Raw genomic sequence first — 57,671 nt, forward strand, 5'->3', positions numbered from 1 at the left:
CGGGTAGTGCGGAAATAGTCCCACATATGTGGATTGTGGTGGTAACGGCTGATCTGGGATAATTTTTTTTCTTCTGCATATCCCTGACCATGGAAATAGATTTCACAGAGAGTGTCGTATTTCTCAAAAATCCGAAGAGCCTTTATTGCGCTTTCCAGAGGAAGAAGCTGTTCTATTATGACTTTTTCCGTGCGGATATCCAGGACTCGGGCTCCATTGGAGGTAAGCGCATAGTGAATACCGGGCAGTTTTTGCAATTCTTTCGGAATTCCGCTGAACGGACGACCGGTAGCTACCAGCACTTCAATTCCTGCATCAAGGGCTTGGGTAAGTACTTTTTTTGTATTTTCGGTAAGTTCCTTTGTGGTGGTAAGCAGTGTACCATCCAGATCAAGACCGATCAATTTAATATCTGGCATAGTAATAGATTCCCTTCTGTAGATAATTCTGTAACATAACTATACTAAAAAATAAAAAAAACCACAATGGTCATTGAAAATATATTGGGAATTTATTATACTAATATAAGTATGTTTTGAAATTTGGAAACAAAACAGGAGTACAAAATTATGGAAAATAAACTGGAATATTTAAAGCGATATCTGAAAGAACTTGGCAGTGTGGCAGTTGCTTTTTCAAGTGGAGTGGATTCCACATTTCTGTTAAAGGTAGCACATGATGTATTGGGAGATAAAGCCATTGCTGTTACAGCCCAGTCCTGTTCTTTTCCAAAAAGAGAGCTGAAAGAAGCAAAGGCATTCTGTGAGAAAGAGGGAATCAGGCAGGTGATCTGTCAGTCTGAGGAACTGGAGATTGAAGGCTTTTCTCAGAATCCGCCAAACAGATGCTACTTATGCAAGAAGGAACTGTTTGAGAAAATCCGAGATATTGCGAAAAATAATGGAATTGAATATATTGCAGAGGGGTCTAATATGGACGATAACGGAGACTACAGACCCGGTTTGATCGCTGTAAAGGAGCTTGGGATTAAAAGTCCTTTGCGGGAAGCAAAGCTGACAAAAGCAGAGATTAGAGAATACTCAAAGGAATTGGGACTTCCTACCTGGGATAAGCAGTCCTTTGCCTGTCTGTCCTCCAGATTTGTCTATGGAGAGACCATCAGTGAGGAAAAGCTTGGAATGGTTGAGAAAGCAGAGCAGCTTTTGCTTGACTATGGATTCCATCAGGTTCGTGTCCGCATTCATGGGTTACTTGCAAGAATTGAGCTCATGCCGGAGGAATTTCCGAAACTTCTGGAGCAGAATGTACGTGAGGATATAGCAAAGAAATTTAAAGAGTATGGGTTTACTTATGTGACCATGGATATTCTGGGATATCGTATGGGAAGCATGAATGAGACACTGGAAAAGAAAGTGTTGGGTCAATAAAAAACTTATGCCGATAGATAAAGGAGAAGATGATAATGACAGTAAATGAAAGAATTGCTGCGCTCAGAGAGAAGATGCAGGAGAGAAAAATAGATGCTTATCTGGTTCCGACAGATGATTTTCATGCATCTGAATATGTAGGGGAATATTTTAAATGCAGAAAATATATCACAGGATTTACAGGTTCAGCGGGAACTGCAGTGATCCTGCAGGATATGGCAGGGCTGTGGACTGACGGTCGTTATTTTATCCAGGCAGCAGCACAGCTGGAAGGAACAGGAGTGGAGCTTTTCAAGATGGGAGAGCCGGGGGTTCCCACAGTACATGAGTTCCTGGAAGAGAAATTAGGAGATGGAATGTGCCTTGGTTTTGACGGAAGAACTGTGAATGCCAAAGAGGCTGTTGAACTGGAGAAGATTCTTGGAAAGAAGGGAGCATTTCTTTCTGTAGACTATGATCTGATAGGTGAAGTATGGGAAGATCGCCCTGCACTTTCCTGTGAACCGGTTATGGAACTGGATGTAAAATGGGCAGGAGAATCCCGTGCTGATAAATGTGCAAGAATCCGTAAGGCAATGGAGGAAAAAGGTGCAGATGCCTTTGTTCTGACCTCCCTGGATGATATTGCCTGGCTGTTAAATATACGTGGGGGAGATATCCACTGCTGTCCGGTGGTTCTTTCTTATCTTGTAATGACAAAAACAGAGATCAGACTTTTTGCAAATGAGAAAGCCTTTCAGACAGATGTACTGGAAGCGCTGGAAAAAGATGGTGTGACCCTTTTTCCCTATGACAGTATCTATGAGTATGTGAAAACATTTAAAAAGGACAAAAAAGTTCTTCTCTGCAAAAAGAAAGTCAACAGTCGTCTGGTTAGCAATATTCCGGCAGACACCCGGATTCTGGATGAAGAAAATCTTACACTTCTTCCCAAGGCAACGAAGAATCCTGTTGAGGTGGAAAATGAACGTATTGCGCATATCAGAGACGGAGTTGCAGTTACAAAGTTCATATACTGGTTAAAGAAGAATGTTGGAAGGATTCCGATCACAGAATTAAGTGCAGCAGAAAAGCTGTATGAATTCCGTTCGGAACAGGAGGATTTCATAGATAACAGTTTTGATCCGATTATTGCCTATGGAAAGCATGCTGCTATTGTACATTATTTTGCAACACCCGAAACGGATATTCCTCTGGAACCATCCGGCTTTCTTCTGGCAGATACAGGAGGACATTATAAAGAGGGAACTACTGATATTACCCGTACTGTTGTCATGGGACCGACTACTGAGGAAGAGAAAAAGTACTTCACAGCAGTTTTGCGGGGAACTCTGAATCTGGGAGCTGCCAGATTTCTTCATGGCTGTACCGGTGTAAATCTGGATATTCTGGCGAGACAGCCGCTATGGGAAATGGGAGAGGATTTTAAACATGGAACCGGTCATGGAGTAGGATATCTTCTGAATGTCCATGAAGGACCCAATAGCTTCCGATGGAAAATTGTTCCGGGTGGAAATGCAGTGCTGGAGGAGGGAATGATTACCTCTGATGAGCCGGGATATTACAGAGAGGATGGATTTGGAATCCGTCATGAAAATCTGATGGTCTGCAAAAAAGCTGAAAAAACAGAGTATGGTCAGTTTATGTGCTTTGAATTTCTAACTATGGTACCTTTTGATCTGGATGGAGTGGTGCCGGAACTGATGAGTGTCCGGGAACGTAACCTTCTCAATGATTACCATGCACAGGTATATGAGAAGATTTCTCCGTATTTGAACGAAGAAGAAAAAGAATGGCTGAAAGATGCTACCCGGGCAATCTGATAAAAACAAAAAAACATTTTACAAAATCAAAAAGAGGAACAGCCGTGATGGACAGCTGTTCCTTTTTGATTTATTATCTGGTTTGTTTTATTCAGAAACTTTTGCAAACTGACTGTTATATAGAGTATGGTAAAATCCACCTTTTGCAATCAGCTCATCATGAGTACCCTGCTCAATGATACTTCCGTCTTTCATAACAAGGATCAGATCTGCATTGCGGATCGTAGAGAGGCGGTGAGCTACGATAAAGCTTGTTCTTCCCTCCATCATTCGTTCAAACGCTTCCTGGATCTGCAATTCTGTTCTGGTATCAATACTTGAAGTGGCTTCATCCAGAATCAGCATCGGAGGCAGACAGAGCATAACTCGTGTGATACACAGCAGCTGTTTCTGTCCCTGGCTTAAGCTGTCTTCGTTGAGCATGGTGTCCAGTCCTTTAGGAAGCCTCCGGATAAATTCCCAGCTGTGGGTAAGCTTGGCTGCTTCGATGATTTCAGTATCTGTAGCTTCCGGTTTTCCAATGGAGATATTGTCGCGGACAGTTCCGTTTTTGATCCATGTTTCCTGAAGCACCATACCATAGCTGCTTCTCAGAGAATGGCGGGTAATGTCTCTGATCTGTTTGCCATCAACGGAAATGGATCCGGCATTTACATCATAGAATCTCATCAGAAGATTGATAAAGGTTGATTTACCGCACCCGGTAGGTCCTACGATGGCAATGCGCATACCTGGTTTTACATGAAGGTTGAAGTTCTCAATCAGTTTTTTTGATTCATCGTAATGGAAGCATACATTCTTAATATCTACTTCACCCTTCACATCTTTCAGTGTCTCAGAAGCCTCTGCAACTTCCGGTTCCTCCTCCAGCAGATCAAAGATTCTGCCTGCACAGGCAAGAGCATTCTGAAGTTCTGTAACAACAGAACTGATGTCATTGAATGGCTTCATATACTGATTGGCATAGGAGAGAAGTACGGAAAGACCTCCGACTGTCAGTCTGCCTCCCGGGATAATGAACGCACCCACCAGTGCAACACAGGCATAAATAATATTATTGACAAAACGGGTGGAAGGGTTTGTCAGGCTGCTGTAAAAGACAGCCTTCAGGCTGCATTCCTGTAATTCTTTGTTAATCTTTGCAAAGCGTTCAGAAGATTTTTCCTCATATCCAAAAGCCTGAACAACCTTCTGGTTTCCAATCATCTCTTCAATGAGAGCAGTCTGACGTCCTCTGGCATCGCTTTGCTTCCGGAACATCTGGAAGGTATGGGAAGAAATAAATTTGGCTACCAAAAAGCTTACGGGGGTCAGGACAATGACCATCAATGTAATCCAGAAGTTTTTGGAGAACATGAAGATCAGTGTTCCGATGATCGTTACGATTCCGGAAAAAAGCTGGGTAAATCCGAGCAGCATACCATCAGACAGAATATCTGTATCTGCGATAATACGGCTGATGATATCTCCGGTACTGTGTCCGTCAAGGTAAGAGAGGGGAAGTACCTGGATGTGTCGGATGGCTTTGGCACGGATATCCTTAACTGTCTGGTAGGTCATGCGGTTATTGATCACATTCATAAGCCATGTGGCAGCAGAAGAGAGGATGACCATTACAAGGATACGTGACAGGTAGTACCACATCATTTCGAAGTTTACCTGATGTTGGGCAATGACCTGGTCAATGGCATTTCCGAACAGAATCGGGACATACAGCTGAAGGATAACGGAAACTGCCGCCAGTATGATACTGAGGATCAGCAGGAAACGGTATCTTCCGATAAAACGCAGTACTTTAAAAAAGGTTTCACTGCTTTTGCTCTTAGCAGGATCCTTTACTGTTGATCTGCTCATACAGTCACCTCCTTCATTATATTACCAGCAGATACAGAGGAGTATCTGGCTCTTTCTTCCGGAAACTGGGAGAAGTAGATTTCCCGGTAAGTATCACAGGTACGTAGCAGTTCAGCATGAGTACCCTTACCTGCCAGAGTACCGTTATCAAGGACAAGGATCAGGTCTGCCTGCTGAATGCTGGAGGAACGCTGGGATACCAGAAATGTAGTTACCTTCCAGTCAAGTCTGTTGAGAGACTTACGCAGTGCTGCATCAGTGGCAAAGTCTAGGGCACTGGCACTGTCATCCAGAATCAGGATTTCAGGTTTTTTTACCAGGGCACGGGCAATGGTAAGTCGCTGTTTCTGACCGCCGGAAAGGTTCTTGCCGTTCTGTTCCAGCATAAAATCAAGCTGTCCCGGTTTCCCCTCTACCACCTCTTTTCCCTGTGCTGTGGCAAGTGCCTGCCACAGATCCTCGTCAGAGGCATCTTCCCGCCCCCATTTCAGATTGTCACGGATAGAGCCCTTGAAAAGAGCTGCCTTCTGGGGAACAACGCCGATTCTGGAGCGGAGATCACTTCTGGTGTAATTCTCAATATTCTGACCGTCCAGCAGAACAGTTCCTTTGCTGGCATCATAGAATCTGGAGATCAGATTTACCAGAGTGGTTTTTCCACTTCCTGTACCACCGATGATACCTACTGTCTGGCCTTTCTTTACTGAAAAACTGATGTGGGAAAGGCTGGGGGCACCAGCACCGCTGTACTCAAAGGTTACGTCATTGAATGCGATGGAAGTTTCAGAAAGTGATGCATCAGCAGTTGCTGTTGCAAGGTCCTTCGATGTCTGAGCAGAATATGTGGAGAAAGACGGGTAGTTCATAGTAGATTTCACTTTCAGGATATCTGCCACACGTCCTGCACATGCTGCGGATTTGTTCAGAGTGATGATCAGGGAGGCAAGCTTGATCAGCTCCACGATCATCTGAGCCATGTAGTTATAAAGGGCAACCACCTGTCCCTGCTGCATACCGCCCAGATTTACTTCTACTCCTGCTTTCTGGATCAGGATGACAGTGGCAATATTGATCAGTACGTAAGTGACCGGATTTAACAAAGCGGAAAGCTTTCCTACAAAGAGATTTAACTTTGTCAGCTCCTGATTGCGGGTATCAAATTCTGCAACTGCCTCTTTTTCACGGCAGAATGCACGAATAACGCGGACACCTGTAAGGTTTTCTCTGGTCAGTCCGGTTACTGTGTCCAGTTTTCCCTGTACCTTTTTAAACAGAGGAATACTGAGAAACATAATGACAAAGACAACCAGAAACAGAAAGGGGATCGCAACAGCAAAAACCAGGGCACATTTAAAGTCAATGGTAAATGCCATGACCATGGACCCAAGTACGATAAACGGACTTCGAAGAAGAAGACGAAGCCCCATGTTCAGTCCGTTCTGGATCTGATTGACATCGTCGGTAAGTCTTGTGATCAGGGTGTCTGTTCCCAGGGTATCCAGCTCTGTAAAGGACAGACGCTGTACATGGTCATAAACTGCCTGTCTTAATTCTGTGGCAAAGCCCACGCTGGCTTTAGCGGCAAAGAACTGAGCTGTGATGGTACTGGCAAGACCAAGAGCCGCCATTAGTATAAGAATAGAAAATCTCTGGACAATGTATCCGTTGTTGTGGTTTGCAATACCTACATCTATGATCTGTGCAATGACGATAGGTACGATCAGGTCAAATACAACCTCCAGAAATTTAAAAAATGGCGCCAGGATGCTTTCTTTTTTGTAGTTTTTTAAATAAACTGCCAATGAACGCATTTTAAAAATTCCTTCCTTTCGTAAAAATCTTTCCTATATTATTTCTGCCTTTTTTGAAAAATAATACATTCAAAAGTGTATCATTTAAGACTTTTTTGTCAAGAAAAATGTACAAAAACAGGTGAACTTTGGAGAAAATTCAGCTTGACTTGAAAAAAAGGTATTACTAAAATATTACGTAGCGCTATTTGTGCGCCAACAACTGATAAATTATCATCACCATAATGAGGAAGAAGATTATGCAGATTATTGAGACATTTGGTCATTATGTTGAAAATTTGACTAACACAAAGCCAGACTCAGCCCGCTGGCTGCTAAAAACCGGCTGGGAAGCACAGAATCTGAAGTTCCGTTATATGCAGGACAAGAGACTGATGCCTGCAGACAGGCATCTTGCAAATCTGATGATGGATACCATGCTGCGTCCCCTTCAGAAACCGGAAGATTCTGTTATTGTAAGTATTTTTACTCCCTGCGAAATGATGCAGGAGGTGGGATTACATCCCTATAATGTAGAGGGATTTTCCTGCTATCTTTCTGCAAGCAAAGCGGAGAGAGCATTTTTACAGCAGGCGGAGAATCAGGGAATTGCAGAGACATTGTGCAGTTATCATAAGACATTTCTGGGTGCAGCGCAGAAAGGACTTCTGCCAAAGCCCAAATGTATTGTTTATACCAACCTGACCTGCGATGCCAACCTGCTTACATTCCGTACCCTGGCAGATTTCTACCAGGTACCTGTATTTGCCATTGATGTACCATGGAATCAGACGGAAGAAAATGTACAGTATGTGGCAGACCAGTTAAAGGATTTAAAAGTATTTCTGGAAAAAAATACAGGAAAAACAATCTCTGAGGACAGATTAAAGGAACGTCTTGCCCGCAGTAAGCGGACTCTGGAGAATTACAAAAAATATCAGCAGATGCGTGCAGACAGATATGTGCCCTCTGATCTGGTCACACCGTTATATGCAGGAATGACCAACAATATCCTTCTTGGAACAGCAGAAGAAGAGAAGTATACACAGATGCTTCTTGAAGATATTAAGAAAGCACCGGCAGCGAAAGGGAAACACATTTACTGGATGCATACCATTCCGTTCTGGTCGGATGCAGTGCGCCAGGAGCTTTGCTTCAGTGAGAAAGCCCAGATTGTGGGATGTGAACTTGCAGAAACCTGTGAGCCGGACTTTGATCCTGAGAACCCCTTTGAAGCAATGGCAGAAAGAATGGTATATCATTCACTGAACGGAAGTGCCCTTAGAAGGATTGAAGCCGGTATCCGCCATGCGAAACAGGCAGGAGCAGACGGTGCTGTGTGGTTTGGACATTGGGGATGCAAACACACCCTTGGTGCGGCACAGCTTGCAAAGAAGAAGTTCGAGGAAGCCGGACTGCCCCTTTTGATCCTGGACGGTGACGGGTGTGATCGAAGCCATGGAGGAGAAGGACAGACTTCCACCAGGCTGGGAGCTTTTCTGGAAATGCTGGGAGGTGCTGAGAATGAATAAAACTTATTATGTCTGTAAATATACTCCAATTGAGCTTCTGGAATCTCTTGGCGGGGAATGTGAGAACTTTAACCATATGCCGGATGGCTTTGACCTGGCTGATCAGGTTTCACATCCCAATATCTGTGGTTTTGGGAAAACACTTCTGGAAGGGGTCATGGAGGGAAAAATTAAGGAACTTGTTCTGGTGAGCTGCTGTGATACCATCCGAAGTGTGTATGACATTTTGCTGGAAAGCGGTAAACTGGATTTCCTTTATATCCTGGATGTGCTTCACTGTGACAGTACTTGTAGCAGAGAGCGTATGGCTGTACAGTTAAAAGGGCTGGCCAAGGCTTATGCACAGTACAAAGGCACAGAGTTTGATGCCGGAAAATTCCGGGCTGCTTTCCATGCACAGGAGAAAGTCACAAAGCCTCATATTGCAGTGCTTGGGGCCAGAATGGGGCAGGAGCTGTTTGAAATGACCAGTAAAGCTATGCCCCTTCCCGTAGAGAATGATACCTGTGTGCATAACCGCTCTGTGGGAAATATACTTCCACCGGAGGGTGCTTCTTTTGATGAACTGATGGACTGGTATGCATGTGAGATCCTGGGGCAGATTCCATGTATGCGTATGATGGACCCCACAGGCCGTAAGAAGCTTTATAATGATCCGTCTGTTGCAGGAATTATTTATCATACAGTGAAGTTCTGTGATTTTTACAGCTTCGAATATGCTGAGATTAAGAACCATACAGATGTACCTCTTTTAAAGATTGAATCAGATTATACTATTCAGAGCAGTGGTCAGCTTCTTACCAGGCTGGAAGCTTTTGCAGAGAGTATTCAGCCTGAAACACTGGAGCAGACCATAGAGGTCGACACAAAAGGAGAGAGAAAAATGGGAAAAGGCTATTTCGCAGGGATTGACAGTGGTTCTACCAGTACAGATGTGGTGATTTTAAATAAAAATCATGAGATTGTAACCAGTATTATCCTGCCTACAGGAGCAGGGGCTGCCATCGGAGCAGACCGTGCCCTGGCAGAAGCATTGAAGGAGGCCGGATTGCAGAGAGAAGATATTGATGCGCTGGTTACTACCGGATACGGACGTACAGCTATTAAAAATGGTGATAAGAGTATCACAGAGATCACCTGTCATGCAAGAGGTGCGCATTTCCTGAATCCGGAAGTCCGTACTGTTATTGATATTGGCGGACAGGACAGCAAGGTGATCCGACTGGATGAGAACGGTGCAGTTGCAAACTTTGTTATGAATGACAAATGTGCGGCAGGAACCGGACGATTTCTGGAAATGATGGCACGTACCATGGAAATGAATCTGGATCAGATGAGCGAATGTGGGCTGGAATTCAAAGAAGATATTACAATTTCCAGTATGTGTACAGTATTTGCAGAATCAGAAGTTGTTTCCCTGATCGCCCAGAACAAAGCAACAGATGACATTGTCCATGGTCTGAATAAGGCGGTTGCTGTAAAAACCGCAGCTCTTACCAGACGTGTGGGCGGTGAGGAGAAATATATGATGACCGGTGGTGTTTCTAAGAATAAGGGCCTGGTAAAGACACTGGAAGAGAAGCTTGGAACAAAGCTGGTGATCAGTGACAAGGCACAGCTATGCGGTGCACTTGGCGCAGCACTGTTTGCGGCTGATATGGCTGATGTATAAAAATTATTTAAATATCCAGGGATTTTACAAGGTGGAAATCTCTGGAATTTTTGTTACTGTTCACTCCGTTCTCAGTAACACGCTTCGCGATGCACAGAATTTATGCTATTCGCATAAATTCGCGCGGTATGTCTCGGGATTTTGGCATTTTCATGCCAAAACACCTCGCGGGATAGTGACGTGTGAACAGTAACGAATTTTTATACTTTTTTTATAAAAGTTTAATTTTCTATTGACGAGTTCAAATTTAAGAGCTATAGTATACCACAGTAACAGCAAATTAACGAGGTGAAGTTTGCAGGAAAGAGGAAGCCACACAAAAGGCTATACCCGCCGAAGGAGTAAAACTCTCAGGTTCCCTGGATGCAGGGAAAAACTGCAAATGGATCGTTTCTCTGGAGACACCCGTTAGATCGGGGGCCGAAGGTGCAAATAACATGGAATGTGGATAACTTCCCACAACTGGTTATCTGATCCGTGTTTTGAATCTCTCAGGCAAAAGGACAGAGGATGCTTTATCATCCCTGCTGATTCATTTTAAATATATGAACAGTATTTTCTGAACTTCTGATTTTTGAAACGGTCTGTTATTACTTTGTTTCCCAGCTGTACAATATATTACACTTTTTAAAAGAAAAAGGAGATTTATTATTATGTGGGAAGCGATCAATTCTTTTTTGACAACAGTAGACGATCTGGTCTGGGGCGTGCCCCTTATGGTCCTGATCATGGCAGGTGGTATCCTGTTAACTGCCAGACTCGGACTTCTTCAGATACGAAGACTCCCCCTTGCATTAAAATGGATGTTTAAAAACGAAGAAGAAGGCGATGGTGAGATTTCCAGCTTCGCAGCTTTATGTACAGCACTGAGCGCTACAATCGGAACCGGCAATATCGTCGGTGTTGCAACTGCTGTCTGCGCCGGTGGTCCCGGAGCTTTATTCTGGATGATTCTTGCAGCATTCTTCGGAATGGCAACAAAATTCTCCGAAGGTCTTCTTGCAGTAAAATACCGTGTGGTAGCAGAAGACGGTCACAGCCTTGGCGGTCCTTTCTATTATATTGAGAAAGGAATGGGAACAAAATGGAAATGGCTTGCAAAGATCTTTGCATTCTTTGGTGTATGTGTAGGTCTTTTCGGAATCGGTACATTCAGCCAGGTAAATGGTATTTCCAGTGCAGTTCAGAACTTCTTTGATCCGAACAAATCAAACTGCGTAAATATTCCGTTCCTTGGAGAGTATTCCTGGGCAGTTGTAATTTCTTCCCTGATTCTTGCAGCCTGTGTTGCAGCAATCCTCATCGGAGGTCTGAAACGAATTGCAACAGTCAGCCAGATTATTGTACCGTTTATGGCGGTGATTTATCTGATCTTCAGTGTTGCGCTGATTCTTTTAAACATTACAGAGATTCCGGCAGCAATCGTTACAGTTGTGAAGGGAGCCTTTAATCCGTCAGCAGTGACAGGCGGTGTGGTAGGAACAATGATCGTATCCATGCAGAAAGGTGTGGCTCGTGGTATCTTCTCAAACGAAGCAGGTCTTGGTAGCGCACCTATTGCAGCAGCAGCAGCTCAGACAAAAGAGCCTGTACGTCAGGGCCTTGTAAGTATGACTGGTACATTTATTGATACGATCGTGATCTGTACAATGACAGGTCTTTCCATCGTACTGACAGGTGCATGGCAGGTAGAAGGTCTGGAAGGTGTTCAGGTAACTACTTATGCATTCCAGCACGGACTTCCGATCCCTGGACAGATTTCAGCATTTGTATTAATGATCTGTCTGGTATTCTTTGCATTTACTACGATTCTTGGATGGGATTATTACAGTGAAAGATGTCTGGAATATCTGACAAACGGACATAAGAAAACAATCCTTACATACCGTTGGCTTTACATTCTGGCAGTGTTTATTGGACCGTATATGACAGTAAGTGCTGTATGGACGATCGCAGATATCTTCAACGGACTGATGGCGATTCCGAATATGATCGCATTGTTCGCATTAAGCGGAGTGATTGTAAAAGAAACAAAAACATTTTTTGCAGCAGAAAAGCATAAAATGTAAGAAATCAAAAGTAATAAAAGAACAGAAAACAGTAAATCCTCTGATTATGGAATTTATAGCAATCCTGATCAGAGGATTTTTTTGCTTGCGTTTGCTTGATTATGACTTTATTTTGTGCAAAGTTAACCAAAATCAGTCATTATTTTTATGAATTAGTTTGATTGATTTTGAACGAATATGACATTATACTAAGACTGTAAACAAAAAACAGTCACAAACACGCAGAAAAGACATGACAATATGTACTCTTGGAATCTTTTTGGGCAAGTGCAATAAAGAGTTCGAAAGTATATCAATATAAAACGGGAGGGAAAGAAGAGATGATTTACACAGTAACTTTTAATCCATCTCTGGACTACATCGTTTCAGTAGATGATTTTAAACTGGGACTGACAAACAGAACAAGTTCAGAACTGATGCTTCCGGGGGGAAAGGGAATTAATGTTTCCACAGTCCTTATGAATCTTGGGATTGAGAACACTGCACTTGGATTTACCGCAGGGTTTGTAGGGGAAGAAATTATCCGCAGATTACATGAGATGGGAGTGAAATCTGAGTTCATTCAGATTAGTGAAGGGGTTTCAAGAATCAATCTGAAACTGAAATCTATTGACGGAACCGAGATCAATGGTGCAGGACCGATGATCAGCAAGGATAAAGTAGAGGAACTGATGAAGAAGCTGGAAGAACTTGGAGAAGGAGATGTACTTTTCCTGGCAGGCAGCATTCCATCTTCTATGCCGGATGACATGTATGAACAGATCATGGCAAGGCTGGATGGAAAAGGTGTGATGATCGTAGTTGATGCAACAAAGGATCTTCTGGTCAATGTTCTGAAATATCATCCATTCCTTGTAAAGCCAAACAATCATGAACTGGGCGAGATCTTCGGTGTAGAATTAAAAACAAGAAAAGATGTAATTCCTTATGGAAAGAAACTTCAGGAAAAAGGTGCAGGAAATGTTCTGATCTCCATGGCTGGCGAAGGTGCGGTTCTGGTAGCAGAGGATGGACAGGTATTTGAGGAACCTGCACCAAAAGGCAGACTGGTAAATGGTGTGGGTGCAGGAGATTCCATGGTAGCAGGATTTGTTGCAGGCTGGATGGAGAAGAAGGATTATGAACATGCATTCCACATGGGAATTGCAGCAGGAAGTGCAAGTGCATTTTCTGAAAATCTTGCAACAAAGGAAGAAATAGAAGCGGTTTATGGTCAGATAACCGGAAAATAATAAAGGGGGAAGAAAAGATGAGAATAACAGATCTGCCTGATGGACGAAATGTATTAATGGGAACAGAGTGAACAGTAACCCAATTATGGGTGGCATTAATACAGGTCTGAACAATGCCTTGACAGGAATGGGAAGTTCTAGTAAAGTAATTTTAAGCATAGTGCTTGGTGGAATGATGGCTATTGATATGGGCGGACCATTCAACAAAGCAGCATAAGCAGCGAAATAAAAAGCAATAATGAAAAAATTAAAATAAAAAACATGGAGGATATCAAAATGAAAGAATTTAAGTATGTGGTTACAGACAATGAAGGAATCCACGCACGTCCTGCAGGAGAGCTTGTAAAACTGGTAAAAGGTTTTGAGTCAACGATCTCCATCGAAAAAGAGGGTAAAAAAGTAGACTGCAGAAAACTTCTTGCACTGATGGGACTTGGCGTTAAGAAAGGCCATGAAGTAACATTCACGATCGAAGGTGCTGATGAAGAAGCAGCATACGAAGCAGTAAGCAAATTCATGCAGGAGAACCTGTAATTCATAGAATTAAATATAAGAAACTGACAGACAGGAGATGATGCATTCATCTCCTGTTTCTGTTATAATGAGATATCAGGGTCAAAAGGTCAGAAAGTCGTTCGTGCTTGCACGATAAGACTTTTGAACTTGGGACCCGCCAAACATGAGGAAGTAGCGATTTACGAAGTAAATCTGCGGATTCCGAATGTTTGCAGAATTGGGGGAGCTGCGAAGCAGCGGAGCAATTCGTAGATATCGGAGAAAATAATCAGAAGTACATAATCAAAGTAAATATATAATGGAGGCAGAAGTATATGCTTACAGAACAGAGATTTGATATTATTCTGAAGCTTCTGGAAGAAAAAAAGAGTGTTACAGTAACAGAACTGAGAGAACTTCTGGATGCATCAGAATCCACAGTACGCAGAGACATCACTGCACTGGACAAAGCAGGAAAACTTACCAAGGTTTTCGGCGGTGCAGTAGCATTAAATCATAAAGTAACTGCCTATGAACCGACTGTAGCGCAGAAATCAGAATTGAATAAAGAAGAAAAGAAAAAAATCGCAAAATATGCAGCCAGTCTGATCACACCGGATGATTTCGTTTACCTGGATGCAGGAACCACCACTGGCTTGATGCTGGAATATCTGGCAGGTGTAAGAGCGGCCTTTGTCACCAATGCAGTATCTCACGCCCAGACTCTGGCAAAGATGGGAATCCGGGTTTATTTGATCGGGGGAGAACTGAAGAGTTCTACCGAGGCAGTTGTAGGCAGCCAGGCAATGCAGATGATTCAGATGTATCATTTTACAAAGGGATTTTTCGGAACAAATGGAATCACCAGAAGAGAAGGCTTTACCACACCGGATACCAGTGAAGCAATCGTCAAGAGTACTGCAATGAAGCAGTGCAAAGATGTATATATTCTGACAGATAAGTCAAAGTTTGGAGAAGTAAGTTCTGTCACATTCGGCGGGTTTACAGATGGTAAAATTCTTACAGAAGAAATTCCGGAGGAGTATCAGGATAGCAAAAATATTCTGGAAGTGAAATAAATAATTGATCAGAATGCAGCCGGCAGATAGAGCAGGCAGGAATGATATTTAGATTGGAGAGATGTGGGATGAAGTTTGGGCATATTGGGGACCTGCATATTGGGAAAAGGGTGCATGATTTTTCCATGCTGGAGGATCAGAGGTATATTCTGGATCAGATGATGAAAATCTTTGCGGAACAGAAAGTAGATGGAGTTCTGGTCGCAGGGGATGTTTATGACAAGACAGTGCCCTCAGCAGAGGCAGTGCAGCTGTTTGATGAATTTATTACAGGATTGGCTAAAGCTGAGATCCCGGTGTACATGATTAGTGGAAATCATGATTCAGCAGAGAGGCTTTCCTTTGGGGCAAAGCTGTTTGAAAGCAGTGATATTTATATTTCTCAGGTTTATGATGGAGTGATGAAAAGGATTGTGTTAAAAGATCAGTATGGACCAATATCTGTATATCTTCTGCCCTTTCTGAAACCTGCGGCAGTGCGCCATGCTTTACAGAGGGATGACATTAATACTTATGAAGAGGGTGTCATGGCTGCTCTGCAGGAGTGTGAGATCGATACGACACAGAGAAATGTGCTGGTGGCACATCAGTTTGTGACCGGAGCAGACAGAAGTGACTCAGAAGAAACATGGGTTGGCGGTCTTGACAATGTCAGTGCGGAAGTATTTAAGGACTTTGACTATGTGGCACTGGGACACATCCACAGACCTCAGAAGATGGGGAGAGAGACCTTGCGTTACAGTGGGACGCCGCTTAAGTATTCTTTTTCGGAAGCAGATCATAAAAAGTCAGTAACAATTGTGGAGCTTCTGGAGAAAGGAAATGTGACGGTCAGTACAGTACCTTTGATTCCCAGACGGGATATGCGTAAGCTGAGGGGAACTTATATGGATGTGACAGCGAAGGATCATTATACTGCTGAAAATAAGATGGATTATCTTCAGATTACTCTGACGGATGAGGAAGATGTGCCGGGGGCGCTCCAGAAGCTGCGTACTGTTTATCCCCATCTGATGCGTCTGGAATATGATAATAAACGAACACGTGAGAATCGGGAAGTTCAGGCAGTGGAGGCTCAGGAACAGAAGTCAGAGCTGGAACTATTTGAGGAGTTTTATGAACTGTTAAATAATGAACCTATGAAAGAAGAGCAGACAGAGTTTGTGGAGAAACTGATCCAGAATCTGAAGGAGGTGCGCGTATGAAACCATTAAAGCTGACATTATCTGCATTTGGTCCATATGCGGATGAGACTGTGATCGATTTCATACAGCTTGGAGGACAGGGACTTTTTCTGGTGACCGGAGACACAGGTGCAGGAAAAACCACAATCTTTGATGGGATTACATTTGCGTTGTACGGGGAGACAAGTGGAGGAGTCCGGGAGGCATCCATGCTCAGAAGCAAGTATGCAAAACCGGAAACACCTACGTATGCGGAATATATTTTTGAATATAGAGATGCAGTGTATACGGTGAAACGAAGCCCGGATTATGAGCGCCCAAAGACCAGAGGTACTGGAATGACCACCCAGAAAGGGGAAGCATTGCTTACTTTTTCTGATGGAAGAGCTCCTGTGACAAAGCTGAAGGAAGTGAATCAGGCGGTTACTGATCTGATCGGACTGGATATGAAGCAGTTTACGCAGATTGCCATGATTGCGCAGGGAGATTTCAGAAAATTGTTGCTGGCTGATACAGAGGAACGCAGTAATATTTTCAGAAAGCTTTTCCATACGGATATTTACAAGGTAATTCAGGAAAAATTAAAATTCGAGGCCGGAGGTCTGGACAAGGCGTATAAAGAATTGTTGAGAAGTATCCGCCAGTATACGGAACAGGTCAGATATTCTACAGAAGACCAGTTGGGACAACAGTGGATATTGATGGAGAAGAATGGCTTTGAAGGAAATCTGGAAGAAGGTCTGGAAATCCTGGAGCAGTTTCTGAAGGCAGATAAAGAGACGCTGAAAAATTTGAATAAGCAGATCAAAGAGAATGATACAGAACTGGAAAAAGTAAATCAGCTTTTGGGAAAGGCTCATAAAGAAGCAGAGGCAAAGACCAGGAAGGAACAGCTTCTGCAAGAGAAAGAAGTACTGCTTCCGCAGTTGGAGCAGGCACAAAAAGATGCGGAAAATGGGGCAAAGGAGCCGGAGAAGATTCAAGGCCTGATGCTTTCTATACAGAAAGAAAAAGAGAATCTGGAGCGTTATACAAAGCTGGAAAATCTGCTCAGAGAAACAGAGATGGCTTTCCAGCAGATAGAGAAACTGGGAACGGACGGTACAGAGCTGCAGAATCGTCAGAAAGAAATGAAAGCTGTTTTTGAACAAAAACAAAAAGAATATCAGACAACAGACAGTGCGGAGAAAGAAAAAGCAGAGACAGATTTCCGGAAAGAAAAGATAGATACTCTTTATGCAGAAATTTATAAGAACTGCGGAAATTTGAAGTTTCTTCAGACAAAAATCAGTGAACTGGAAATACAGTCCAGAGAGGAAGAACAATTTGCGGAACAGGTAAAAAAGGATCTGACTGATCTGGAAGAGAAAATTGTTTCCTGTGGGAATCTGGAAATCAAAGAAAACAGTCTGGTCATGCGTTTGCAGCAGATACAGAAAATAGAAGATCAGCAGAAACGGTGTCAGGATCTGGAAAAGGAAGCAGAGAGCAAAAAGAAGGGTTATCTGACTGCTTCTCAGAAACGGGCAGAAATAAAAGAAATTCTGAACAAAATGGAGCAGGCTTATCTGGATGGGCAGGCAGGTATACTGGCAACAGATCTTCAGGATGGAATGCCGTGTCCGGTATGTGGTTCTGTTCATCATCCAAAGCTTACGCAGACTCCCAAGGAAGTTCCCACAGAAGAACAGCTGAAAAAACAGAAAAAGTTAACAGAAGCTGCAGAAAAAGCGGCATCTGACGCAAGTGTGCAGGCAGGAGAGGCTGCAGGACTGGTGCAGCGCTGCAGGGAAGAACTGACAGAAGGGGTTAAAAGCTATGCAGCACAGTTTCTGTCAGAAGAGGAGACACAGGAGATACTTCGAAAGGAACTTCCTGATCATGCATTATGCTTATTTATAAAAAATCAGGAAAGCAGCGTACAGACAGGATTAGAAGAAATCCAAAAACAGAAAAAAGCTTATCAGGATCTGTTGAAGAAAAAGGAAGAGTTTACCAGACAGTCGGAGCATTATGCAAAAGAATTTCAGAAATTACAGATCAGTCTTGAAAAGAGAAAGGGTCAGCTGGAGAGTATTCAGGAGCAGCTGCAGAACCAATTGAAGGAGCCTGTACTGACATGGATCTATGAAGAGAATACAAGACAGAGGATGAAAACGGATCCGGAACTGTCACAGAACCGCAGCAGTAAAACAGTGCACCAAAAGAAAATTGGTAATGTATCACAGGTTTTGCTGCAGGGAAAGAGAGCAGCAGAATGGCTGAAACAGCAGCAGAATATTCTGGAACAGAAACAAAAGGATCTGACAACACTTCTGGAACAGAGAAAACTTCTGGAGATGCAGATTGGTAAGACTCAGACAGAACTTACAACGATTACAGACCAGATCCATCAGAATCAGCAGCAGACAGCAGCAGAGAAATCCAGGTATGAGCAGTTGCAAAAACAGAGAGTGAACATGGAAAAAGAGCTGGGTGAGAGAACAAAAGAAGAAATTCTGTCTCAGATTCAGCTTAAGACGGAGGAACAAAAGAAGCTTGAAACACATTACAAGACAGTAACAGAAGCGAAAGAAGTATTAGAGAAAAAAATGACAGAGTTGAATTCTGTAATCACATCTCTGACAGAACAGCTGAAAGAAGCCATAGATATTTCGGCTGAGGAACTGAATGCTCAGAAAGAAAGCTTTGCACAGCAAAAGAAATCACTTTCAGCAAATCGTGATGAAATCCATGCCCGCCTGGAAATCAACAGTGACATGTATGAAAAAATCCGCAGACAGCAGACAGAACTTCTGAAAACGGAAACCCGCTGGAAGTGGATGAAATCTCTCTCAGACACTGCCAATGGTACGATCACAGGTAAGGCAAGGATCATGTTGGAAACTTACATCCAGATGCAGTATTTTGACCGCATTCTTGGGCGTGCCAATATCCGCCTGATGACTATGAGCAGCGGTCAGTATGAGTTAGTCCGCAGGAAAGAAAATAAGAGCAGGGTAGGGAAAACCGGTCTGGAACTGGATGTAGTAGATCATTACAATGGAACTGTCCGAAGTGTTAAGACCTTATCAGGCGGAGAAACATTTCAGGCATCCCTGTCTCTGGCACTGGGGCTTTCTGATGAAATTCAGTCAAGCTCCGGTGGAATCCAGCTTGATACCATGTTTGTGGATGAAGGTTTCGGATCTCTGGATGAAGATGCCCTTGATCAGGCAATCCGTGCATTGAAGGATCTCAGTCAGGGAAGCAGACTGGTGGGGATTGTTTCCCATGTAGCAGAGCTGAAAGAACGTATTGATAAGAAGATCATAGTAACAAAGAAACGGACAGAAGATGGAGTTGGAAGTACGATCTGTATAGAAGGTTGAGATTTTATGGTCAAGCGGATAAAATCATCCGCTTTGCTATGCGGCGCTACATCGAATAACTGTTTCACAGTGTATCAGAAGGAGTTGTCACTCCTCCTGATACAAGCAAGTCCCTACCCATTGCTTATTGTTTTTTGCAACCGACCCCGGGGACTTACTTGATTCGGTTAAAAAAGGCAGTTACTAAAAAAGTTATATAAAATTAACTTGACAGAATACCAGAGATAGTATATATTAAGTTATGAAGTTAGACATAAATAACTTGAACTGCTGAACGATCTGTTGAAGGTCTTTTTACAGCAGTAATTCAAGCTTTGCAGCAAACAAAAGCAATAAAATGTTTCGTAAAGCTTTATTTTTTGATAGATAGTTAGTATTGCCTAACTAATATTCTGCCATTGAGAAAGGAATCATAACATGTTGGAGAAATTCGTGATCGAACATTGTTCACCTACATTAGCATCTATTAAAACCGGAAATCTTTTTACATATAAATATGAATCTGAGGAAGAATTATGGAAAAGCGTAGAAGACTTTAATGAATGTGTAAGAGAAAAAGGCGTTTCCCTCACAGTACTTCGCAGGAGTGAGAAAAAGGCGCTGATTTATATCTGCCGATTCTCAAGCCTTGAAAGAGATCTGAAGAAACCTGGCGTTGCGAATTTTATAAAGAAGTATGGGTATGAGAGTACAGATCCTGCATATGCACTTGAGAGACTGAGAAGCCGCCTGTCCCAGAGAGAAGATTTTCCTCATGAAATCGGATTATTTCTGGGATATCCGCTGGGAGATGTGATCGGATTTATCAAGAATGCAGGGCAGAACTGTAAATGTGTAGGTTGTTGGAAGGTATATTGCAATGAATGTGAGGCAATAAAGGCTTTTGCCAGATTTAAGAAATGTACCAGCGTGTATGTACGTCTCTGGAATCAGGGAAGAAGTGTACGTCAGCTGACGGTGGCAGCGTAAGGAAGAAGCTATATACAGTAATATAGCAGGGATGGAGAATTCGTTTAAGAATCAGTATAATAGAAAAGCCGTATGACTTTTTATTATAATATAAATCATGACTTTGCGGCAAAGAAAAAGGCAGAGCAAATTTAAGGAGGATTTTAATCATGAGTAAAGTAGCAGTTGTATATTGGAGTAGCACAGGAAACACAGAAGCAATGGCAAACGCAGTTGCAGACGGAATCAGGGAAAAAGGCGGCGAGGCTGTTCTTCATACCTGTGAGGATTTTGATGGTTCTAAAGTTGCTGAATATGATGCAATCGCTTTCGGATGCCCTGCAATGGGAGATGAAGTTCTTGAAGATACAGAATTCGAGCCAATGTTTGATGGATGCAAAGATGCCCTGAAAGGCAAAAACATCGCTCTGTTTGGCTCTTATGGATGGGGAGACGGCGAATGGATGCGTAACTGGGAAGAGTCCTGTAAAGAAGCAGGTGCAAATCTTGTATGCGACAGCGTGATCTGCCAGGAGGAACCGGATGATGAAGCTGCAGATGCATGCAAGGCTTTAGGTGCTTCATTATTATAACAGAATAGATAAGAAGTAAAGAATTAATAACAGAAATTGACATGCCGCTGTATAAGAAAGAAAACTTATACAGCGGTTTTTTTGCGAATATCCGCTTGACTATATATGTTGTAAAATGACAGAAAACAGGAGTTTTTGCGAATGACAGGACTGAGAAAATATGATATGATAAATTTATGCATAAAGATTCATACAATTCGGGAAAAGAATGAAAACAAGATAATGAAAGTTTTGAAAGGAGATAAACTATGGGATTAATTAAAGCGGCAGCAGGTGCATTTGGCGGAACAATGGCTGATCAGTGGAAAGAGTTTTTCTATTGTGAAGCAATTGATAATGATGTACTTGTGGTGAAAGGTGAGAAAAGAATCGGGGGTCGTTCCTCTAATAAACGGGGAAATGATAATATTATTTCCAATGGTTCCGGTATTGCAGTGGCTGACGGCCAATGTATGATCATTGTGGAACAGGGAAAGGTTGTAGAGGTTTGTGCTGAGCCGGGAGAATTTACATATGATACTTCTTCAGAGCCAAGTATTTTCAGTGGAAATCTCAGTGAAGGTATTTTGAATACTTTTGATACCATGAAAAAACGTTTTGCATATGGTGGAGATACAGGAAAAGATCAGAGAGTTTACTATTTTAATACCAAGGAGCTGATCGGAAACAAATTCGGAACAGCAAATCCTATTCCATTCAGAGTAGTAGACAGAAATATTGGTCTGGATATTGATGTATCTGTACGTTGCAATGGTGTATATTCCTACAGAATCGTAGATCCTCTTCTGTTTTATGCCAATGTGTGCGGAAATGTGGAGCAGCAGTACGACAGAGATCAGATCCAGGATCAGTTAAAAACAGAGTTTGTCAGCGCCCTGCAGCCTGCATTTGCCCAGATATCTGAGTTGGGAATCCGTCCAAGTGCTATTCCGGGACATGTGAATGAGCTTTGCGATGCCATGAACAAGGAGTTGACTCAAAAATGGAAGGAAATCAGAGGTCTGGCTATTGTGTCCATTGCATTGAATCCGGTAACTCTTCCGGAAGAGGATGCGCAGCTGATCAAGGATGCACAGAAGAATGCAATTCTCAGGGATCCGACTATGGCAGCAGCTACACTGGCCGGAGCTCAGGCAGACGCTATGAAGTCAGCAGCTTCTAATACAGCAGGAGCAATGACCGGATTTATGGGAATGGGAATGGCACAGCAGGCTGGTGGAGCCAATATGCAGGGCCTTTACCAGATGGGGGCACAGCAGGCAGCACAGTCTGCGGCACAGAATCAGGCGGCACAGCAGAGTACGGCGGCTCCGGCAGGAGCATGGAAATGTGAGTGCGGAGCTGAAAATACAGGTAAGTTCTGTGCTCAGTGTGGAAAACCGAAACCTCAAGCCGGAGTATGGACCTGCAGCTGTGGAACACAGAACACAGGTAAATTCTGTGCCGAGTGTGGAAAACCAAGACCACAGGAAGAATGGACCTGTGAATGTGGAACAGTAAATAAAGGTAAGTTTTGTGCTGAATGTGGAAGACCGAGACCATAAAACAGAAAATGTAATTTATTATTTTGATGGAAAGTAAATTTTGAAAAACAACAAGGGGGAAGCCTATGTCTGATATAAATGAATATAAATGCCCTTCCTGTGGCGGGGCCATAGAATTTGACAGTCATTCACAAAAAATGAAGTGTCCCTATTGTGATACAGAGTTCGATTTGGAAACTCTGAAAAAGTATGATGAACAGTTGTCAAAGGAAGCCGAGCAGAAGGATGATATTTCTGACTGGCAGACAGACCCGGGAAAGCAGTGGCAGGAGGGGGAAACAGATGGAATGAATGTTTACACCTGTAAATCCTGCGGTGGTGAGATCGTATCGGATGAGAATACAGGTGCAACAAGCTGTCCTTATTGTGGGAACCCTGTAATTCTGACGGAAAGGTTCAGAGGTGCTCTGCGGCCGGATATGGTTATTCCCTTTAAGCTTGATAAAAAAGCGGCAAAAGAAGCCTATTATAAGCATATCAAGGGAAGACCACTCCTTCCAAAGGTTTTCCGAAGAGAAAATCATATTGATGAAATTAAAGGCATTTATGTTCCGTTCTGGCTCTTTGATGCAGATGTGGCAGCGGATGCGCGATACAAGGCAACCAAGGTCAGGGTATGGAGTGACAGTGATTATGATTACACAGAGACGAGTTATTATTCCGTAGACAGAAGCGGAAATATGTCCTTTGTGTCTGTGCCTGTAGACGGTTCTTCCAGAATGCCGGATGATCTTATGGAATCCATAGAACCATACAAGGTAGCAGATGCTGTGGAATTTCAGACCGCTTATCTCTCTGGATATCTGGCAGATAAGTATGATGTAGATGCACAGCAGAGCACAGACAGAGCCAGAGAAAGAATGAAGGAAAGTGCTCAGGATGTATTGAGAGATACGGTAAAGGGATATGCCTCTGTAATCCCGGAGAATACCAATGTTCGTATTTCCGGAGGAGATGCAAAATACGCACTGTATCCTGTCTGGATCCTGAATACTACCTGGAGAGGTAAAAAATATATTTTTGCAATGAACGGTCAGACCGGGAGAATGACCGGTGATCTGCCAGTAGATAATGGTGCCTATACCAGATGGCTTTTGGGACTGACAGCTGTATTTTCCATTGCTGCCTATCTGGTTGCATTACTGATACATTAGGGGGGACTGGGAATATGAAGAAAAAAATAATACCTTTATTTCTGGCGGCGGCAGTCTCCGTATCCGGGCTTCTGCCTATAGGAGCAGTCCAGCCGGTAACTGTTTTGGCTGAGAGCGGTCACCCTGCCAGACTTGTGGATAATGCAGGGCTTTTGGATGAGGATGAGGCTCTGGAACTGGAATCAAAACTGGATGAGATCAGCCAGGAGTACGACTGTGATGTGGTTATACTTACAGAAGAAACCATCAATGGCGCAGAGCCTATGGATTATGCAGATGATTATTTCGATTATGAAGGCTATGGAATGGGAGAAGATAACAGTGGAATTCTTTTTCTCATAACTATGTCTGAGCGTAAATGGTGGATTAGCACTCATGGGGAAGCCATTTATGATTTTACAGATGCTGGGCAGGAATATATGGTAGAGCAGTTTCAATCTGATCTGTCAGACGGATACTATTATGACAGCTTTACCACTTTTGCAGATCTGTGTCAGGAGTTTATAGTCCAGGCTCAGACAGGAGAACCCTTTGATAAGGGTAATCTGCCGGAAAAACCCTTATCACCCTGGGCACTTCCTATTTCCATAGGAATCGGCCTGGTGATTGCACTGATTATTACAGGAATTATGAGGGGACAGATGAAAACTGTGCGTATGAAACCAGATGCGGCAGATTATATGGTAAATGGAAGCCTGCAGATTACCCGGAGCAATGACGTATTCCTGTATCATCAGGTGACCAAGACTGCAAAGCCCAAGGATGATGATTCCGGCGGCGGCAGCAGCGTACATACCAGTTCTTCGGGGGAGACTCATGGAGGCTCAGGAGGTTCATTCTGACATGGTAATGTTGTTGGAGCAAACTCTTATATAAGAGAAATTTATTAGATAAAACAGAAAACCTGGCCTTTGGCCGGGTTTTTTATTGAAATCTATTTTGTTCTATGCTATATTTAGAAAGATTGCGGAGGCTGTTATGAGAAAGGACAGCCGGTAAATATCAAGATCCTGGTATTTGTTAAGAACGAAAAGGAGAAATTCGGATAAAATGAGAAGAGTGATTACGTATGGAACCTTTGATCTTCTGCATTATGGACATATTAATCTGCTCAGAAGAGCAAAAGAGATGGGAGATTATCTGATCGTTGGTCTTTCTACAGATGAATTTAACTGGAATGAGAAACATAAGAAATGTTATTTTTCCTATGAGAAAAGAAAACAGCTTCTGGAAGCTATCCGGTTTGTTGATCTGGTGATTCCGGAGGAAAATTGGGCACAGAAGCGTACAGATGTAAAGGAATATCATGTTGACACCTTTGTTATGGGTGATGACTGGACCGGTAAATTTGACTTCCTGGAAGAGGAGGGCTGTAAAGTGGTTTATCTGCCGAGAACACCTGAGATTTCCTCTACGCAGATAAAAAATGATCTGCAGATAAAAGAGTAAAAACAGGAGCGAAGAAAATGAATCGATTTATCAAAGATATGAAAAGATATTTTGCTTATGCCAAATTTGCGGCAAGGGCAGATCTGAAAGCGGAAGTTGCCAGCTCTTATCTGAACTGGCTATGGTGGGTACTGGATCCCCTGCTTTTTATGATGGTATATACTTTTATTGCTATTGTTGTATTTCGAAGCAGTGTACAATATTTTCCTTTGTTTGTTTTTGTTGGTCTTACATTGTGGAACTTTTTTAATAAGACAGTAATTCAAAGCGTAAAGCTTGTGAGAAACAACAGCTCTATTGTATCTAAGGTATATGTTCCCAAATATATTCTTATTTTACAGAGAATGATGGTCAATGGGTTTAAAATGCTGGTATCTTTTGGCCTGATCGCCATTATGCTGATCATTTACAGAGTACCACTGACATGGAATATCATTTATATGATACCTGTTATGATCGTACTGGCACTGTTTACTTTTGGGCTTAGCTGCATTGTTCTTCATTTTGGAGTCTTTGTGGACGATCTTTATAATGTTATGAACGTTGTGCTTCGCCTCATGTTTTATATGAGTGGTATTTTTTATTCTATAGGAACCAAGCTTTCAGAGCCATACAGAAGCATTCTGCTGAAATGTAATCCGGTATCCATGCTGATTGAATCAGCCAGACGTTGTATGCTTTATTCTTCTCTGCCGTACAGGAAGCTGATTGTTTTGTGGGGAGTTGTCTCACTGCTTCTTTGCTGGATCGGAGTAAAAACAATTTATAAATATGAAAACAGTTATGTAAAGGTGATGTAATATGGAACGGGAAAATGCGATTGACGTAAAAGATTTGCATATCAGTTATAAATGCCTGAAATCTTTTTCTATAAAGAGAAGTCTGCTTCAGCTGAAAAAGACGAATACAGAAGTGTTTGAAGCAGTGAAGGGAGTAAGTTTTTCTGTAAAAAAAGGCGAGATCCTGGGAATTGTAGGTAAAAATGGAAGTGGAAAATCTACAATGCTGAAAGCGATTGCAGGAATCTTTTCTCCCGATGAGGGAAGCATTGATCTCCACGGAAACAGTGTATCTTTACTGTCCATCGGAGTTGGTTTTCAGAAGAAACTTACCGGCCGTGAGAATATTCTCCTGTCCGGGTTGCTCCTGGGGTTCAGTGAAGAACAGGTAAGAGCCAAAATGGATGAGATCATCAATTTTGCAGGTCTGGGAAAATTTATTGATATGCCGGTTAAAACTTATTCCAGTGGTATGTATTCCAAACTGGCCTTTTCTATTACAGCCATTCTGGAAGCTGATATCATGTTGATCGATGAGGTACTTAGCGTAGGTGATGCCAAGTTCAAAAAGAAAAGCTATAACAAGATGAAAGAACTGATTTCCAATGAGGACCGTACCGTAGTGATCGTTTCCCATAGTTCTCAGCAGCTGCAGGAATTATGTACCAGTATTTTGTGGCTTCATGAGGGAGAACTTCGTATGCAGGGAGAAACAAAGGAAGTTCTGGAAGCATATGAGGAATTTATGAGCTGAATAAGTGAAAAACCGTTGATGAAAATCGGCGGTTTTTTTGAGTTGAAAAAATCTGTGAGAGATTGACTTTCTTATAGATTTCTTTATAATAAATATGATATGCTTATATAAAAATATAAATAAATATAGATAAGAAGAATCGGAGGAAAGCCAGGTGGAGACAAAAATTAATCTGGATCAGTGTCGGATAGAAGAAATTACAGAAGAATACAGAATACAGAAGCTGGATACACAGGGAAATCTTATTACAGAGAGTCTTCCTTTGTATAATCTTACGGCTGAAGAGGAATTAAATGCTGATATACAGGTTGAGAAAAACGGTAGTCTGAAAATTATCCTGACTGACAGATCCTGGAAAGAATTTCAGCAGATGAGAGTTATTCTGGCAGGTGTGAAAAATCAGGAAATTTATTTTGAAAATGCAGTTACAGCAGAAAAAGAAAATGAGCTTCTGCTGGAAATTGGTCATCTTGTATCTGAATTGGAACACGGTCGTAATAAGAGTACTCGAATCCTTTTGGAAACAGTAGAGGATGGACAATATCATCGCTATTGTTTTTCTGACATAAAAAGGGCAAATGAAGACAGAGATCTTCAGAAAGATAAAAAATCATGGATCTGTGTACAGCCTTGTACAGATAGGATATATCTTACCGGTGAAGATGGGGAAGAAGGCGGTAATTTCCTTCTGTGTGTATACATGGATAAGGGCGGAAGATGGTTCCTGGGATTTGGTACAGAGTGGCGAATTCGTAAAATGACTCAGATCTGCCATCTTCGGTATCTGACTATGAAAAAGGGAATGCTGAATTTACATCTGGTTACAGATTCTCACAAATATGGTTATAAACCGGAACAGGTGGTTTTTCGATTCAGAAGTAAGCTGGAGGAAGAAAGATGCGGTTACAATTTTGAAATCAAAACTGTTAAAATAAAAAAAGATTTGCAGTATCTGGATGCCTGTCTGGAATTGAAAAATGTGGATCTGAAAAGTCTCTATTGGGATGTTGTAGTAATGTTTGCAAATCCTGAGACAGGAGAAAGGTTTGAGGCAGCTGTTTCCATGACAAGGTCATACCGTCTGTTTACTTCTTTTCTTTATAGAGGCAGCTATGAGACAGGAAATGGATTTTTCCTTTACCCCTATAATACTTCTTCCAAAAAGCTGGCATTTCAGTTTCGTGAGGAAGGGGAATATGATCATTTGGGATTTCGGGTAAAAGAGCTGACTGCTTTTGCTGCTTATTATCTGCTGAAGCCATATTGGGACAGCAGACATATCCAGCTGGTATATGAGAAATTCTGTATGATGGCCCAGGATAATGGATATTATTTCTTTAAACATTGTATGGACCATGAGGAAGAGAAAAGACAGAAAAATCATATCTATTATGTGATCACTAAGGATGCTCCTGACAGAAAAAAACTGGATGCTTACCAAAGCCGTCTGGTGGATTTTATGAGTATCCGGCATATGATCTATATGATCGCAGCGGAACTTCTGGTAAGTACTGATACCAGAAATCATTTGTACGCTATGCGTCAGCGTGGAAGTATTCTGAAACGGTATTTAAGAAAGAAACCTCTGGTATTTCTCCAGCATGGTGTGACTGCATTAAAAAAGGTGGATTTTTTCTATGGAAAGGGAAAATCCGGTTCCTGCGATTTGTTTGTGGTAACCTCGGATTTTGAGAAAAAAATCATTGAGGACTATTTTGGTTATGCGGAAGATGAAATTGTAAACAGTGGTTTTGCCCGCTGGGATGTGCTTGAGGATAAGTCTGAGGGACTGAGAGAGATTCTGATCATGCCTACCTGGAGAGCCTGGCTGGAGAATGTAACTCTGGAGGAATTTAAAGAAAGTGATTATTTCCATAATTATATGGAGCTTCTTAATTCTCCACGTTTTCATAGCTTTCTGGAGAAAAATGATCTTTTGGCAAATTTTTATCTTCACTCAAAATTCAGGGAATTTATACAGGATTTTTCAGTAGAATCAGACAGGATCAGACTGATCGTATTTGGAGAAGAACCTGCCAATGAATTGATGATGAGATGTAAAATGCTGGTGACAGACTATTCCAGTGTATGTTGGGATGTATTTTATCTGGACAAGCCGGTGGTATTTTTCCAGTTTGACAGAGATAAATATATGGAGGCACACGGAAGTTATCTGGATATGGACAGGGAATTGTTCGGAGACTGTGCGCAGGATGTGGACGGATTATTGACGTATATGGAGAGATGTGCAGATGACCGTTTTGTTGTTCGGCCAGAGTATGAAAAAATGCAGAAAAGCTTTTATAAATATTTTGATGACCAGAACAGCCGCCGTATCTGTGATGCAATTGTAAAAAAGTGGCCGCGATAAGAAAATATGGACGGAGTAAAAATGAACAGGACAATTTTTTGCAGAGATATTAAAATTACAGATAAAGTTTTTGTGGTGAGAGCCAGTATGGATTCCGGGAGAATTTCCGATGCTGTGCTTATGAGCAGAAATATTCAGCGTCCGGAAAAATATGTCCTGAAATGTGAAACAATTAAGAAGAAAAATACTTCTGAGATTAAAATTCAGGCAGATCTGCAGGTTATGGATCTGTATGAGGGTGACTGGGATCTGTTTCTTCTTGATACAGATGGGAAATATCTTCCGGTAATCCTTTCATCGCAGATCAGAATGAGACTTCTTTTAGGAAATTATCAGGCTGGAATTGGGAAGAATCATATCCTTTTTCCTATGGCCAGTACAGAGCATATGCTGACATTTCGTTGCAGGCGTTGCTCTGCCTATGATGGAAGGGCTGTGGCGATCAGAGAGAATCTGGTATATGCTTTTTACACTCTTACCAGACCTTTGTGGAACAGGAAAAAAATCTGGGTGATTTTTGAAAAATATTCCACGGAAGCCCAGGATAACGGATATTATTTTTTTAAATATTGTATGGAAAATCTTCCCCAGGAAGAAAAAAAGCATATATATTATATTTTAGATAAAAAAGCTCCTATGTGGAGAAACATGGAAAAGTATGGGAAAAATGTGGTGCCATTTATGAGCACAAGACACATGCTGTATATGCTTGCAGCCCGTATTTATGTGGCTTCGGACGCCAGAAGCCATGGATTTGCCTGGAAGCCAAAACCCAATATTATTTCCAGAGAGAGCAGCAAACGGCCTATTTTGTTTTTGCAGCATGGAGTAACTGCCTTAAAAAGAGTGGACCGGCTTTTTGGAAAGCATGGTTCTACCCCTATGACCTACTTTAATGTTACATCAGAATTTGAACAGAAAATAGTGACGGATCATTTTGGATATTCTGCAGAGAATGTACCGATTCTGGGATTTGCAAGATGGGATGTGCTGAAAAATAAAGAGCAGGCAGATAAAAAAAATATTTTATTTATGCCAACCTGGAGGCCCTGGCTGGAAGAACAAAGTGATCAGGTGTTTGAAGAAAGTGAATATTGCAGGCGCTACAGAAGTCTTTTGGAAAACAGGCAGCTGCAGGACATGCTTTCTGCCGGCCATGTGAAGATCATTTTCCATATTCACCCTAAACTGAAGGAGTTTCTGAAAGCTTTTCAGACAGAAAACAGTAATGTGGAACTGATAGAGCAGGGGACAAGACCTTTAAATGAACTGATCATGGAATGTTCTATGCTTTTGACGGACTATTCCAGTGTGAGCTGGGATGTATATTATCTGGGAAAACCGGTGGTGTTTTATCAGTTTGATTATGATCTGTATATGCAGGCAAACGGAAGCTATCTGGATATGAAAAAAGAATTATTCGGAGACAGATATATCACTGAGGAGAAAGTGATTGCAGGGCTTGGGGAATATATGCAGAATGATTTCAGGGAAAAAGCAAAGTATGGTTCACTGAGGCAGGAATATTTTGCATATAATGATCAGAATAACTGTAAACGTATTCTGGAATTCCTAAAATCAAAGGGGTATTAAATTTGGAAGGAATGGAATCATGAATATTACATCAAATGTAGGGACAGAGAGAAAAAGATATTTAGATGCAGCTAAGGGCTGGGGAATAACCATGGTAGTATTTGGACATATTACTTCTCTGGGAAATCCTGTAGATCAGTGGTTTGGTGCATATAAGCTGGCTATTTTTTATATTGTATCAGGTTATCTGCTGGGGATGAGACAGTCTTTCAGAAAGATGAATACAGGGCAATATGTTCTGAAACATTTTAAAAGCCTTATGATTCCCTATTTTGGTTATAGTACCATTGTGATTCTTTACAATATACTGGTAGGGTTTATGAAAGGGAAGGATTATGACTGGATCTGGCAGCGATTTATCCTTCAAGGGTACACAACTGTAAGTCTGCGTGGAATCAGTGCACTATGGTTTTTACCTTCTCTTTTTATTGCTCAGATTCTTTTTATCCTGATCATCCGTCTGCCTATGGTTTTCAAGATGATCAGTGCTGTAGTTCCAGTGGTTTTATGCAGGTATGTTTCTCTCCATCTGTTACCGGGATGGGAAGAAAACATGACGGAACGTATGTATAAGCTGGTATCCTTTCCCACACTGGCAGTGAGTAAGGGGATTCTGGCGTTCTGGTTTGTGGGAGCCGGATATGTGGCATACTTTATTTTTCGGAAATTGCAGTACAGATGGCTGAGATTTCTCATAGGAGTTGTGATGTCTGCAGCTACTATTTATTTTTCGCAGATCAATCCTCATGTGGATATTAATACTATGAAACTGGGAGAGAATTATTTCCTGTTTTATCTGGATGGAATCATGGGATCTCTGGGAGCAGTCTTTATTCTGGAATTTCTGGAGAAATGGTGGAAGATGTCTTATCTCAGCTTCTGTGGAAAGAACTCTATGATCATTATGGCTACCCATGGTACTTTAGGATTTAAACGTCTGGTGATTGAGGGCTGGACAGCGCTTTATACCTTGTCTGAGACACCTGGGCTCAGATATTATCTGGAGGTTACCGGAATTCTGGGAGAGCTGATGCTTTTGGAATGCGGTGTGATCACCATCATAAATCAGTATTTTCCATGGCTTGCGGGACGATTCCCTTCAAAAAATCAAAAGAGTAGTCTCCAGGCTGGAGATCAGTAAAAAACGATATGATCAGAATGAAAAACAAGAAGGACAGATAAATGAAAACAGTAAAGAAGAAAATTTGGATCATTGGTGTGCTGCTGTTATGTGCAGCCATGTTTTATACAATTCCGGTGGCAGCGGCAAAGAAAACCGGATGGAAAGTAATAAAAGGAAAAACCTATTACTTTAATAATGATGGAACCATGCATAAGGGCTTTTTGAAACTGAATGGAAAAAAGTATTATTTTGGAGAAGACGGTGCAGCTAAAAAAGGGTTTTTTACGGTTGAATCTTCTAATGGCACTGTGTCTTGTTTTGGACAAAAAGATTATTCTCTGGCCAGAAATAAATGGCTGTATATAAAGAATAATCAATGGTATTATTTTGATAACAGTGGACGGGGATTAAGCGGATGGTTTCAGATTGATGAAAAATGCTACTATTGCCATCCTCAGAAAGGAAAGCTGACTGGCTGGAAGAGGATAAAAGGAGATGAATACTGCTTTACAGCGGAAGGTTATATAAAAACCAGTCAATGGCTGAAAAAAGGAAGCCAGTACTGTTATGTGGATTACAGGGGAAAAGTAGTCAAGACGAAAAAAAGTACCGGAGGAACCAGCCAGGCGTATAAAAAAGTATATATGATAGGGGATTCCAGATTTGCCCGTGCATCAAGGATGGGTATTAAAATGAATAATACTGAATATATTGCAGCGTCAGGACAGGGGTATGACTGGCTGATAAGGGAAGGCTGGCCCCGCCTAATGGAACAGGTCATGAATTCTACAGAGGAAGGTAAATCTGCAATTGTGATAAATCTGGGAGTGAATGATCTTCTGAATTACAAAAAGTATATCCGTTTTGTGAACAAGGATATGCTGGATTTTGCCCATAAATATCAATGTGACGTTTATTATGTATCTGTGAATCCGGTAAATGAAGAAAAATACAGCCACCATTCTCAGAAGCTGAAAACGAAAAATAATCGTCTGATTAATCAGTTTAACAGAGAATTGGTCAGTCAGCTTTCGCTGGGGGTAAAATATATTGATACTAATACTTATCTGATGAGAAAATTTAACTCCAAGGAATTAACAATTGAAGATGGAATTCATTACGGTTTCAGGATTTCCAATGCGATTTTTGATCAGATCATGATGAATGTGAAGCCGTGAAGACTGTAAATAATAAGCATAAAGGTTCTGCCTGCCCACAAAAGGACAGACAGGATTTTTTTAACCGAATCAAGTAAGTCCCCTGCGGAGCAGTTATTCGGTTATGAGCAAGTAGCGAAGCGGATGATTTTATCCGCTTGACAAGATAACAGACAAGAGAGGAACCAGGAATGGGAAAGTTAAGTGGCTTGATAAAAACACAATTAGTAAAAAATAAGGTAAAGAGAAAGCCAGATCCCAGGGTGTGGATTTTTTCTTCTACAGATAATTCACATTATAATTATAATTCCCGTTATTTGTTTGAATATGTCAGGGCTGAACTTCCGGAGATCACTCCTTATTTTGTGATCAATGATGATCAACTCAGGAGAAAACTGTCAGAACAATATGGGGAGGAATATTTTATAGAGACAAACTCCGGACAGGGGATCCAAAAAGTGTTGGAAGCAGGAGTCTGGTTTACTTCTGCCGGATTGCCGGTATATGGTACCCACCTGAACAGGGACAGAGTGATCGTGAATCTGTGGCATGGGATTCCCCTGAAAAAAATAGCATTGATGGATCCCAACCTTGGTAAAATGGCCAGAGTTTATTTCCGGAAAATATTTACAGAGAATTATACCTGGATCCTGACCTGCTCCAAAGCGCTGATTCCGATTATGGCAGAGAGCTTTGCCATTGAAGCGGAAAAAATCAAAGTCTGGGGTCAGCCCCGCAATGATATGTTCTTTAAAGAAAACGCAGCAAAAGAAATCCTGAAAAAAATATATCCTGATCTTCCGGAATACAGAGGAATTATTTTGTATGCTCCAACCTTCAGGGATTATGCTTCTACAGAATTGTTTCCCTTTGAGGATTATGATAAGGATAAGCTGGAAGCATTTCTGGAAGAGGAAAAACTGCTTATCTGTCTGCGGACTCATATCAGTGAGAAGGGAACTGCAGAAAAATATCTTTCCGGACGTGTTGTATATCTGGGAAATGAACAGATGGAAGATATTATGGAAATCCTGAATATTTTTGATCTTCTGATCACAGATTATTCCAGTATCTATATTGATTATCTGATCCTTAACAGACCGATGATTTTCCTTCCCTATGACAAAGAGAGATATCTGCAGGGAAGAGGAATGAATTTTGAATATGATAAGGTTACTCCCGGAGCAAAACCGGAATCTCTCAGGGAATTTATGGATAGGATCCATGAGACCTTCAGTGGAAAGGATCCCTATTTTACTGAGAGACAAAGGTGCAATGACTTTTTTAATGAGGTCAGGCAGCCTTGTATGAAAAAGATATGTGAAGAGGTAAAAGCATATGTCCATATTGACTAAAATAAAAACAAAGCTGAAAAGCGGAACCTGGTATCCTTTTTATAATACCTTTTATGAAAAAGAGAAAATCGATCCTAAAATGGTCTTGCTGGAATCACGCAGCGGACGTGGACTGGAGAGTAATATCTTTGTCATCCTGCAGGAGCTGAATAAAAAGGAATATGAGAATTATCGTGTGATCCTGGCTGTAAGAAAAGAATATGAATCAGGTGTATGGGAAAAACTAAAGCATTATGGATTGAAGATTGACAAAATGATTCCTTTTGGCAGTATTTCCTATTATCGGCATTTGTCAAGGGCAGGATTTCTTATTAATGATTCCACTTTCCCGGGAAGATTTATAAAAAAAGAAGGACAGGTTTATCTGAATGTGTGGCATGGCACACCTCTGAAGTGCATGGGAAGAGACAATGTGGATGAGCGATACAGCATGGGAAATGTTATGAGAAATCTTCTGATGTCAGATTATCTTCTGTATCCAAACCGTTTTATGGAAGAGAAGATGACAGGTGCATATATGCTGCAGAACCTTTACCAGGGAGAGATCATCCATGACAGTTATCCGAGAAATGAGATATTTTTCAATCCCAGTCAGGGAGAAAAATTGAAGAAGAAGCTGGGACTGCAGGGAAAGCAGGTTACTGTCTATATGCCTACATTCAGAGGGAAAGCAGATGCGGTAGACAGTGGCAGCGCTGTGGAGAGGGTAAAGGAGTACCTGCAGACCTGCGATCAGCTTCTCAGGGATGATCAGGTTCTTCTGGTAAAGCTTCATCCCTTTGTGGGAAATGCCCTGGAATTTCACAGCTACAGGCATATTCGCAGATTTCCTCAAGTGTATGATACCTATGACATCCTGAATATGTGTGATGTGCTGGTTACGGATTATTCCAGTGTAATGTATGATTTTGCCAACTCAGGAAAAAGAATCATTTTGTTTGCTTATGATATAGAAGACTACACAGGAAGTAGAGGAATGTATGAGGATATCCGTCAATATCCTTTCCCGCTGGTAAGAACAGCAGAAGAGCTTGTCAGCCTTCTGGACAGACCGGGAGATTATCTGACCAGGGAATTTCGGGAAAAATACTGCACGTATGAAACCGGAGAGGGTGTGGGAAGAATCTGCCGTCATGTGATCCTGGGCGAGAAAGAATGCAGGGTATCCCATATGGCTTCCAATGGGCTGGAAAATGTTCTGATCTATGCAGGTGATTTTCAGCAGAACGGAATTACCATGTCCTTTCTGAATCTGATGAAGGAACTGGATACAAATAAATACAATTATTTTATCTCCTACAGAATGAATTCCCTGAAAGATGCACCCTGGAGACTTGACTGTCTGCCAAAAGAAGCGAATGTATATCCTATAGCCAGTGAGATGAACATGGATGTGTTCACAGGTATCTGCCAGATGCTTTACCTGAAATTTGGAGTTCGGAGTAAAAGACTTGGGCATGCTTATGACAGAGAGTGGAAAAAACATTTTGGTGATTCTGATTTTAAAGCAGTGGTTCATTATAACGGATACGAAAATTATATGATTTCTCTTATTGGTCACGCACCTTTCCGTAAAACCATATGGGTGCATAATGATATGGAAGAGGAATTAAAGGAGAAAAAAAATCCGTCAAGATATGCTTTGCAGGATGCATACAGCTCTTATGATCAGGTGGCAGCAGTCAGCAGGGATATCGTCCGGTCTGTGTGCCGGATCAGTGGCAGAAAAGACAACATTACGGTAATTCCCAATTGTCAGGATTATAGTGGAATCTTACTGAGAGCTCAGGAACCTGTTGCTTTTGAGAAAGAGACCAGGTGTACTGTTTCCATGGACAGACTGACAGAAATACTGGATAAAAAAGACATAAAATTTATCAGTATCGGCAGGTATTCAGCTGAAAAACGTCATGACCGGCTGATGGAGGCCTTTGACAGATTCTGGAAGGAGCATAAGGATTCATGGCTGATCATTATGGGAGGTGCAGGAAATCTGTATGAAGAAACCTGCAGATCAGCAGAGAAATTTTCCTGTGCAGATCATATTATCCTGATCAAAACCATCCGTAATCCTATGCCTGTGCTGAAAAAAGGAAATCTTTTTATTCTGTCATCGGATCATGAAGGACTTCCGGTAGTTTTGTTTGAAGCAGGAATATTGGGAGTTCCGGCTATAGCAACGGATGTTTCAGGTTCTCATTGCTTTATGGAGGATTACGGTGGTGTTCTTGTAGAGCCTTCTGTGGAAGGAGTCTACGGTGGAATGCTCCGTTTTATGGAAAAAGAGATTTGTCCTTTAACTATCAATTGTAAAGAAAATAATAAGAAATCATTGGAACTGTTTTACGGACTTTTAAAAAATAGTTCAAATTAATATAGGAATATGATATAATATTTACGACAAAATGGTATGAACAATGAGAGAGGAAGCTCAATGACTGAAAAGCAAAAAAATCTTCTGCAATTGTTTCGGGAGATTGATGAAATTTGTAAAAAACATAATCTGCGTTATGTGATGGCAGGAGGAAGCCTGATCGGTGTAGTGCGAAATGAAGGCTTTATCCCCTGGGATGATGATGTGGATATTTATATGCCCAAAGCGGATTGGGATAAACTGGTAGAGCTGGCACCAAAGGAACTTCCGCCCCATAGAGCAGTGCAGTGTGTAGATACAGACAGAAATTATACCAATACCTTTCCAAGATATGCATCTACGGATACTTGCGCTATCCACAGACATCAGATCATTGGTAAAGATAAGGCGGGGGAGATCATTGATGTGCTTACACTGGATCCCATACCTGCCGATGACAGAGAATATGAGAAATATAGAAATCATCTGATGGTCTATTCAGATCTGATCAATATTGCAGTGGTTTATGGAAACCGGTATGAGGTACCGGTTACTCTGTATTTGAAATATTTACTATCTTATCTGATCCTGGGCAAAGATAAAACTTTGAAAAAACTGGAAAAAATCATGTTTTCCTATCAAGAGGAGGACTGTAACAGATATGCTATGAGATGGGGTGGCTGTCCTTTTCTGTTTGATAAAGATATGATGTTTCCGGTAAAATATGGAAAATTTGAGGGAATCGATGTAATGATACCCAATAAAGTCAGTGATTATCTGATCTGGCATTATGGAGATGAATGGTCTTATATTCCATCTCATGGAGAGCGGGAATCTCATGATTCTGTAGAATGCAGAAATATGAACTACGAGGAATTCCGCAAGGAATATATGCCTGGGATCAATACCTTTAAGCTTCGGAAGGATGCAGTATTTCGCAAAATATATTATATGGCTACTGCCAAACGTTCTCACAGATTGGTGAGAAAAAGACAGGAACTGATGGGAGAGCATATAAAAGAAGAACTGGAAAAACAGATCTGTGAAAGCAAAGTCTCATTGAATGAACTTCTGGAACACCGGGATTTCCATAAACTGAATCACATTTTTAAAGAATACTATCAGGTGCAGCTCAGCCCGGATTTTATAGGAAGAGAAGATTTTGTACACATTTACAGTTTTTACCATCCTTATCTGATCAGGGTGGAAGATGAGATATTTCAGGCAGCAATGTATACACTTTTTTATACAGAGAGAGTTTCCAAAGCTTACCGTATGCTGAGAGTACGTGAGGCTGAAAAAGAACTTTTGCCGGAACAGAAACAGCTTCTTGATGATATTGTACTGTTTCGGGAGGCTGCCTGCCATTATGAATTCCGGGAAATGGATATGGCGGAGGAGCTGATCGACAGATTGTTGGAAAAGTATCCGGAGCATCCCTCTTTCCTGAAGCTTAAAGTGCGTTTTCTGACAGAGCAGGCGAAACAGGATAAAAAGACGGCAAAGGCCAGGGAGTTTTTGGAATATTGTCTGGGGCTGTTTCCCAAGGATGGATATTTTCATAAATATGAGGGTGACCTGCTCTGGATCGAAGGGCATTGCAGAGATGCATTGGAGATTTATGCAGAGGTAAGGGAGAATACAAACAACGGAATTATCTGGCTGGAACTGGATAAATTTCTTCAGGAGTATAAGCTTCCTGCAATGCAGACCTGTCAGAGCCTGGTGGAAAACGGTGAAGCAAAGGAAGGTGTAGCACTGGCCGGACTTTGGAAAAAACTTTTGCCTGGTGATATGGAAATAATGGGATATGGCAGCCTGGCCAGAGTAATGGCTGCTTTGAATGAGACAGCAGTTTGCCGGGAACTGGAGGATTTAAAAGGACTGATCGAAGAATATAAACAGGATTCTTCTTATTCAACAGAATCCAGAGAAGCAAAGATTTTGTACACAGCTATGGTGAAAGGTAGGGAGAGGCTGGGATTTTCTGCGAAAGCAGCAGAAAGTTATGCAGAGCTTCTTTTTGCAGATAAGACAGAAGATCTGGAAAAACTGGAAACCAAAGTGAGAAAGCTTTGTTCTGACAGTAAAGAGGACGGAGAGTATTGCCTCATATTGGGCGAAATCCTTCTGAAAGAAGGTCTTACTATCCAGGCATTTTCTTTTTTCCTGAAAGGAAGAAAAACAGCTTCTGAGTATGTAGCACAGGAATTGGACAGAATAATACTGCAGGATCTGAAGGAGGGAAGCCAAAGAGCTTCTGCTTATGCTGCCAGAGGAGATGCAAGGGAGTTTCTGGATTCCTGGCTTGGAAAATATGGAACTCTGGAGGAAATCCAGGATTTGATAAATACAATAAACAGATAAAGGAATGGGAGTTTAAATTGAACAAGGAACAACAAGTAATCCTTACACTGCTCAGAGAAATCGACGAAATCTGTGGTGAGAGTGGAATTGAATGCTATCTGACACCACGCCTTGCCCTTCATGCAGTCAGAGGCGGTCATATGCCGGATAATCCATTTGCCGGTGGTGTATTAATGAAAGTATCAGACATAGAGAAATTCCGGCTGGCAGTCCAGAAGAGAAAGCATTCCGGAAGAGCCCTGGAATCTATGCATGATAATAAACGTTTTCCGGGCTTCTTTCTCAGATATGAGGACACAAATACCTTGTGCTTTCGTATGAATGAGGGCAGAAATTATCAGTATCCTGGTCTGGGGGTGGATATTTATCCTCTTCGAGGTAAAATAAAATCCAGGCTGAAACATCTATGGAACCGAAACCTGGAGACAGGATGGAAACAGTTTTCAGATGGCCGTTCCGAAGAGTATAACTGGAAAGAAAGATTGTGCAAAATTCCTGTGGGGCTTATGTTTCTGGGGGGACGTGGCCGTCTGGGAAAACATTTGTACAAAAAATTCTGTATCAATCAGAATGAATCCGGAGAGGGAGAGTATGTGGTAAGGCTGAAAAATGCTACCTTATATTACCCGGCTCAGCTTTTTAAGAAAACAAAAAGAGTGCTTCTGGAGGGAACGGAATTTACCATACCTGAGGATGTGGACCAATATCTGCGTATCTGGTTTGGAAAAAAGTATGAAAATAAAATCAATGATGTTTATGTTCCTTCCCTTACTGTTATGATCAGTACGCAGACGGGATGTGAAGATTTTATCAGTCGTCACAAAGCTCAGATCAAAGAGCTGGTAAAGGAAAGGGATGTCCAGTACCGTAAAGACAAAAAAGGCAGAAAAAGCCGTGAAAGTCTTGACTGGTCCTGGGAATATGTAAAATTAAAAGGAGAGGGAATCAATCTGGGACAGGATTATAAAGAACATAAGAAATATCTTATGAATTTATATGAAAACCGGGATTACCTGCGACTGTGGGATGCCCTGACCCCTTATCATAATATGATGAATAAATACAGAAAGAAGGGAGAAGTGTATATTCCTGATCAGGAGATTTTCGATTTATATATGAAAACGTTAGCTGTTCAGGGAGAGGACAAACGGGTGAAGCAGATAAAAAGTGCTATATAAAAAGTGGGAGGTAGAATTATGATTACGAATTGGAGTCCGGCCCGTGTACCGGAGAAGGAAGAAGTCAGGGAACGTCTTGCTGCTGCAAGAGCACAGTTATATGAGCTTCAGATGAAGATCAAAGAACACAAAATACCGGTACTGGTGCTTTTTGAAGGCTGGGGGGCCTCAGGAAAGGGCAGTACCATTGGAAAAGTGATAAAAAATATTGATCCAAGATTTTTCAAGGTTGCTACCATGTCTGCACCCACAGAGGAAGAGAAGAGATATCCGTTTCTGTACAAGTATTTTAAACAGATTCCGGAAGCTGGAAAATTTACTTTCCTGGATTCAGGATGGATGGAACAGACCTGCCGGGAATGTCTGGAAGGAAAGCTGGAGGGCGAAGATTATGCAGCCCGGATACAGAGCATTCAGCATTTTGAGAGACAGCTGACAGACAATGGCTATCTGGTACTGAAATTCTTTATGCAGATCAACAGAGAGGAGCAGACTCACCGTATGGAACTGCTTTTGTCAGAAAAGGATACCAGATGGAGAGTATCCGGATTTGACAAATGGGAAAATGAACATTACAAGAAATGTGCAAAGGTATTTAACCAGTACATGACAGATACCAATGCGTCTTCTGCCCCATGGTATATCATTGATGCTTCTGACAGAAAATGGGCAGAGCTTCAGGTGCTGGAAACAATGGTAAGTAATATTCAAGTTGCCATGCAGAATCAGGCTCATTCCGTGCCGATCCTTCAGAATGTATTTCCTTTGAAGAAAATGCCAAAGCTTGCAGAAATTGATCTGAAAGATAAGTTCCTGGAAGAGGAAGAGTACAAAAAAGAATTAAAAACTCTTCAGAAGAAACTGGGAGAGCTTCATAATCGTCTCTATCGTAAACGTATTCCGGTTATTATAACTTATGAGGGATGGGATGCAGCAGGTAAGGGCGGCAATATCAAGCGTATTACGGAGGCACTGGATCCCAGAGGATATGAGGTACATCCCATTGCCAGTCCGGAACCTCATGAGAAAGCCCGTCATTATCTGTGGCGCTTTTGGACCAGACTGCCGAAGGATGGCCATATTGCTATTTTTGACAGAACCTGGTATGGCCGTGTAATGGTGGAGAGACTGGAAGGTTTCTGCAGTGAAAATGACTGGAAACGGGCTTACAATGAAATGAATGAGTTCGAAAGGGAATTAAAGGACTGGGGAGCTGTGATCATTAAATTCTGGGTACAGATTGATAAGGATACCCAGCTGGAACGCTTCAAAGAACGGCAGAATAACCCTGAGAAGCAGTGGAAGATCACAGATGAAGACTGGCGTAACAGAGATAAGTGGGATGAATATGAGATTGCAGTAAATGAAATGCTTCAGAAGACAAGTACAACCTTTGCACCATGGCATGTACTGGAATCTGTAGATAAAAAATACGCCCGGATCAAGGCTCTTAAAATCGTAATTAAAGAAATTGAAAAAGCACTGAAATAGATTCTCAGATATGTAAGGCAGTTCGACTGGAAAGGGGAAGGATCTCCGGATGTCGGACTGCTTTTTGTTGTGTCAGGGACGAAGATAATTCCGCATGGATTTCAGTGCTCCTTTTTCAAGACGGCTGACCTGGGCCTGGGAGATACCTACTTCCTTTGCCACCTCCATCTGAGTTTTTCCCTCGTAAAAGCGAAGCTGGATGATATGTCGTTCTCGTTCTCCCAGATGGTTCATAGCTTCACGTAGGGACAGATCCTCAATCCAGCGGTCCTCTCTGTTCTTTTTGTCACTGATCTGATCCATCACATAGAGTGTATCTCCTCCTTCTGAATAAACCGGTTCAAAAAGGCTGACCGGACTTTGGATGGCATCCATGGCGTAGACGATCATTTCTTTTTCTATTCCGATTTCTTCGGATATTTCGTTGATCGTAGGCTCTCTCAGATTTTGTTTCATGTATGCTTCTCTGGTATGAATGGCTTTATAAGCTATATCTCTCAGCGAGCGGCTGACCCGGATGCTGTTATAGTCTCTCAGATAACGCCGCACTTCTCCTATGATCATGGGAACCGCATAGGTGGAAAATCTGACCTGAAGTGAAGTATCAAAATTATCGATTGCTTTGATCAGACCAATGCATCCGATCTGAAAGAGATCATCCGGATTTTCATTGCTGTTTTGAAAACGCCTGATCACACTTAGGACAAGGCGAAGATTACCTTTGATGTATAATTCTCTTGCCTGCGCATCTCCTTCCTTGATTCGCCGGAACAGGTCTGTTTTTTCTTCTGCTTTCAAAACAGGAAGCTTCGATGTGTTGACTCCGCAGATTTCTACTTTATTAAGTGCCATCGTTTGAATCCTCCTTATCGTTTCTTACTGTCTGTTGGAATTTACAGATAATAGAATGATTCTCAGAGAGGAGGATATTTATACTGTTTTAAACAAAATATAATAAATAAAAGGCCTTGACAAAGTCCGGCCTTTAGTTTTCACACAGACACTTTTCTTCGTCTATTTTTACCAGGATGATATCTTCTCCGATCTGGCAGATGCATTCCCAGGGGATGATGAATTCATCTCTGCCAAAGAGACAGCAGAATCTGCCGGGCCCGGGCAGGACAAGGGCAGAAAGGCAGCTGGTCCTGCAGTCAAATTCGATATCTATGGGACAACCCAGACTGCGGCAGGTACAGGTATTGATTACTTCTTTTTGCCTTAATTCACAGATACGCATAAAAAACCACCTGAATGATAAGAAAATGAATATTTTATAAATTTTATGTAATCCGAAAAGAATTTATGCATGTCCTTTTATTGACATATGAAATAAAGATAAAGTATAATAAATAATCATTAAGATACTGAGCTGTTATTAAATATCAAAACATCCAGGGGGAATAGTCCGTTATGAAGTGTCCTTTTTGTAATCAGGATAATACCAGAGTTGTGGATTCAAGACCGGTAGAGGATACCAATTCTATCCGCCGCCGCCGTTTGTGTGATGTATGTGGCAGAAGATTTACTACATATGAAAAAGTAGAGTCCATTCCGCTGACTGTTATAAAGAAAGATCAGAATCGAGAGCAATATGACAGGGGAAAGATTCAGGCAGGAATTCTTCGGGCCTGTTACAAGAGACCCATTCCAGTTGAAAAAATAGAAGAGATGATGGATGCCATAGAGGGTGAAATCTTTAATACAGAGGAAAAGGAAATTTCCAGTACCAGAATTGGAGAGATTGTTATGGAGCATCTGAAGGAACTGGATGCAGTAGCTTATGTGCGTTTTGCTTCCGTGTACAGGGAATTTAAAGATGTGAGTACTTTTATGGATGAACTTAAGAAATTTATGAATTAAAAAAAGGGTGCAGCTGCACCCTTTTAATATTCCTGATATATATTAAGAATCAGACAATACCCTGAGCGATCATGGCATCTACAACCTTCTCGAAACCTGCGATATTAGCACCAACTACATAGTTTCCTGCCATATCGTAACGTTTGGAAGCGCTGTCAACCTTCTGGAAGATATCGATCATAATCTGATGAAGTTTTGCATCAACTTCTTCAGCTGTCCAGGAAAGTCTTGCAGAGTTCTGGCTCATTTCCAGAGCAGAAGTAGCAACACCGCCTGCGTTAGCTGCCTTACCAGGCATGAAGATGATGCCATTGTTCATGATATAATTTGTAGCTTCCAGAGTTGTAGGCATGTTAGCACCCTCTGCAATATATTTGCAGCCATTTGCAGCCAGAACCTTTGCACCGTCAACATCCAGCTCGTTCTGAGTTGCACATGGAAGGTAGATATCACATTTGATATTCCAGATACCCTTGCCTTCTGTATAAGAAGCACCCTCAACACGGTCAGCATATTCTTTGATACGTCCGCGTTTTACTTCTTTGATATCTTTTACAACATCCAGATTGATTCCGTTAGGATCATAGATATATCCGTTGGAGTCGCACATTGCAACAACCTTGCCGCCAAGCTGAGTTGCTTTCTGTACAGCATAGATAGCAACATTACCGGAACCTGTTACAGTGATAGTCTTACCGGAAATGGTATCGTTGTTTGCTTTTACCATTTCATTCAGCATATATACAAGACCATAGCCTGTAGCTTCTGTACGAACCAGAGAACCGCCATAGGAAAGTCCTTTACCTGTAAGTACGCCTTCATACAGACCTGTGTTACGTTTGTACTGTCCATAGAGGAATCCGATCTCACGTCCGCCAACACCGATATCACCGGCAGGAACGTCCATGTCAGCACCGATATATTTGGAAAGCTCAGTCATAAAGCTCTGGCAGAATGCCATAACTTCTCTGTCAGATTTACCCTTAGGATCAAAGTTGGAACCACCTTTACCGCCTCCGATAGGAAGTCCTGTAAGGGAGTTTTTGAAAATCTGCTCAAAACCTAAGAATTTAAGAATACCCTGGTTAACAGATGGATGGAATCTTAAACCACCCTTGTACGGTCCGATTGCACTGTTGAACTGTACACGGTATCCTTTGTTAACCTGTACAACGCCTTTGTCATCAATCCATGGAACACGGAAGGAAATAATTCTTTCCGGCTCAACCAGACGTTCCAGAATAGAAAGACTGCGATATTTTTCTTCATTTTTTTCAATTACAACTTTAAGAGAATCAAGAACTTCTTTTACTGCCTGGTGAAATTCAGGCTCGTTTGGGTTCTGTGCAACGACTCTCTCGTATACCTCATCAGTATAAGACATTGTTATTCCTCCTCATCTATTGTAATGATTTTGCTTTGAACGACGTTATTATACACTAATGTGTTAAAAATGGAAAGAGGGAAAGAAAAAAATCCTGAAATTTTTTTAAAAAATTTGTATGTAGACCGAAATGGAAAACAATGCTATAATTTATTTATGATGTGCAAAATACGGTGATTGGAATGAGGAGGGCCCATTATCGAAAAAGCAGAGAAGAAAGGGGAATATAGTATATGGCAGGATTTAAAACAAAAGTGACACCGGAAATTGAAAAACTTACAGATATCTGTAGGGATAATACCAGTCTGGATCTGTCGTTATATGCAAAGTATGATGTAAAGAGAGGCCTGAGAGATATAAATGGTAAAGGTGTTCTTGCAGGTTTGACCCAGGTTTCAAATGTTCAGGCTACAAAGGTGGTAGATGGCAAAGAGGTTCCCTGTGCGGGAAAGCTTTCTTACAGAGGCTATGATATCAAAGATCTGACCAAAGGATTTATCCAGGATGACAGATATGGCTTCGAGGAAGTGGCATATCTGCTTCTGTTCGGAAAACTTCCGGATAAACAGCAGCTTATGGATTTTACAGAACTTCTGGCTAACCAGAGATCACTTCCTACCAATTTTGTCAGGGACGTAATCATGAAGGCTCCCAGCAGAGATATTATGAATGGACTTTCCAGAAGCGTTCTGACACTGTATTCGTATGACCATAATCCAGATGATACCTCTTTGCCAAATGTACTGCGACAGTGTCTGAATCTGATCAGTGTTTTTCCGTTGTTGTCTGTATATGGATATCAGGCATACAATCATTATGTGAAGGGAAAAAGTCTTTATATCCATAATCCAAAGAAGGATCTGACAACGGCTGAAAACATTTTGCGTATGTTGAGACCGGATAAGAAGTATACCCATTTGGAAGCAAAGATTCTGGATATTGCGTTAATTCTTCACATGGAGCATGGCGGTGGAAATAACTCTACTTTTACTACTCATGTAGTATCTTCTTCCGGTACAGATACTTATTCTGCCATTGCAGCAGCTCTTGGTTCACTGAAGGGTCCAAAGCATGGTGGCGCCAATATTAAAGTAGTAAGTATGTTTCATGACATGAAGAAAGAAGTGAAGGACTGGACAGATGAAGATGAAGTTCGTGTGTATCTCAAAAAATTACTCCATAAGGAGGCTTTTGACAGAAAGGGTCTGATCTATGGAATGGGACATGCGATTTACTCGGTATCTGATCCAAGAGCCGAAGTGTTTAAAGCATATGTGGAGACTCTGGCCAGAGAAAAGGGAAGGATGAAAGACTATGCCCTTTATTCTATGGTAGAGCGTTTGGCACCTGAAGTAATTGCCGAGGAAAGAAGGATTTATAAAGGTGTCAGTGCAAATGTGGACTTTTACAGTGGTTTCGTGTACAGTATGCTGGATCTGCCACTGGAATTATATACACCTATGTTTGCAGTTGCACGTATTGTGGGCTGGAGTGCCCATCGAATGGAAGAGCTCATCAATGCGGACAAGATCATTCGTCCGGCATACAAAAATGTGTTGGCACCAAGTATTTATGTGCCTCTTGCTGAGCGCTGACAGGACAGAAATACGCTTTTTGAAAGGATTAGTGAGGAAAATGACAAATAATAATGAGACAGCGTTAATTCTGGAAGGCGGTGGTACACGGGGGGTGTTTACGTCCGGAGTGCTGGACTGTCTGATGAAACATCAGATAGAGTTTCCTTATGTAACAGGAGTTTCCGCAGGCGCCTGTAATGCAGTGGATTATGTATCCGGGCAGATTGGCCGGACGAAGGACTGTGTGATCACGGAGGATAAGAATAACAGCTACATAGGCCTGAAGCAAACTCTGAAGAATAAAAGCCTGTTTGATATGGACATGCTGTTTGAACGATACCCCAATGAGATTTTTCCTTTTGATTATGATGCTTATTTTAATTCCGGAAAAAAATGTGAACTGGTAGTGACGGATTGCATTACCGGTCAGGCAAGATATCTGGAAGAAAAAAATGACAGAAAACGTCTGATGGATATCTGCCGTGCATCTTCCAGTATTCCTCTGGCATGCCCTATGGTGATGATTGACGGGATACCCTGTGTGGACGGCGGTGTGGCGGATTCCATTCCTGTGGTCCATGCCATGAAGGAGGGGTACCGCAAGAATGTAGTGATTCTCACTAGGAATTATGGATATCGAAAAAAGAAGCCTGGAGAGAGTAAGGCTGTTTATCTGGCTGCATTTCACAAATATCCCAATCTGCTGAACAGCCTTTTGAACCGATACCGGAATTATAACAGGACTCTGGAACTGATTGAGAAATGGGAAAAGGAAGGGCATATCTATGTGGTCCGTCCGGAAATCAAAACTGTTTCCAGAACTGAAAAGAATCCGAAAGTTCTTACAGAATTTTATCAGCATGGATATGACCTGATGGAGCAGAAGCTGGATGGTCTGCTGGAATATCTTGGAAATTAGGGGAATGGATACTGATGTTTAAATGCTTTTTTCCGGATGAATATCTGGATTCAACTTATGAAATTGATTTTGACAGTCTGTATGCACAGGGATACAGAGGTCTGCTTTTTGATATTGACAATACACTGGTACCTCATGGTGCACCTGCAGATGAGAGAGCCTGTGCATTGTTTGCACATTTGAAAGAACTGGGATTTCAGTGCTGTTTTATTTCCAATAATCAATATGAAAGAGTATCTTCATTTAATGCTTCTGTGGGAGCACGTTTTATAGAAAATGCCCACAAGCCATCTACGAAGAATTATATCCGTGCTATGGAATTGCTGGGCACAGACAGAAGTAATACTATTTTTATTGGAGATCAGCTGTTTACAGATATATACGGGGCAAAAAGAGCCGGAATACGTAATATTCTGGTAAAACCTATCAATCCCAGGGAAGAGATACAGATTGTACTGAAGAGATATCTTGAGAGAATTGTGTTATATTTTTACAAAAAGGAGGAGGGGAATTCATGAACCATATTGTGATTATAGGATTTATGGGTTCAGGAAAAACAAGAGTAGGTAAGAGACTGGCGAAGGATTTCGATTTACCGTTTATTGACATTGACCGTGTGGTTACGAGAAAAATGAATCTGTCCGTTAAAGATATTTTTGATAAATTCGGGGAACCATTTTATCGTGCATTAGAAACAACTGTGATCAAGGAATTGATCAAGGATCAGGAGCAGAAAGTGATTTCTCTGGGATCAGGACTTCCCATGCAGGAGCAGAATGAGAAATATATTAAGCAGTTGGGAACAGTGGTCTATCTGAAGGGATCTTATGAGACTTTGAAGGAAAGACTGGAAAATTCAAAATCCAATCCTTTGATCGACGGGGACGACAAGGCGGACAAGATTAAAAAGCTTCTGAAACAGAGAGATCCTGTTTATGCAAAGTTTGCTGACATTGAAATGATCACAGGAGATAAGCCTTTTGAGGAGTTGATTTCCCAGTTGGAAGAAAAATTGCAAACAGTAATAAAAAATAGTTGAAAAAAATAAGAAACTATTATAAAATCATATAAGAGTGTGTCGCAAAATTGCAGAAAATGAATACGCAGACACGCACTGTTGAGGCGGTTGCTGCATAGACAGAGAGCAGTAACGTTGAATTGTACAATTAAGGAGGAAATAGAAATATGATTTCAGCAGGTGATTTCAAAAACGGTATCACACTTGAAATTGACGGAAATGTATGTCAGATTGTTGAATTTCAGCATGTAAAACCAGGAAAGGGTGCTGCTTTCGTAAGAACCAAATACAAAAACATCATTACAGGATCAGTTCTGGAGAAGTCTTTCCGTCCTACTGAGAAATTCCCGGCAGCACGTATTGAACGTGTTGATATGCAGTATCTCTATGATGATGGTGATTTATACTACTTCATGAACGTAGAAACCTATGATCAGGTAGGTCTGACAAAGGATCAGGTAGGCGATTCTCTGAAATTCGTAAAAGAAAACGAAATGGTTAAAGTATGTTCCCATAACGGAAACGTATTTGCTATTGAGCCACCACTTTTTGTAGAACTTGAAGTAACTGAGACAGAGCCTGGATTTGCAGGAAATACAGCTCAGGGTGCTACAAAACCTGCTACTGTTGAGACAGGTGCGCAGGTTCAGGTTCCACTGTTTGTTAACCAGGGTGACAAACTGAAAATCGACACAAGAACCGGAGAATATCTCTCAAGAGTATAATCTAACAAAATGCGGATGATTGCTGTCCGTTTGATATGAAAAAAGCTGTCATTGTCGGAAGGCGATGGCAGTTTTTTGCTCAGAAGGAAAAACTGATTTTGGAGAAAAGAGGGAATAAAAATGGAATATGTTACATTGGGAAAGACTGGTTTAAAGGTTTCTAAAATTGGTCTGGGCGGAATACCCATTCAGAAAATTGATGCAGAGGGGACAAGAACACTGATGCATAAACTTTCGGACAGGGGAGTAAATTACATTGATACAGCCAGGGGCTATACAGTCAGCGAGGAATATCTGGGCTATGCATTGGAGGGAATCAGGGATAAATTTGTGATTGCAACCAAGAGTATGGCCAGGACAAGAGAAGCTATGGCAGCTGATATTAAAAAAAGCCTGTGCAATTTGAAAACAGATTATATTGATATTTACCAGGTACATAATCCAAGTATGGAGCAGTTGGATCAGGTTCTGGCAAAGGACGGTGCACTGGAGGCTTTGCAGGAGGCAAAGAAGGACGGAAAGATCGGACATCTGGGACTGACTGCTCATTCCGTAGAGGTGTTTGAGCGGGCGCTGGATCTGGATTGGGTGGAAACAATTATGTTTCCGTATAACATTGTGGAAAGTCAGGGCGAAGAGCTGATTGCAGAATGCAGAAAACGAAATATAGGGTTTATTGATATGAAACCCCTGGCAGGTGGAGCCATTGAAAACGGAACACTGGCACTTCGCTACATCTGCTCCAATCCGAATGTAACGATTGTAATTCCCGGAATGGCAGAAGAACATGAGATGGAGGAGAACATAAAGGCCTGTCTGGACTCTTCACCATTAAGTCAGGCAGAGCTTGATGAAATCAGGAAGGTCAGAGAACAGCTGGGTACAAATTTCTGCCGTAGATGTAATTACTGTGCACCCTGTTCTGCAGGCATCAGTATTCCCAATGTATTTCTGTTTGCCGGTTATCTGAATCGATATGATCTGGGCGAATGGGCCAGAAGCCGTTACAGTACACTGCAGGCAAAAGCTTCTGACTGTATAGAATGTGGAGTCTGTGAGACCAGATGCCCTTATCATCTGCCTATAAGGAAGATGATGAAGGAATGTGCAGAGCAGTTCGGCGAATAGTAATACGGCGAATAGTAATACGGCGAATAGTAATGTAATAATTACCCTTGACAGGACGAATAGTTTTTTTTATAATAACAAGAAAGCAGACCGTGTTGGCGGTCTGCAGACTTTCGTCTGAAAACCAGCAGGCTGTATGTTCAGCTATAAAGTTTAGGGCTTGTACTGGTTTCGACGGGGGCTTTGAAGTTTAGGAAGCCATCCGCAGACTCCTGGACTGCGTATCAACTGGGAAACTAAATATAAACGCAGACGAAAAGTTAGCGTTAGCAGCCTAATTGCTGCTCGTCAGCCCTGATGCACTCACACATTGGGAACCTGGCGTCGACCTTGTGAGAAACCTTATCAGGTAAGCTTTGCCCTGGTAGATGTATGATGAAGCTACTGAGATCATAAGCCTGTCGGTGGGCGTATGATCGAGGGAATGTTAAATCAGCGACTGTGATGGGAGATGCCTCAATGAATAGGCTTTCGGACGCGGGTTCAATTCCCGCCAGGTCCATAGGAAGAGCACTGTATTTACGGCGCTCTGGGATGCAGATAAAAATGGTGCATGGTTTTTAGACCAGGCACCATTTTTTTGCTGTATTTTATACTATAAAATATTATTTTTATTTGCTTCCTGTGTTCACATTTATTCCACAAATGTTTGCTATAGTACAGTAATAAGAAAAACAGAGATTATTTTTTACAATAAAGATAACGGAGGAACAGTTATGGATGCATTAAAAATCCTGGTTGTGGATGATGAAAGCCGTATGAGAAAGCTTGTCAGTGACTTTCTGACTAAAAAGAATTTTCAGGTGCTGGAGGCCGGGGACGGTGAAGAGGCAATTGATATTTTTTATGCAGAAAAGGATGTTGCACTGATCATACTGGATGTAATGATGCCTAAGATGGATGGGTGGGAAGTGTGCCGTGAGATTCGTAAGAATTCCAAGGTGCCCATTATTATGCTTACTGCAAGAGGAGATGAGCGAGACGAGCTTCTGGGCTTTGAACTGGGAGTGGATGAATATATTTCCAAGCCTTTCAGTCCAAAAATCCTGGTGGCGAGAGTAGAAGCAATCCTTCGTCGTACAGGACAGGGAAATACAGAAGATACTCTGTCAGCGGGAGGAATTGTGATTGACAAGGCTGCTCATATTGCTACAGTGGACGGAAAAACCATGGACTTAAGTTTTAAAGAATTTGAATTATTGACATATTTTCTGGAAAACCAGGGAATTGCACTTTCCAGGGAAAAAATCCTTAATTCTGTGTGGAATTATGATTATTTTGGAGATGCCCGTACCATTGATACCCATGTTAAAAAACTGAGAAGTAAAATGGGAGACAAAGGAGAATATATCAAGACTGTATGGGGTATGGGATATAAATTTGAGGTTGATGCATGATGTCCGGAGGCAGAAAAGAGAAAAAGCAGAACAGTAAAAAGAAGAAAAATATCAGAAAATTCCATTCTCTGAAACATCAGATTTCAGTTCTGTTTATTGGCCTTCTTCTAGTGTCGATTTTTTCTATCACGTTGATAAACGGACTTTTTCTGGAACGATATTATGTATCAAAAAAAGTGGAAGTACTGGAGGAAGCCAGGACAGTTCTTTCTCAGATGAATCTGGATAACCTTCTGAAATATGATACAGATAAGGATGGAGAAATAGAGAATACGTCGAAAGCAGAGGAAGAGGTGCCGGATGAGATCGAACACAGCAGTTCCAGAAATAATCTGACCTGGATCATTGTAAATGAGGAGAACAGCGGTTATTATTACTGGGGGGAAGCCAATATGGCTAAAATGCTCCGTAGCAAACTTTTTGGATACATTAATGATCTGGATAAGGATATGGAGCATAGTCACATTCTGAAGCAGACGGAAGATGGTATCATTTGGCAGGTACATGATCGTTTTGCAGGTATGGAGTATGTAGAATGCTGGGGACAGTATGAAAATGGATACTACTATCTGATCCGCTCTCCGCTGGAGAGTATTAAGGAGAGCGCAGCCATATCCAACAACTTTTATCTGTTTGTAGGAGTAGTGATCATCCTGATCAGTGGTTTGCTGATATTGCTGATCACTAACCGGATCACCAGACCTATCAGTGAACTGACAAGGCTTTCTGAAAAAATGTCCAATCTGGATTTTGAAGCCAGATATGAGAGCCATGCAGGAAATGAGATTGATGTTCTGGGCGATAATTTCAACAAAATGTCCAGAAAACTGGAAAATACAATTTCTGAATTGAAATCAGCAAACAATAAGCTGCAGAAGGATATTGAGGATAAGATCAAGATTGATGAGATGCGTAAGGAGTTTCTGGATAATGTTTCCCATGAGCTGAAAACGCCCATTGCGCTGATTCAGGGATATGCAGAGGGTCTAAATGAAAATATATCTGATGACCCGGAAAGCAGGGCTTTTTACTGTGAAGTAATTATGGATGAGGCATCCAAAATGAATAAGCTGGTAAAAAATCTGCTGACCTTAAACCAGCTGGAATCCGGCAAGGATGCGCCAATGATGGAACGCTTTGATATTGTATCACTGATTCATGGAGTCCTGCAGTCCATGCATATTATGATCGAGCAGAAAGAAGCCACTGTGATATTTGAGGCACAGGATCCTGTGTATGTATGGGCAGATGAGTTTAAGACAGAAGAGGTGGTAACCAATTATACAAGTAATGCCCTGAATCATCTGGACGGAGAGCGAAAAGTGGAAATTAAGATCCTGCAGGAGGCTGATTGCGTGAAGGTAACAGTATTTAATACCGGAACCCCCATTCCTGAGGAGGATATTCCAAATCTGTGGAATAAGTTTTATAAGGTAGACAAGGCTCGTACCAGAGAATATGGAGGCAGCGGAATCGGACTTTCTATTGTAAAGGCAATTGTGGAAGGAATGAACCAGAAGTATGGCGTTTGTAACTTTGATAATGGAGTCGAGTTCTGGTTTACTCTGGACAGCAGGCAGTAAAGTCAGAAAAACAGGCAGAAGCAAAGAAAGCACTTTGCAACTGTCTGTTTTTAGGTTATACTATACAGATGGATGAAAAGATAATGACAGGATGATTATCATGAAATACAAGAATTGAGCAGAAACATCAGGAGGAAGACATGATTGGAATAATTGACTATGATGCAGGAAATATCAAAAGTGTAGAAAAAGCGCTTCATTATCTTGGAGAAAAAACGGTGGTATCCCGTGATCCACAGATCCTGTTAAATGCAGATAAAGTAATTTTGCCCGGAGTAGGAAGTTTTGGACAGGCTATGGACAATCTTCATACATACGGACTTGTGCCTGTGATCCATGAGATTGTAGAGAAAAAGACCCCGCTTCTGGGAATTTGTCTGGGATTACAGCTCTTTTTTGAAAGTAGTGAGGAGACACCGGGTGTGGAAGGTCTTGGAATCCTAAAAGGGAAAATTGTTAAGATCCCGCCTGCGCCTGGGCTTAAGATTCCACATATGGGATGGAATTCCCTGCATCTTCAGAATAATGGCAGACTGTTTCAGGGAATCCCGGAACAGACCTATGTATATTTTGTGCATTCCTATTATCTGCAGGCAGAGGAGCCTGAGATAGTAAAGGCTACCACAGAATACAGCACCTGTATTCATGCTTCCGTAGAAAAGGACAATGTATTTGCCTGCCAGTTCCATCCGGAAAAGAGCAGCAAATGGGGACTGAAGATACTTGAAAATTTTGCTGCTGTGGGAAGAGACGGCAATACTGAGAAGGAGGGAAAATAAGATGTTTACAAAGAGAATTATTCCCTGCCTGGATGTAAATAAGGGACGTGTGGTAAAGGGCGTAAATTTTGTGCAGCTTCGCGATGCGGGTGATCCGGTGGAGATTGCCAAAGCCTATGATGCAGCAGGAGCAGATGAACTGGTGTTTCTTGATATTACAGCATCCTGCGAACAGAGAGATACGGTAGTTGACATGGTAAGACGGGTTGCTGCCAATGTATTTATCCCGTTTACAGTAGGCGGCGGTATCCGTACTGTAGATGATTTCAAGAAACTGCTGAGAGAAGGAGCAGATAAGATTTCTGTAAACTCTGCGGCAATTGACAGACCGGAACTGATCAGTGAGGCGGCTGACAAGTTTGGAAGCCAGTGCGTAGTGGTTGCCATTGATGCCAAGAAAAGAGAGGATGGCGGATGGAATATTTACAAACATGGCGGAAGACTGGACACAGGGATTGATGCAATAGAGTGGGCAAAAAAGGTGGAAGCTCTGGGTGCAGGGGAAATCCTTCTCACCAGTATGGACTGTGACGGTACAAAAGCAGGATATGATCTGGCTCTTACCAAAGCAATCTCTGATGCTGTCTCCATTCCTGTGATCGCATCAGGTGGAGCAGGTAGACTGGAGCACTTTTATGATGCACTGACCGAGGGTGGAGCAGATGCTGCGCTGGCTGCGTCTTTATTCCATTATAAAGAACTGGAGATTTCTCAGGTGAAGGATTATCTGGCTGACAGAGGAATTTCTGTCAGACGATGACCACGAAAAATACAAGAGGTGAAGGATAAGGTATGTCAGCAATTTCAGGTGACTGGCTGGAAGCCCTGAAGGGGGAATTTCACCAGCCGTATTATGCAAAATTATATAAAACGGTGATGACAGAATATCAGACCAGGAAGATTTTTCCTCCTGCGGATGATCTGTTTAATGCATTTCATTTTACACCGTTAAATGAAGTGAAGGTAGTAATCCTGGGTCAGGATCCCTATCATAATGACGGACAGGCTCATGGGCTTTGTTTTTCCGTAAAGAGAGGAGTGGAGACTCCGCCGTCCCTGGTGAATATTTATCAGGAGCTTCATGATGACTGTGGATGCTATATCCCCAATAACGGTTATCTGGAGAAGTGGGCGAAGCAGGGGGTGCTTCTTCTGAACACAGTTCTGACTGTACGCGCCCATCAGGCAAATTCACACAGGGGAATCGGCTGGGAGCAGTTTACGGATGCTGCGATCCAGGTTCTGAATGAGCAGGACCGTCCTATTGTATTTCTGCTCTGGGGACGTCCGGCGCAGATGAAGAAATCCATGCTGAATAATCCGAAGCATCTGATCCTGGAGGCACCTCATCCCAGTCCTTTGTCTGCTTACAGAGGATTTTTCGGGTGTAAACATTTCGGTAAAACAAACGAATTTCTTGTTGCCAATGGTCTGGAACCCATCGACTGGCAGATAGAAAATATATAAGAAAAGAGGTAATGTGTAGTCAGGTAAAAGACACACAGTGATAACATGAATCAGAAAAACAATTTAGTAAAAAATGCATCCTTTCTGATGATTGCAGCTATGATCTCCAAGGTGATCGGTCTTCTGTACAAGAGTCCACTTTCCAATATTATCGGAAGTCTGGGAATGGGCTATACAAGTCTTGCACAGAATGCCTATATGATCCTTCTGATGATCGCATCCTTTAGTATTCCACAGGCGGTATCCAAGCTTATCTCCGAGCGTATTGCTCTGAAGGATTACAGAAATGCACATAAGTTCTTTAAGGGTGCTATGATCTATGCCATGGTGATTGGCGGAGTGGTGGGTTTATTCTGCCTCTTTGGAGCAGGACTGATCATCCCTCAGAATCAGAAGGATGCAATTCCGGCACTTCAGATACTGGCTCCGACGATTTTTTTGTCTGGTATCCTTGGGGTATTCAGAGGATATTTTCAGGCATACAGAAATATGATGCCAACATCGATCTCCCAGATCATTGAGCAGGTATTTAATGCGGCAGTCAGTCTTCTGGCAGCCTGGGGATTTATCAATGCATTCTCAGATGGAACAGAGAACAGCATTGCAAAATGGGGGGCAGCAGGTTCCACAGTAGGAACCGGAGCCGGAGTGGTGACTGCATTGGCATTCATGCTTCTGGTGTATGGTGTAAACCGCAGAAAAATCCTGCACCGGGTAGCGAGAGACCACAGACATCAGGAAGAGTCCTACAAAGAGATTTTCCGTGTAATCATCCTGGTTGTTTCGCCGATTATTCTCAGCGCCTTTGTTTATAATGTAAATGCGTATATCAATGGGTATCTTTTCTCGGATATTCTGGGAAGAAGAGGTGGAGATGCGGCACAGATCGGTATTTTATATGCAGAGTATGCTACTTACTTTATGACAATTATTAATATTCCTCTGACGCTGTCCAGTACGGCACCTACTTCCATGATTCCGGAAGTTTCCGCCCTGTATGCCACCGGAGATATTGAAGCGACCAGAGAGTGCATTGACCAGACCGTACAGCTTTCTATGGTAGTTTCCGCCCCATGTGCAATGGGATTGGCAGTGCTTGCACAGCCGATTGTATTTTTGCTTTACGGAAATTCCACAGGACTGGCAGCTAACCTGCTGATCCTTGGTTCGTTTTCAATTCTGCTCAATGGAATGTCAAATATTTCCAATGGAGTTCTGCAGGCGATCGGACAGCAGAGGATTCCGGTGATTACGGCAGCAATCGCACTGGTTGTGGATATTGTGGTAGTGGTAGTGTTGCTGTTTACTACAAACCTTGGAGTTTATGCACTGCTGATCGCAATGGTGATCTATTCTGTGGTTGTATGTGTGTTAAATGACAGAGCCATGAAGAAATATCTGCAGTATAAGAATCCATGGAAAGAAGGATATCTGTATCCTGTTCTTGCATCTGTTCCCATGGGAATTGTTGCAGGCTGTATCTGCTATGGATTGAACATTTTTGTAAAATCCAATTTCATTTGTCTGATCGTTTCCATTCCTGTTGCTGCGGTTGTTTATCTGTTTGCTTACCTGATCATCAGCAAGCCGTCAGAATCACAGCTTAGAAGAATTCCGGGTGGAAGCTATCTGATAAGGATTGCAGAGAAACTTCCGTTCTGGCAGAATAATTAAACACTGAAATTATAAAAACAAAAGAGTTATATTTCATGGTTTAAATGTATTTCTGAAATAGAAACACATTTAAAATTTCTGAAATATAACTCTTTTATTTTATGCGTCTTTCTTTTCTGTTTTTTTCAGGTTTTTCTGGGCTGTGGAGAGCATCAGTTTGATTCGGTTCAGCTGGTTAACTTCACTTGCACCCGGATCATAGTCGATAGCTACAATATTGGCTGTGGGATATTCTCTGCGGATCTCTTTGATAACACCCTTACCCACAATATGGTTCGGCAGACATCCGAAAGGCTGGATACAAACAATGTTTGGAACATCTCCATGGATCAGTTCCATCATCTCACCTGTCAGGAACCATCCCTCACCTGTCTGGTTTCCGGTGGAAACAATGGGAGATGCCATTTTTGCCAGATCTCTGATATCAGCAGGCGGTGCAAAATGGCGGCTCTGTGCAAGAGC

The 57,671-nt window shown here is 41.9% G+C and carries 48 protein-coding genes, 1 other RNA gene and 1 riboswitch (2 of these 50 cut by a window edge); of the genes, 42 read left to right on the plus strand and 7 right to left on the minus strand.

What is annotated here, in order from left to right; genetic code table 11:
• Positions 1-419, minus strand: the 5' portion of a protein-coding gene (locus H8Z82_RS04890) for a Cof-type HAD-IIB family hydrolase (RefSeq protein WP_186994450.1). The gene continues 412 nt to the left of window position 1, outside the view; 419 of the gene's 831 nt are visible here — the first part of the coding sequence; the start codon lies at positions 417-419; its stop codon lies off the left edge, out of view.
• Positions 420-569: 150 nt separating this feature from the next.
• Here H8Z82_RS04890 and larE point away from each other — a divergent pair, with 150 nt between their 5' ends.
• Positions 570-1,388 (plus strand): ATP-dependent sacrificial sulfur transferase LarE, encoded by an 819-nt coding sequence (larE, locus tag H8Z82_RS04895; protein WP_186994451.1) that lies wholly within the window; start codon positions 570-572, stop codon positions 1,386-1,388.
• A gap of 35 nt (positions 1,389-1,423) precedes the next feature.
• On the plus strand, positions 1,424-3,211 hold the full coding sequence (locus H8Z82_RS04900; protein WP_186994452.1) for an aminopeptidase P family protein: 1,788 nt from the start codon (positions 1,424-1,426) through the stop codon (positions 3,209-3,211).
• Positions 3,212-3,298: 87 nt separating this feature from the next.
• Here H8Z82_RS04900 and H8Z82_RS04905 read toward each other — a convergent pair whose 3' ends face one another.
• Complete coding sequence (locus tag H8Z82_RS04905; RefSeq protein ID WP_186994453.1) at positions 3,299-5,065, minus strand: ABC transporter ATP-binding protein; 1,767 nt, start codon at positions 5,063-5,065, stop codon at positions 3,299-3,301.
• Positions 5,062-6,876 carry an ABC transporter ATP-binding protein gene (locus H8Z82_RS04910; RefSeq protein WP_186994454.1) on the minus strand — a complete coding sequence of 605 codons (1,815 nt, stop codon included), beginning with the start codon at positions 6,874-6,876 and terminating at the stop codon, positions 5,062-5,064. Before H8Z82_RS04910 ends, H8Z82_RS04905 begins: the two co-directional genes overlap by 4 nt.
• A 239-nt stretch (positions 6,877-7,115) precedes the next feature.
• On the opposite strand from H8Z82_RS04910, the gene H8Z82_RS04915 reads away from it, so the two are divergent.
• The 26 genes from H8Z82_RS04915 to pap all read left to right on the plus strand — a co-directional run bounded on the left by H8Z82_RS04915 (position 7,116) and on the right by pap (position 41,698).
• A complete protein-coding gene (locus H8Z82_RS04915) occupies positions 7,116-8,387 on the plus strand; it encodes a 2-hydroxyacyl-CoA dehydratase subunit D (RefSeq protein ID WP_186994455.1) in 1,272 nt (423 codons plus the stop codon).
• The gene (locus H8Z82_RS04920) at positions 8,380-10,059 is read left to right on the plus strand and encodes an acyl-CoA dehydratase activase (RefSeq protein WP_186994456.1); all 1,680 of its coding nucleotides are present in this window, start codon (positions 8,380-8,382) and stop codon (positions 10,057-10,059) included. The genes H8Z82_RS04915 and H8Z82_RS04920 overlap by 8 nt, the downstream gene beginning before the upstream one ends.
• Positions 10,060-10,444: 385 nt before the next feature.
• A riboswitch (glycine riboswitch) is annotated at positions 10,445-10,576 on the plus strand.
• 136 nt (positions 10,577-10,712) lie between these two features.
• The gene (locus H8Z82_RS04925; protein ID WP_186994457.1) at positions 10,713-12,128 is read left to right on the plus strand and encodes an alanine/glycine:cation symporter family protein; all 1,416 of its coding nucleotides are present in this window, start codon (positions 10,713-10,715) and stop codon (positions 12,126-12,128) included.
• 320 nt (positions 12,129-12,448) lie between these two features.
• On the plus strand, positions 12,449-13,360 hold the full coding sequence (pfkB, locus tag H8Z82_RS04930) for a 1-phosphofructokinase (protein WP_117675337.1): 912 nt from the start codon (positions 12,449-12,451) through the stop codon (positions 13,358-13,360).
• An 85-nt stretch (positions 13,361-13,445) separates the two neighbouring features.
• A complete protein-coding gene (locus H8Z82_RS17545; protein ID WP_279289714.1) occupies positions 13,446-13,577 on the plus strand; it encodes a hypothetical protein in 132 nt (43 codons plus the stop codon).
• 59 nt (positions 13,578-13,636) lie between these two features.
• The gene (locus tag H8Z82_RS04940) at positions 13,637-13,894 is read left to right on the plus strand and encodes an HPr family phosphocarrier protein (RefSeq protein WP_019162036.1); all 258 of its coding nucleotides are present in this window, start codon (positions 13,637-13,639) and stop codon (positions 13,892-13,894) included.
• A 296-nt stretch (positions 13,895-14,190) separates the two neighbouring features.
• A complete protein-coding gene (locus tag H8Z82_RS04945; protein WP_186994458.1) occupies positions 14,191-14,934 on the plus strand; it encodes a DeoR/GlpR family DNA-binding transcription regulator in 744 nt (247 codons plus the stop codon).
• Positions 14,935-14,975: 41 nt separating this feature from the next.
• Entirely contained in the window at positions 14,976-16,139 is a 1,164-nt protein-coding gene (locus H8Z82_RS04950) for an exonuclease SbcCD subunit D (protein WP_330607856.1), read from the plus strand.
• Positions 16,136-19,489 (plus strand): SbcC/MukB-like Walker B domain-containing protein, encoded by a 3,354-nt coding sequence (locus H8Z82_RS04955; protein ID WP_186994459.1) that lies wholly within the window; start codon positions 16,136-16,138, stop codon positions 19,487-19,489. The genes H8Z82_RS04950 and H8Z82_RS04955 overlap by 4 nt, the downstream gene beginning before the upstream one ends.
• A gap of 417 nt (positions 19,490-19,906) precedes the next feature.
• Entirely contained in the window at positions 19,907-20,458 is a 552-nt protein-coding gene (locus H8Z82_RS04960; RefSeq protein ID WP_186994460.1) for a DUF3793 family protein, read from the plus strand.
• 149 nt (positions 20,459-20,607) lie between these two features.
• A complete protein-coding gene (locus tag H8Z82_RS04965) occupies positions 20,608-21,030 on the plus strand; it encodes a flavodoxin (RefSeq protein ID WP_186994461.1) in 423 nt (140 codons plus the stop codon).
• Positions 21,031-21,278: 248 nt separating this feature from the next.
• Entirely contained in the window at positions 21,279-22,574 is a 1,296-nt protein-coding gene (locus H8Z82_RS04970) for an SPFH domain-containing protein (protein ID WP_019162029.1), read from the plus strand.
• 65 nt (positions 22,575-22,639) lie between these two features.
• A complete protein-coding gene (locus H8Z82_RS04975; RefSeq protein ID WP_019162028.1) occupies positions 22,640-23,728 on the plus strand; it encodes a hypothetical protein in 1,089 nt (362 codons plus the stop codon).
• Positions 23,729-23,742: 14 nt separating this feature from the next.
• The gene (locus tag H8Z82_RS04980; protein WP_019162027.1) at positions 23,743-24,570 is read left to right on the plus strand and encodes a TPM domain-containing protein; all 828 of its coding nucleotides are present in this window, start codon (positions 23,743-23,745) and stop codon (positions 24,568-24,570) included.
• 208 nt (positions 24,571-24,778) lie between these two features.
• The gene (tagD, locus tag H8Z82_RS04985) at positions 24,779-25,177 is read left to right on the plus strand and encodes a glycerol-3-phosphate cytidylyltransferase (RefSeq protein WP_019162026.1); all 399 of its coding nucleotides are present in this window, start codon (positions 24,779-24,781) and stop codon (positions 25,175-25,177) included.
• A 17-nt stretch (positions 25,178-25,194) separates the two neighbouring features.
• Positions 25,195-25,977 (plus strand): ABC transporter permease, encoded by a 783-nt coding sequence (locus H8Z82_RS04990; RefSeq protein ID WP_019162025.1) that lies wholly within the window; start codon positions 25,195-25,197, stop codon positions 25,975-25,977.
• A 1-nt stretch (position 25,978) separates the two neighbouring features.
• Positions 25,979-26,710, plus strand: a complete 732-nt coding sequence (locus H8Z82_RS04995; RefSeq protein WP_019162024.1) for an ABC transporter ATP-binding protein — start codon at positions 25,979-25,981, stop codon at positions 26,708-26,710.
• Positions 26,711-26,864: 154 nt separating this feature from the next.
• A complete protein-coding gene (locus H8Z82_RS17710) occupies positions 26,865-29,081 on the plus strand; it encodes a CDP-glycerol glycerophosphotransferase family protein (RefSeq protein ID WP_019162023.1) in 2,217 nt (738 codons plus the stop codon).
• 6 nt (positions 29,082-29,087) lie between these two features.
• Positions 29,088-30,674 carry a CDP-glycerol glycerophosphotransferase family protein gene (locus tag H8Z82_RS05005; RefSeq protein ID WP_019162022.1) on the plus strand — a complete coding sequence of 529 codons (1,587 nt, stop codon included), beginning with the start codon at positions 29,088-29,090 and terminating at the stop codon, positions 30,672-30,674.
• A 19-nt stretch (positions 30,675-30,693) separates the two neighbouring features.
• Positions 30,694-31,815, plus strand: a complete 1,122-nt coding sequence (locus H8Z82_RS05010) for an acyltransferase family protein (protein ID WP_019162021.1) — start codon at positions 30,694-30,696, stop codon at positions 31,813-31,815.
• 41 nt (positions 31,816-31,856) lie between these two features.
• Complete coding sequence (locus tag H8Z82_RS05015) at positions 31,857-32,975, plus strand: hypothetical protein (RefSeq protein WP_019162020.1); 1,119 nt, start codon at positions 31,857-31,859, stop codon at positions 32,973-32,975.
• 170 nt (positions 32,976-33,145) lie between these two features.
• The gene (locus tag H8Z82_RS05020) at positions 33,146-34,309 is read left to right on the plus strand and encodes a CDP-glycerol glycerophosphotransferase family protein (RefSeq protein ID WP_019162019.1); all 1,164 of its coding nucleotides are present in this window, start codon (positions 33,146-33,148) and stop codon (positions 34,307-34,309) included.
• On the plus strand, positions 34,293-36,683 hold the full coding sequence (locus tag H8Z82_RS05025) for a glycosyltransferase (RefSeq protein ID WP_186994463.1): 2,391 nt from the start codon (positions 34,293-34,295) through the stop codon (positions 36,681-36,683). The genes H8Z82_RS05020 and H8Z82_RS05025 overlap by 17 nt, the downstream gene beginning before the upstream one ends.
• Before the next feature lie 60 nt (positions 36,684-36,743).
• Positions 36,744-39,029 carry a LicD family protein gene (locus H8Z82_RS05030; protein WP_186994464.1) on the plus strand — a complete coding sequence of 762 codons (2,286 nt, stop codon included), beginning with the start codon at positions 36,744-36,746 and terminating at the stop codon, positions 39,027-39,029.
• A gap of 17 nt (positions 39,030-39,046) precedes the next feature.
• Positions 39,047-40,207 carry a LicD family protein gene (locus H8Z82_RS05035; protein WP_186994465.1) on the plus strand — a complete coding sequence of 387 codons (1,161 nt, stop codon included), beginning with the start codon at positions 39,047-39,049 and terminating at the stop codon, positions 40,205-40,207.
• 18 nt (positions 40,208-40,225) lie between these two features.
• Positions 40,226-41,698 (plus strand): polyphosphate:AMP phosphotransferase, encoded by a 1,473-nt coding sequence (pap, locus tag H8Z82_RS05040; RefSeq protein WP_186994466.1) that lies wholly within the window; start codon positions 40,226-40,228, stop codon positions 41,696-41,698.
• 72 nt (positions 41,699-41,770) lie between these two features.
• On the opposite strand, the gene sigG is transcribed toward pap, so the two are convergent.
• Both sigG and H8Z82_RS05050 read right to left on the minus strand, forming a co-directional pair.
• On the minus strand, positions 41,771-42,550 hold the full coding sequence (gene sigG, locus H8Z82_RS05045) for an RNA polymerase sporulation sigma factor SigG (RefSeq protein WP_186994467.1): 780 nt from the start codon (positions 42,548-42,550) through the stop codon (positions 41,771-41,773).
• Between the two features lie 133 nt (positions 42,551-42,683).
• Positions 42,684-42,935: a PRC-barrel domain-containing protein gene (locus tag H8Z82_RS05050; RefSeq protein WP_173743772.1), complete on the minus strand. Its 252-nt coding sequence runs from the start codon at positions 42,933-42,935 to the stop codon at positions 42,684-42,686.
• Between the two features lie 173 nt (positions 42,936-43,108).
• Between H8Z82_RS05050 and nrdR the strand changes: the two genes are divergently transcribed.
• Positions 43,109-43,558 (plus strand): transcriptional regulator NrdR, encoded by a 450-nt coding sequence (gene nrdR, locus H8Z82_RS05055; RefSeq protein ID WP_019162011.1) that lies wholly within the window; start codon positions 43,109-43,111, stop codon positions 43,556-43,558.
• A 49-nt stretch (positions 43,559-43,607) separates the two neighbouring features.
• Here nrdR and gdhA read toward each other — a convergent pair whose 3' ends face one another.
• Positions 43,608-44,942: an NADP-specific glutamate dehydrogenase gene (gene gdhA, locus H8Z82_RS05060; RefSeq protein ID WP_019162010.1), complete on the minus strand. Its 1,335-nt coding sequence runs from the start codon at positions 44,940-44,942 to the stop codon at positions 43,608-43,610.
• A gap of 233 nt (positions 44,943-45,175) precedes the next feature.
• On the opposite strand from gdhA, the gene H8Z82_RS05065 reads away from it, so the two are divergent.
• From H8Z82_RS05065 to H8Z82_RS05125, 13 genes are all read left to right on the plus strand, one after another.
• Positions 45,176-46,537, plus strand: coding sequence for a citrate/2-methylcitrate synthase (locus H8Z82_RS05065; RefSeq protein WP_186994468.1), 1,362 nt, complete (start codon positions 45,176-45,178; stop codon positions 46,535-46,537).
• Between the two features lie 40 nt (positions 46,538-46,577).
• Positions 46,578-47,438 (plus strand): patatin-like phospholipase family protein, encoded by an 861-nt coding sequence (locus tag H8Z82_RS05070; protein ID WP_019162008.1) that lies wholly within the window; start codon positions 46,578-46,580, stop codon positions 47,436-47,438.
• A gap of 14 nt (positions 47,439-47,452) precedes the next feature.
• Positions 47,453-47,956 (plus strand): YqeG family HAD IIIA-type phosphatase, encoded by a 504-nt coding sequence (locus H8Z82_RS05075; RefSeq protein ID WP_186994469.1) that lies wholly within the window; start codon positions 47,453-47,455, stop codon positions 47,954-47,956.
• Positions 47,953-48,477 carry a shikimate kinase gene (locus tag H8Z82_RS05080; RefSeq protein WP_019162006.1) on the plus strand — a complete coding sequence of 175 codons (525 nt, stop codon included), beginning with the start codon at positions 47,953-47,955 and terminating at the stop codon, positions 48,475-48,477. The genes H8Z82_RS05075 and H8Z82_RS05080 overlap by 4 nt, the downstream gene beginning before the upstream one ends.
• Positions 48,478-48,623: 146 nt before the next feature.
• On the plus strand, positions 48,624-49,181 hold the full coding sequence (gene efp / locus H8Z82_RS05085) for an elongation factor P (protein WP_019162005.1): 558 nt from the start codon (positions 48,624-48,626) through the stop codon (positions 49,179-49,181).
• A 120-nt stretch (positions 49,182-49,301) separates the two neighbouring features.
• On the plus strand, positions 49,302-50,309 hold the full coding sequence (locus tag H8Z82_RS05090; protein WP_186994470.1) for an aldo/keto reductase: 1,008 nt from the start codon (positions 49,302-49,304) through the stop codon (positions 50,307-50,309).
• Between the two features lie 156 nt (positions 50,310-50,465).
• Positions 50,466-50,814: a transfer-messenger RNA gene (gene ssrA, locus H8Z82_RS05095) on the plus strand.
• 211 nt (positions 50,815-51,025) lie between these two features.
• Positions 51,026-51,706, plus strand: coding sequence for a response regulator transcription factor (locus H8Z82_RS05100; protein WP_019162003.1), 681 nt, complete (start codon positions 51,026-51,028; stop codon positions 51,704-51,706).
• Entirely contained in the window at positions 51,706-53,289 is a 1,584-nt protein-coding gene (locus H8Z82_RS05105) for a sensor histidine kinase (RefSeq protein ID WP_330607857.1), read from the plus strand. Before H8Z82_RS05100 ends, H8Z82_RS05105 begins: the two co-directional genes overlap by 1 nt.
• Before the next feature lie 140 nt (positions 53,290-53,429).
• Entirely contained in the window at positions 53,430-54,068 is a 639-nt protein-coding gene (gene hisH / locus H8Z82_RS05110) for an imidazole glycerol phosphate synthase subunit HisH (protein WP_186994472.1), read from the plus strand.
• A gap of 1 nt (position 54,069) precedes the next feature.
• Entirely contained in the window at positions 54,070-54,828 is a 759-nt protein-coding gene (hisF, locus tag H8Z82_RS05115) for an imidazole glycerol phosphate synthase subunit HisF (protein ID WP_186994473.1), read from the plus strand.
• Between the two features lie 32 nt (positions 54,829-54,860).
• On the plus strand, positions 54,861-55,535 hold the full coding sequence (gene ung / locus H8Z82_RS05120; RefSeq protein ID WP_186994474.1) for a uracil-DNA glycosylase: 675 nt from the start codon (positions 54,861-54,863) through the stop codon (positions 55,533-55,535).
• A 45-nt stretch (positions 55,536-55,580) separates the two neighbouring features.
• Positions 55,581-57,209 carry a putative polysaccharide biosynthesis protein gene (locus H8Z82_RS05125; RefSeq protein WP_173743784.1) on the plus strand — a complete coding sequence of 543 codons (1,629 nt, stop codon included), beginning with the start codon at positions 55,581-55,583 and terminating at the stop codon, positions 57,207-57,209.
• A gap of 99 nt (positions 57,210-57,308) precedes the next feature.
• Here the strand turns inward: H8Z82_RS05125 and H8Z82_RS05130 are convergent, their stop codons facing one another.
• Positions 57,309-57,671 carry the 3' end of a 2-hydroxyacyl-CoA dehydratase gene (locus H8Z82_RS05130; RefSeq protein ID WP_186994475.1) on the minus strand. 3,879 nt of this gene lie beyond the right edge of the window, so only the last 363 of its 4,242 coding nucleotides appear in the window; its start codon lies beyond the right edge, outside the window — the gene reads right to left on this strand; it ends in the stop codon at positions 57,309-57,311.

Source organism: Blautia difficilis, assembly GCF_014297245.1.
Taxonomy (GTDB): domain Bacteria; phylum Bacillota; class Clostridia; order Lachnospirales; family Lachnospiraceae; genus Blautia_A; species Blautia_A difficilis.

What these genes read in the sequence shown, in the direction of transcription:
- H8Z82_RS05005 (WP_019162022.1), top strand. Translation starts at nt 29,088, where the DNA reads ATGGACGGAGTAAAAATGAACAGGACAATTTTTTGCAGAGATATTAAA.
- pap (WP_186994466.1), top strand. Translation starts at nt 40,226, where the DNA reads ATGATTACGAATTGGAGTCCGGCCCGTGTACCGGAGAAGGAAGAAGTC.
- H8Z82_RS04950 (WP_330607856.1), top strand. Translation starts at nt 14,976, where the DNA reads ATGATATTTAGATTGGAGAGATGTGGGATGAAGTTTGGGCATATTGGG.
- H8Z82_RS05105 (WP_330607857.1), top strand. Translation starts at nt 51,706, where the DNA reads ATGTCCGGAGGCAGAAAAGAGAAAAAGCAGAACAGTAAAAAGAAGAAA.
- H8Z82_RS05100 (WP_019162003.1), top strand. Translation starts at nt 51,026, where the DNA reads ATGGATGCATTAAAAATCCTGGTTGTGGATGATGAAAGCCGTATGAGA.
- ung (WP_186994474.1), top strand. Translation starts at nt 54,861, where the DNA reads ATGTCAGCAATTTCAGGTGACTGGCTGGAAGCCCTGAAGGGGGAATTT.
- H8Z82_RS04995 (WP_019162024.1), top strand. Translation starts at nt 25,979, where the DNA reads ATGGAACGGGAAAATGCGATTGACGTAAAAGATTTGCATATCAGTTAT.
- pfkB (WP_117675337.1), top strand. Translation starts at nt 12,449, where the DNA reads ATGATTTACACAGTAACTTTTAATCCATCTCTGGACTACATCGTTTCA.
- H8Z82_RS05090 (WP_186994470.1), top strand. Translation starts at nt 49,302, where the DNA reads ATGGAATATGTTACATTGGGAAAGACTGGTTTAAAGGTTTCTAAAATT.
- H8Z82_RS05050 (WP_173743772.1), bottom strand. Translation starts at nt 42,935, where the DNA reads ATGCGTATCTGTGAATTAAGGCAAAAAGAAGTAATCAATACCTGTACC.
- H8Z82_RS04925 (WP_186994457.1), top strand. Translation starts at nt 10,713, where the DNA reads ATGTGGGAAGCGATCAATTCTTTTTTGACAACAGTAGACGATCTGGTC.
- H8Z82_RS04910 (WP_186994454.1), bottom strand. Translation starts at nt 6,876, where the DNA reads ATGCGTTCATTGGCAGTTTATTTAAAAAACTACAAAAAAGAAAGCATC.
- H8Z82_RS05065 (WP_186994468.1), top strand. Translation starts at nt 45,176, where the DNA reads ATGGCAGGATTTAAAACAAAAGTGACACCGGAAATTGAAAAACTTACA.
- H8Z82_RS05020 (WP_019162019.1), top strand. Translation starts at nt 33,146, where the DNA reads ATGGGAAAGTTAAGTGGCTTGATAAAAACACAATTAGTAAAAAATAAG.
- H8Z82_RS05125 (WP_173743784.1), top strand. Translation starts at nt 55,581, where the DNA reads ATGAATCAGAAAAACAATTTAGTAAAAAATGCATCCTTTCTGATGATT.
- H8Z82_RS04900 (WP_186994452.1), top strand. Translation starts at nt 1,424, where the DNA reads ATGACAGTAAATGAAAGAATTGCTGCGCTCAGAGAGAAGATGCAGGAG.
- H8Z82_RS04960 (WP_186994460.1), top strand. Translation starts at nt 19,907, where the DNA reads ATGTTGGAGAAATTCGTGATCGAACATTGTTCACCTACATTAGCATCT.
- H8Z82_RS04920 (WP_186994456.1), top strand. Translation starts at nt 8,380, where the DNA reads ATGAATAAAACTTATTATGTCTGTAAATATACTCCAATTGAGCTTCTG.
- H8Z82_RS04955 (WP_186994459.1), top strand. Translation starts at nt 16,136, where the DNA reads ATGAAACCATTAAAGCTGACATTATCTGCATTTGGTCCATATGCGGAT.
- H8Z82_RS04990 (WP_019162025.1), top strand. Translation starts at nt 25,195, where the DNA reads ATGAATCGATTTATCAAAGATATGAAAAGATATTTTGCTTATGCCAAA.
- H8Z82_RS04975 (WP_019162028.1), top strand. Translation starts at nt 22,640, where the DNA reads ATGTCTGATATAAATGAATATAAATGCCCTTCCTGTGGCGGGGCCATA.
- H8Z82_RS05025 (WP_186994463.1), top strand. Translation starts at nt 34,293, where the DNA reads ATGTCCATATTGACTAAAATAAAAACAAAGCTGAAAAGCGGAACCTGG.
- H8Z82_RS05015 (WP_019162020.1), top strand. Translation starts at nt 31,857, where the DNA reads ATGAAAACAGTAAAGAAGAAAATTTGGATCATTGGTGTGCTGCTGTTA.
- nrdR (WP_019162011.1), top strand. Translation starts at nt 43,109, where the DNA reads ATGAAGTGTCCTTTTTGTAATCAGGATAATACCAGAGTTGTGGATTCA.
- larE (WP_186994451.1), top strand. Translation starts at nt 570, where the DNA reads ATGGAAAATAAACTGGAATATTTAAAGCGATATCTGAAAGAACTTGGC.
- H8Z82_RS05075 (WP_186994469.1), top strand. Translation starts at nt 47,453, where the DNA reads ATGTTTAAATGCTTTTTTCCGGATGAATATCTGGATTCAACTTATGAA.
- H8Z82_RS04965 (WP_186994461.1), top strand. Translation starts at nt 20,608, where the DNA reads ATGAGTAAAGTAGCAGTTGTATATTGGAGTAGCACAGGAAACACAGAA.
- hisF (WP_186994473.1), top strand. Translation starts at nt 54,070, where the DNA reads ATGTTTACAAAGAGAATTATTCCCTGCCTGGATGTAAATAAGGGACGT.
- sigG (WP_186994467.1), bottom strand. Translation starts at nt 42,550, where the DNA reads ATGGCACTTAATAAAGTAGAAATCTGCGGAGTCAACACATCGAAGCTT.
- H8Z82_RS04915 (WP_186994455.1), top strand. Translation starts at nt 7,116, where the DNA reads ATGCAGATTATTGAGACATTTGGTCATTATGTTGAAAATTTGACTAAC.
- H8Z82_RS05080 (WP_019162006.1), top strand. Translation starts at nt 47,953, where the DNA reads ATGAACCATATTGTGATTATAGGATTTATGGGTTCAGGAAAAACAAGA.
- H8Z82_RS04980 (WP_019162027.1), top strand. Translation starts at nt 23,743, where the DNA reads ATGAAGAAAAAAATAATACCTTTATTTCTGGCGGCGGCAGTCTCCGTA.
- H8Z82_RS04905 (WP_186994453.1), bottom strand. Translation starts at nt 5,065, where the DNA reads ATGAGCAGATCAACAGTAAAGGATCCTGCTAAGAGCAAAAGCAGTGAA.
- H8Z82_RS05070 (WP_019162008.1), top strand. Translation starts at nt 46,578, where the DNA reads ATGACAAATAATAATGAGACAGCGTTAATTCTGGAAGGCGGTGGTACA.
- H8Z82_RS05010 (WP_019162021.1), top strand. Translation starts at nt 30,694, where the DNA reads ATGAATATTACATCAAATGTAGGGACAGAGAGAAAAAGATATTTAGAT.
- gdhA (WP_019162010.1), bottom strand. Translation starts at nt 44,942, where the DNA reads ATGTCTTATACTGATGAGGTATACGAGAGAGTCGTTGCACAGAACCCA.
- efp (WP_019162005.1), top strand. Translation starts at nt 48,624, where the DNA reads ATGATTTCAGCAGGTGATTTCAAAAACGGTATCACACTTGAAATTGAC.
- tagD (WP_019162026.1), top strand. Translation starts at nt 24,779, where the DNA reads ATGAGAAGAGTGATTACGTATGGAACCTTTGATCTTCTGCATTATGGA.
- H8Z82_RS04940 (WP_019162036.1), top strand. Translation starts at nt 13,637, where the DNA reads ATGAAAGAATTTAAGTATGTGGTTACAGACAATGAAGGAATCCACGCA.
- H8Z82_RS04945 (WP_186994458.1), top strand. Translation starts at nt 14,191, where the DNA reads ATGCTTACAGAACAGAGATTTGATATTATTCTGAAGCTTCTGGAAGAA.
- hisH (WP_186994472.1), top strand. Translation starts at nt 53,430, where the DNA reads ATGATTGGAATAATTGACTATGATGCAGGAAATATCAAAAGTGTAGAA.
- H8Z82_RS04970 (WP_019162029.1), top strand. Translation starts at nt 21,279, where the DNA reads ATGGGATTAATTAAAGCGGCAGCAGGTGCATTTGGCGGAACAATGGCT.
- H8Z82_RS05030 (WP_186994464.1), top strand. Translation starts at nt 36,744, where the DNA reads ATGACTGAAAAGCAAAAAAATCTTCTGCAATTGTTTCGGGAGATTGAT.
- H8Z82_RS17545 (WP_279289714.1), top strand. Translation starts at nt 13,446, where the DNA reads ATGGGTGGCATTAATACAGGTCTGAACAATGCCTTGACAGGAATGGGA.